Annotated in this window: 53 protein-coding genes, 3 tRNA genes, 1 rRNA gene, 1 other RNA gene and 1 other annotated feature (1 of these 59 running past the window's edge); of the genes, 52 read left to right on the top strand and 6 right to left on the bottom strand. The window is 41.9% G+C overall.

Features of this window, described 5'->3' with window-relative positions:
- The 8 genes from rrf to CLV38_RS06255 all read left to right on the top strand — a co-directional run.
- Positions 1-86, top strand: a 5S ribosomal RNA gene (gene rrf, locus CLV38_RS14200); the annotation flags it as partial.
- A 31-nt stretch (positions 87-117) separates the two neighbouring features.
- Positions 118-190: transfer RNA gene (locus CLV38_RS06225), tRNA-Val, on the top strand.
- Between the two features lie 7 nt (positions 191-197).
- Positions 198-270 (top strand) — tRNA-Lys (locus CLV38_RS06230).
- Positions 271-294: 24 nt separating this feature from the next.
- Positions 295-368, top strand: a tRNA-Arg gene (locus CLV38_RS06235).
- Positions 369-619: 251 nt separating this feature from the next.
- On the top strand, positions 620-1,111 hold the full coding sequence (locus CLV38_RS06240; protein WP_106192936.1) for a CtsR family transcriptional regulator: 492 nt from the start codon (positions 620-622) through the stop codon (positions 1,109-1,111).
- Complete coding sequence (locus tag CLV38_RS06245; protein ID WP_106192939.1) at positions 1,108-3,591, top strand: ATP-dependent Clp protease ATP-binding subunit; 2,484 nt, start codon at positions 1,108-1,110, stop codon at positions 3,589-3,591. The genes CLV38_RS06240 and CLV38_RS06245 overlap by 4 nt, the downstream gene beginning before the upstream one ends.
- A 128-nt stretch (positions 3,592-3,719) precedes the next feature.
- Positions 3,720-4,541 carry a manganese catalase gene (locus CLV38_RS06250; protein ID WP_106192941.1) on the top strand — a complete coding sequence of 274 codons (822 nt, stop codon included), beginning with the start codon at positions 3,720-3,722 and terminating at the stop codon, positions 4,539-4,541.
- A 92-nt stretch (positions 4,542-4,633) separates the two neighbouring features.
- Positions 4,634-5,002: a hypothetical protein gene (locus tag CLV38_RS06255; RefSeq protein WP_106192943.1), complete on the top strand. Its 369-nt coding sequence runs from the start codon at positions 4,634-4,636 to the stop codon at positions 5,000-5,002.
- Between the two features lie 48 nt (positions 5,003-5,050).
- Here CLV38_RS06255 and CLV38_RS06260 read toward each other — a convergent pair whose 3' ends face one another.
- Positions 5,051-5,914, bottom strand: coding sequence for a helix-turn-helix domain-containing protein (locus CLV38_RS06260; RefSeq protein WP_106192945.1), 864 nt, complete (start codon positions 5,912-5,914; stop codon positions 5,051-5,053).
- 102 nt (positions 5,915-6,016) lie between these two features.
- On the opposite strand from CLV38_RS06260, the gene tadA reads away from it, so the two are divergent.
- On the top strand, positions 6,017-6,544 hold the full coding sequence (tadA, locus tag CLV38_RS06265; protein WP_106192948.1) for a tRNA adenosine(34) deaminase TadA: 528 nt from the start codon (positions 6,017-6,019) through the stop codon (positions 6,542-6,544).
- Positions 6,545-6,605: 61 nt separating this feature from the next.
- Here the strand turns inward: tadA and proC are convergent, their stop codons facing one another.
- A complete protein-coding gene (gene proC, locus CLV38_RS06270; RefSeq protein ID WP_106192950.1) occupies positions 6,606-7,400 on the bottom strand; it encodes a pyrroline-5-carboxylate reductase in 795 nt (264 codons plus the stop codon).
- 511 nt (positions 7,401-7,911) lie between these two features.
- Here proC and CLV38_RS06275 point away from each other — a divergent pair.
- The 7 genes from CLV38_RS06275 to CLV38_RS06305 all read left to right on the top strand — a co-directional run bounded on the left by CLV38_RS06275 (position 7,912) and on the right by CLV38_RS06305 (position 14,737).
- Complete coding sequence (locus CLV38_RS06275) at positions 7,912-8,925, top strand: PTS sugar transporter subunit IIC (protein WP_106192952.1); 1,014 nt, start codon at positions 7,912-7,914, stop codon at positions 8,923-8,925.
- A gap of 63 nt (positions 8,926-8,988) precedes the next feature.
- A complete protein-coding gene (locus CLV38_RS06280) occupies positions 8,989-10,017 on the top strand; it encodes a branched-chain amino acid aminotransferase (protein ID WP_106193177.1) in 1,029 nt (342 codons plus the stop codon).
- Between the two features lie 60 nt (positions 10,018-10,077).
- On the top strand, positions 10,078-10,482 hold the full coding sequence (locus CLV38_RS06285; protein WP_106192955.1) for a secondary thiamine-phosphate synthase enzyme YjbQ: 405 nt from the start codon (positions 10,078-10,080) through the stop codon (positions 10,480-10,482).
- A gap of 172 nt (positions 10,483-10,654) precedes the next feature.
- Complete coding sequence (locus CLV38_RS06290; RefSeq protein ID WP_106192957.1) at positions 10,655-11,554, top strand: ABC transporter ATP-binding protein; 900 nt, start codon at positions 10,655-10,657, stop codon at positions 11,552-11,554.
- A complete protein-coding gene (locus tag CLV38_RS06295; RefSeq protein ID WP_106192960.1) occupies positions 11,547-12,827 on the top strand; it encodes an ABC transporter permease in 1,281 nt (426 codons plus the stop codon). Before CLV38_RS06290 ends, CLV38_RS06295 begins: the two co-directional genes overlap by 8 nt.
- Positions 12,828-12,909: 82 nt before the next feature.
- Positions 12,910-14,046: an acetyl-CoA hydrolase/transferase family protein gene (locus tag CLV38_RS06300; protein WP_106192962.1), complete on the top strand. Its 1,137-nt coding sequence runs from the start codon at positions 12,910-12,912 to the stop codon at positions 14,044-14,046.
- A 211-nt stretch (positions 14,047-14,257) separates the two neighbouring features.
- Entirely contained in the window at positions 14,258-14,737 is a 480-nt protein-coding gene (locus CLV38_RS06305; RefSeq protein WP_146128995.1) for a hypothetical protein, read from the top strand.
- Between the two features lie 107 nt (positions 14,738-14,844).
- Here the strand turns inward: CLV38_RS06305 and CLV38_RS06310 are convergent, their stop codons facing one another.
- On the bottom strand, positions 14,845-15,564 hold the full coding sequence (locus tag CLV38_RS06310; protein WP_106192967.1) for a hypothetical protein: 720 nt from the start codon (positions 15,562-15,564) through the stop codon (positions 14,845-14,847).
- A gap of 204 nt (positions 15,565-15,768) precedes the next feature.
- Here CLV38_RS06310 and CLV38_RS06315 point away from each other — a divergent pair, with 204 nt between their 5' ends.
- The 7 genes from CLV38_RS06315 to CLV38_RS06345 all read left to right on the top strand — a co-directional run bounded on the left by CLV38_RS06315 (position 15,769) and on the right by CLV38_RS06345 (position 21,234).
- Positions 15,769-16,341, top strand: coding sequence for a GNAT family N-acetyltransferase (locus CLV38_RS06315; protein ID WP_106192969.1), 573 nt, complete (start codon positions 15,769-15,771; stop codon positions 16,339-16,341).
- A gap of 73 nt (positions 16,342-16,414) precedes the next feature.
- The gene (locus CLV38_RS06320; RefSeq protein ID WP_106192971.1) at positions 16,415-17,689 is read left to right on the top strand and encodes a cytochrome P450; all 1,275 of its coding nucleotides are present in this window, start codon (positions 16,415-16,417) and stop codon (positions 17,687-17,689) included.
- Between the two features lie 348 nt (positions 17,690-18,037).
- Positions 18,038-18,125, top strand: an RNA gene (gene ffs / locus CLV38_RS06325) — signal recognition particle sRNA small type.
- 147 nt (positions 18,126-18,272) lie between these two features.
- Positions 18,273-19,988 carry a DNA polymerase III subunit gamma/tau gene (dnaX, locus tag CLV38_RS06330; RefSeq protein ID WP_106192973.1) on the top strand — a complete coding sequence of 572 codons (1,716 nt, stop codon included), beginning with the start codon at positions 18,273-18,275 and terminating at the stop codon, positions 19,986-19,988.
- A gap of 17 nt (positions 19,989-20,005) precedes the next feature.
- Positions 20,006-20,326, top strand: a complete 321-nt coding sequence (locus CLV38_RS06335; protein WP_106192975.1) for a YbaB/EbfC family nucleoid-associated protein — start codon at positions 20,006-20,008, stop codon at positions 20,324-20,326.
- Between the two features lie 71 nt (positions 20,327-20,397).
- Complete coding sequence (recR, locus tag CLV38_RS06340; protein ID WP_106192977.1) at positions 20,398-20,994, top strand: recombination mediator RecR; 597 nt, start codon at positions 20,398-20,400, stop codon at positions 20,992-20,994.
- A 12-nt stretch (positions 20,995-21,006) separates the two neighbouring features.
- Positions 21,007-21,234 (top strand): YaaL family protein, encoded by a 228-nt coding sequence (locus CLV38_RS06345; RefSeq protein ID WP_106192979.1) that lies wholly within the window; start codon positions 21,007-21,009, stop codon positions 21,232-21,234.
- 212 nt (positions 21,235-21,446) lie between these two features.
- On the opposite strand, the gene CLV38_RS06350 is transcribed toward CLV38_RS06345, so the two are convergent.
- Both CLV38_RS06350 and CLV38_RS06355 read right to left on the bottom strand, forming a co-directional pair.
- Entirely contained in the window at positions 21,447-22,130 is a 684-nt protein-coding gene (locus tag CLV38_RS06350; protein ID WP_106192982.1) for a hypothetical protein, read from the bottom strand.
- 1 nt (position 22,131) lies between these two features.
- Positions 22,132-22,332 carry a helix-turn-helix transcriptional regulator gene (locus CLV38_RS06355; protein ID WP_106192984.1) on the bottom strand — a complete coding sequence of 67 codons (201 nt, stop codon included), beginning with the start codon at positions 22,330-22,332 and terminating at the stop codon, positions 22,132-22,134.
- Between the two features lie 507 nt (positions 22,333-22,839).
- Here CLV38_RS06355 and tmk point away from each other — a divergent pair.
- From tmk to pepF, 27 genes are all read left to right on the top strand, one after another.
- Complete coding sequence (gene tmk / locus CLV38_RS06360; protein ID WP_106192986.1) at positions 22,840-23,481, top strand: dTMP kinase; 642 nt, start codon at positions 22,840-22,842, stop codon at positions 23,479-23,481.
- Between the two features lie 21 nt (positions 23,482-23,502).
- Positions 23,503-23,832 (top strand): cyclic-di-AMP receptor, encoded by a 330-nt coding sequence (locus CLV38_RS06365; protein ID WP_106192989.1) that lies wholly within the window; start codon positions 23,503-23,505, stop codon positions 23,830-23,832.
- Positions 23,833-23,849: 17 nt separating this feature from the next.
- Entirely contained in the window at positions 23,850-24,842 is a 993-nt protein-coding gene (gene holB, locus CLV38_RS06370; RefSeq protein ID WP_170068835.1) for a DNA polymerase III subunit delta', read from the top strand.
- A 132-nt stretch (positions 24,843-24,974) separates the two neighbouring features.
- Positions 24,975-25,319, top strand: a complete 345-nt coding sequence (locus CLV38_RS06375) for an initiation-control protein YabA (protein WP_106192994.1) — start codon at positions 24,975-24,977, stop codon at positions 25,317-25,319.
- 295 nt (positions 25,320-25,614) lie between these two features.
- Entirely contained in the window at positions 25,615-25,848 is a 234-nt protein-coding gene (gene nrdH, locus CLV38_RS06380) for a glutaredoxin-like protein NrdH (RefSeq protein ID WP_106192997.1), read from the top strand.
- A gap of 2 nt (positions 25,849-25,850) precedes the next feature.
- The gene (gene nrdI / locus CLV38_RS06385; RefSeq protein WP_106192999.1) at positions 25,851-26,243 is read left to right on the top strand and encodes a class Ib ribonucleoside-diphosphate reductase assembly flavoprotein NrdI; all 393 of its coding nucleotides are present in this window, start codon (positions 25,851-25,853) and stop codon (positions 26,241-26,243) included.
- Complete coding sequence (gene nrdE / locus CLV38_RS06390) at positions 26,209-28,395, top strand: class 1b ribonucleoside-diphosphate reductase subunit alpha (RefSeq protein ID WP_211295431.1); 2,187 nt, start codon at positions 26,209-26,211, stop codon at positions 28,393-28,395. Before nrdI ends, nrdE begins: the two co-directional genes overlap by 35 nt.
- Before the next feature lie 58 nt (positions 28,396-28,453).
- Positions 28,454-29,416 carry a class 1b ribonucleoside-diphosphate reductase subunit beta gene (nrdF, locus tag CLV38_RS06395; RefSeq protein ID WP_281260045.1) on the top strand — a complete coding sequence of 321 codons (963 nt, stop codon included), beginning with the start codon at positions 28,454-28,456 and terminating at the stop codon, positions 29,414-29,416.
- 134 nt (positions 29,417-29,550) lie between these two features.
- Positions 29,551-31,752 (top strand): anaerobic ribonucleoside-triphosphate reductase, encoded by a 2,202-nt coding sequence (gene nrdD, locus CLV38_RS06400; RefSeq protein WP_106193006.1) that lies wholly within the window; start codon positions 29,551-29,553, stop codon positions 31,750-31,752.
- A 1-nt stretch (position 31,753) separates the two neighbouring features.
- A complete protein-coding gene (gene nrdG / locus CLV38_RS06405; RefSeq protein WP_106193008.1) occupies positions 31,754-32,314 on the top strand; it encodes an anaerobic ribonucleoside-triphosphate reductase activating protein in 561 nt (186 codons plus the stop codon).
- Between the two features lie 635 nt (positions 32,315-32,949).
- Complete coding sequence (locus CLV38_RS06410; RefSeq protein ID WP_106193180.1) at positions 32,950-33,666, top strand: tRNA1(Val) (adenine(37)-N6)-methyltransferase; 717 nt, start codon at positions 32,950-32,952, stop codon at positions 33,664-33,666.
- The gene (locus CLV38_RS06415; RefSeq protein ID WP_106193011.1) at positions 33,653-34,000 is read left to right on the top strand and encodes a GIY-YIG nuclease family protein; all 348 of its coding nucleotides are present in this window, start codon (positions 33,653-33,655) and stop codon (positions 33,998-34,000) included. Before CLV38_RS06410 ends, CLV38_RS06415 begins: the two co-directional genes overlap by 14 nt.
- Positions 33,978-34,856, top strand: coding sequence for a 16S rRNA (cytidine(1402)-2'-O)-methyltransferase (gene rsmI, locus CLV38_RS06420; RefSeq protein ID WP_106193182.1), 879 nt, complete (start codon positions 33,978-33,980; stop codon positions 34,854-34,856). The genes CLV38_RS06415 and rsmI overlap by 23 nt, the downstream gene beginning before the upstream one ends.
- Positions 34,857-34,871: 15 nt before the next feature.
- A complete protein-coding gene (locus CLV38_RS06425) occupies positions 34,872-35,696 on the top strand; it encodes a hypothetical protein (protein ID WP_106193012.1) in 825 nt (274 codons plus the stop codon).
- A gap of 61 nt (positions 35,697-35,757) precedes the next feature.
- Positions 35,758-36,708, top strand: a complete 951-nt coding sequence (locus CLV38_RS06430) for an NAD(P)-dependent oxidoreductase (RefSeq protein WP_106193015.1) — start codon at positions 35,758-35,760, stop codon at positions 36,706-36,708.
- A 979-nt stretch (positions 36,709-37,687) separates the two neighbouring features.
- Positions 37,688-37,987: a binding site (T-box leader), on the top strand.
- 65 nt (positions 37,988-38,052) lie between these two features.
- Positions 38,053-39,324, top strand: coding sequence for an argininosuccinate synthase (locus CLV38_RS06435; RefSeq protein ID WP_106193017.1), 1,272 nt, complete (start codon positions 38,053-38,055; stop codon positions 39,322-39,324).
- Positions 39,321-40,361 (top strand): N-acetyl-gamma-glutamyl-phosphate reductase, encoded by a 1,041-nt coding sequence (gene argC, locus CLV38_RS06440; protein WP_106193019.1) that lies wholly within the window; start codon positions 39,321-39,323, stop codon positions 40,359-40,361. Before CLV38_RS06435 ends, argC begins: the two co-directional genes overlap by 4 nt.
- 10 nt (positions 40,362-40,371) lie before the next feature.
- Positions 40,372-41,622, top strand: a complete 1,251-nt coding sequence (argJ, locus tag CLV38_RS06445; RefSeq protein WP_106193022.1) for a bifunctional glutamate N-acetyltransferase/amino-acid acetyltransferase ArgJ — start codon at positions 40,372-40,374, stop codon at positions 41,620-41,622.
- Positions 41,623-41,684: 62 nt separating this feature from the next.
- Positions 41,685-42,566, top strand: a complete 882-nt coding sequence (gene argB / locus CLV38_RS06450) for an acetylglutamate kinase (RefSeq protein ID WP_106193024.1) — start codon at positions 41,685-41,687, stop codon at positions 42,564-42,566.
- Positions 42,563-43,744 carry an aspartate aminotransferase family protein gene (locus CLV38_RS06455; protein ID WP_106193026.1) on the top strand — a complete coding sequence of 394 codons (1,182 nt, stop codon included), beginning with the start codon at positions 42,563-42,565 and terminating at the stop codon, positions 43,742-43,744. Before argB ends, CLV38_RS06455 begins: the two co-directional genes overlap by 4 nt.
- Positions 43,741-44,664: an ornithine carbamoyltransferase gene (gene argF / locus CLV38_RS06460; RefSeq protein ID WP_106193029.1), complete on the top strand. Its 924-nt coding sequence runs from the start codon at positions 43,741-43,743 to the stop codon at positions 44,662-44,664. The genes CLV38_RS06455 and argF overlap by 4 nt, the downstream gene beginning before the upstream one ends.
- Positions 44,654-46,045: an argininosuccinate lyase gene (gene argH / locus CLV38_RS06465; RefSeq protein WP_106193031.1), complete on the top strand. Its 1,392-nt coding sequence runs from the start codon at positions 44,654-44,656 to the stop codon at positions 46,043-46,045. Before argF ends, argH begins: the two co-directional genes overlap by 11 nt.
- Positions 46,046-46,441: 396 nt before the next feature.
- Entirely contained in the window at positions 46,442-47,509 is a 1,068-nt protein-coding gene (locus tag CLV38_RS06470; RefSeq protein WP_106193034.1) for an amino acid ABC transporter substrate-binding protein, read from the top strand.
- A 185-nt stretch (positions 47,510-47,694) separates the two neighbouring features.
- Complete coding sequence (locus CLV38_RS06475) at positions 47,695-48,867, top strand: amino acid ABC transporter permease (protein ID WP_106193036.1); 1,173 nt, start codon at positions 47,695-47,697, stop codon at positions 48,865-48,867.
- 9 nt (positions 48,868-48,876) lie between these two features.
- Positions 48,877-50,106 carry an amino acid ABC transporter permease gene (locus CLV38_RS06480; protein WP_106193039.1) on the top strand — a complete coding sequence of 410 codons (1,230 nt, stop codon included), beginning with the start codon at positions 48,877-48,879 and terminating at the stop codon, positions 50,104-50,106.
- A 51-nt stretch (positions 50,107-50,157) separates the two neighbouring features.
- Positions 50,158-50,937, top strand: coding sequence for an amino acid ABC transporter ATP-binding protein (locus tag CLV38_RS06485; protein ID WP_106193041.1), 780 nt, complete (start codon positions 50,158-50,160; stop codon positions 50,935-50,937).
- Positions 50,938-51,213: 276 nt separating this feature from the next.
- Positions 51,214-53,019 carry an oligoendopeptidase F gene (gene pepF, locus CLV38_RS06490; protein ID WP_106193043.1) on the top strand — a complete coding sequence of 602 codons (1,806 nt, stop codon included), beginning with the start codon at positions 51,214-51,216 and terminating at the stop codon, positions 53,017-53,019.
- 1,046 nt (positions 53,020-54,065) lie between these two features.
- On the opposite strand, the gene CLV38_RS06500 is transcribed toward pepF, so the two are convergent.
- Positions 54,066-55,337 carry a BaiN/RdsA family NAD(P)/FAD-dependent oxidoreductase gene (locus tag CLV38_RS06500; RefSeq protein ID WP_106193048.1) on the bottom strand — a complete coding sequence of 424 codons (1,272 nt, stop codon included), beginning with the start codon at positions 55,335-55,337 and terminating at the stop codon, positions 54,066-54,068.
- 175 nt (positions 55,338-55,512) lie between these two features.
- On the opposite strand from CLV38_RS06500, the gene CLV38_RS06505 reads away from it, so the two are divergent.
- Both CLV38_RS06505 and CLV38_RS06510 read left to right on the top strand, forming a co-directional pair.
- A complete protein-coding gene (locus CLV38_RS06505; RefSeq protein WP_106193050.1) occupies positions 55,513-56,946 on the top strand; it encodes a 6-phospho-beta-glucosidase in 1,434 nt (477 codons plus the stop codon).
- A 136-nt stretch (positions 56,947-57,082) separates the two neighbouring features.
- Positions 57,083-57,671 carry the start of a GNAT family N-acetyltransferase gene (locus tag CLV38_RS06510; protein ID WP_106193052.1) on the top strand. The gene runs 599 nt beyond the window's last position, so 589 of the gene's 1,188 nt are visible here — the first part of the coding sequence; its start codon is at positions 57,083-57,085; the stop codon falls past the right edge of the window.

Here is a 57,671-nt window from a genome sequence, read left to right on the forward strand (position 1 = left end):
GTTCCCATTTCGAACACAGCCGTTAAGCTTCCCAGCGCCGAGGATAGTGAAGGGTTTCCCTTTGTGAAAGCAGGACGTTGCCGTGCAGCTCTTTTTTTGTTTATCCGTTTTATTTATGGAGGTTTAGCTCAGTTGGGAGAGCATCTGCCTTACAAGCAGAGGGTCAGCGGTTCGAGCCCGTTAACCTCCATTTTTTCGAGCCGTTAGCTCAGTTGGTAGAGCATCTGACTTTTAATCAGAGGGTCACAGGTTCGAATCCTGTACGGCTCATATTCCTGTTTATGTTCTGTCATTGCGTCCTTAGCTCAATTGGATAGAGCACCTGACTTCGGATCAGGCGGTTGAGGGTTCAAGTCCTTCAGGGCGCGTTAATGTTATCGTCAAGTTAAAAGGTTGCGTTTAGATTAAAATCTAAAGCGCCTTTTTTTGTTATTCTCAGATTTCGAATAGCTTCTCTCTTTTCATTTTAACTGTTTATTGGTATAATTATTAATAGTCAAAAATAGTCAAACAACTATGGATACCTTATATCCTGTAGTAAAGGAGGGTGCTGAAAGGACTTGAAAAAATGTGTGATATTAGATACACTTCAAGTCTAAACTTTCAGTTGTGATTGGATATGGATAATCAGAACATGACAGATATAATTGAAGCCTATTTAAAAAAGGTTTTACATCAACAGGAACAAGTTGAAATCAGACGTAGTGAAATTGCACAGTTATTTGATTGTGTTCCGTCACAGATCAATTACGTAATCAATACCCGCTTTACTATTCAAAAAGGATACCTCGTTGAAAGTAAGCGAGGAGGCGGCGGCTATATTCGTATTATAAAAGTCCAGGTACTGGACGAAATGGATATGCTGAATTCGATGATCGACATAATAGGGGATAGTATCAATGAAACAGATGCCAGATCTGTCGTTCATAAATTATATGAAGATGAGATTATTAGTAAAAGAGAAGCTAAGCTTATGCTAGTAGCAATGGATAAGTCACTTTATACCGGAGAACGCTTGATTGATAATAGATTACGATCGAACCTTCTCCGTACGATGTTAGCCAACTTAAAATATGAAGAGCCAAACAAACGAAAGGCGGACAACTCATGAATGAATTATTTACGGATAAAGCAAAAAAAGCCTTACTGATTGCTCAGGAAGAAGCAAAATCTTTCCGCCACAGATCTGTAGGAACAGAACATTTACTACTGGGACTAATTATAGAAGACGAAGGTATTGCAGGAAAAACACTTAGAGAACTGGAAATATCTGAAGAAGATATTAAAGAGGAAATTGAACATTTATCAAGTTATGGTCCAGATGAGACTGTACCAAAAACTTCAATATTGCCTTACTCTCCAAGAGCGAGACAAATCATCAAATATGCGACAGATGAAGCGCGTCGTATGAAACGTCCATTAGTAGGAACAGAACACCTGCTGCTGGGTCTTCTTAGAGATGAAGAAATATTATCCGCTAAAATTTTAAATAACTTGGATGTCAATCTAGCAAAAGCCAGACAACTGGTTTTAAAGAAATTGGGAGCACAGGATAAAAATGCGAAAACCAAAATGGGTGGCAGAAGGGCTGTCAAGCCGCAAGCTGCTGCTGGAGGAACTCCAACACTTGATTCTCTTGCGAGAGATTTAACGCAGTTAGCCCGTGATAATCGTTTGGATCCAATAGTAGGAAGAAATAAAGAAGTCAGACGGATCATACAGATTCTAAGCAGACGGACCAAAAATAACCCGGTTCTGGTAGGGGATCCCGGAGTAGGGAAAACGGCCATTGCTGAAGGACTGGCACAGAAAATTATTGCCAACGAAGTGCCTCCTGTCTTAGCAAACAAACGATTAATGACTCTTGACATGGGATCGTTAGTTGCAGGAACGAAATACCGTGGTGAGTTTGAAGAACGTATGAAAAAAATAATCGATGAAATTTATCAGGATGGAGAAGTGATTCTCTTTATTGATGAATTGCATACACTGATCGGTGCTGGTGGAGCTGAAGGGGCTATAGATGCTTCTAATATACTAAAGCCGGCACTTGCACGAGGCGAACTGCAGACTATTGGTGCAACCACTTTAGATGAATATCAGAAACACATCGAAAAAGATGCAGCACTTGAAAGAAGATTTGCATCAATTCATGTAGATCCGCCAACTGAAATGGAAGCAGAAGAAATTCTCTTTGGTTTACGCGAGCGATATGAAGCACATCATGGCGTGAAAATTACAGACGAAGCTTTAAGAGCGGCAGTCCATTTATCTACCCGATATATTACGACAAGACAATTGCCGGATAAGGCAATTGACTTGATGGATGAATCAGCTTCTAAAGTTAGAATGGATGAAAGTGATTCTCCTACGCCACTATCTAAAGCAACTGAAACACTAGAAGATCTAATCAGTAAAAAAGAGCGTGCGATTCAGTCGCAGGATTTTGAACGCGCAGCATTGATCAGAGAAAAAGAGATGCGTCAGAGAAAACGACTGGAGAAACTAATTAAACAGGACGGTCAGTCTGACGATGAACAGCTGAAGGTGACAGAGTACGATATCGCTGAAGTTGTCTCGCAATGGACTGGAATACCTGTCAATCAGATGGAGCAGAAAGAAAGTGAACGTCTCCTTAATCTGGAAAAAGTACTGCACGAAAGAGTTGTCGGACAGGAACAGGCAGTTGTGGCTGTTTCTAAAGCCATCAGACGTGCCCGTAGTGGACTGAAAGATCCAAACCGTCCAATTGGGTCCTTTATGTTCCTTGGACCAACCGGTGTTGGGAAAACGGAACTGGCCAAAGCACTGGCAGAAGCAATGTTCGGAAGCGAAGAAGCCCTTGTTCGAGTCGATATGTCTGAGTTTATGGAAAAATACAGCACGAGTCGACTGGTTGGTTCACCTCCTGGTTATGTTGGATATGACGAAGGGGGACAACTGACTGAAAAAATCAGACAGAAACCTTATTCCGTTATCTTACTGGATGAAGTGGAGAAAGCCCATCCAGATGTCTTCAATATCCTTCTTCAAGTATTGGACGATGGATTGCTGACAGATGGTAAAGGCAGAAAAGTCGACTTCAAGAATACAATTGTCATTATGACTTCAAACTTAGGTGCAACTGCATTACGTGATGAAAAATCAGTCGGATTCGGTGCAATAGACAAACGATTCGACCATGATTCAATGGAAAAACGCATCAGAGAAGAACTGAAAAATGCATTCAGACCCGAGTTTCTTAATCGTGTGGATGACAGTATCGTCTTCCATTCGCTCAAAAAGGATGAACTGCGTGAAATCGTTAAGCTTCTGACTAAAAATATCAGTGACCGTATGGAACAAATCGGTATTCAATTGAAAATCACATCTGCCGCAATGGATGTGATCGCTGATGAAGGATTTGACCCAGAATATGGAGCTCGTCCACTTAAGAGAGCTATCCAGAATAAAATGGAAGACCGATTAAGTGAAGCTTTACTGTCAGGTGAAATCAGCCTTGGGGATAAAGTGACACTGGGGGCTTCAAAAGGTGAAATCACCTTAAAGGTAAGGGAAGAAAACGGTAAAAAAGAAAAAATCACCAATTAATCTATTAGGAAAAGCCATGGAGGATACTTACTCTCCATGGCTTTTTTTTCGAGTCATATCACTAGAAAAAATCAAATTCGAATTGCTATAGTTTATTTGTTATTAAATAATTCGGAAGGGTGATAAAATTGTTCAGTCACAAAAAAGAGTTACAGTATCATGCTACACCGGAAAAACCAGATGCATTGATGGCAAGAAGACTTCAGGAAATTCTTGGTGGTCAGTGGGGCGAAATGTCAGTCATGAATATGTATCTATTCCAGGGATGGAATGCAAGAGGGAATGAAAAATATAAAGATCTGCTGCTGGATACTGCTACTGAAGAAATCGGTCACGTTGAAATGATCGCAACGATGATTTCTCAACTGCTGGATAAAGCCCCTCTTTCTGCACAGGAAGAAGCGGTAAAAGACCCGGCGATCGCAGCAGTTATGGGCGGAATGAATCCTCAGCATGCAATCGTTACTGGTCTTGGAGCTGCTCCTAGAGATTCGAACGGTAATCCCTGGACGTCTAATTATATCGTGTCCAGTGGAAATATCCTTGCTGACATGCGTATGAACGTGACAGCTGAGTCTCAGGGACGTCTGCAAGTGGCCCGTTTATATGAGATGACAGAAGATAAAGGAATCAGAGATATGCTGGGATTCCTTCTGGCGAGAGATAAACAGCACCAGCTGCAATGGATTCAGGCAATTAAAGAATTGGAAGAAAAAGAAGGTATCGTTGTACCAGGGTCTGTTCCGGAATCATATGAAGTTTCCGATGTCACTCACACGTTATACAACTTCTCTGAAGGCGAAGACAGTAAACCATTAGTCGATGGTAAAGAAGCAGCTGATGGTAACACGTTCAATTATATTAAAAATCCTCAGGCAATGGCCGAGAAGCCGGTCTTGAAAACACCACCTGCAGAAATGCACAGCACACCACCAGAAGAAGCGAAATAGGTAAAAAAATAGTGGGAGTCTGATTTTTAGTCGAGCGCTTATCTTTGATGTAACCTCTCTTTATTTGGTACTATGGGTATAGGAAATCAAATATGAGAGGATTGATGTACATGAAAAAAGTGGACGATACACAAAAAAGTATTTTAATAGGAGTAGGGGTTGCCTTTTTAGTAGGAATCGCGACGTTCCTTTTCTCGACTGAAACTGCTCAGACTAAAACAAAAGCTACTGTAAACCGCCATAAAGCGAAACACTATGTCAAAGATAAATTTAACAACAGCTCAAGTGCTAAAAGTCTAGTTGATAAATTATCTGATGATGAGGTGAATAAACTGTTAGGAACAGTCGATAAGGTCAGTGATCTGGAAGGTAAATTATCAGATATGACTTCTGATTTTAAAGACTATATGCAGGATAAATCTAAAGACGCTAAAAAAGCTGTAAAAAAAGCAAGAAAATAAAATAAGTATAAAATAAAGAGAGGTCCTAAAAAAGGACCTCTCTTTATTTTATATAATCAGCAAGTAACAAAGCAGCAATTCATTCATGTTTTTAAGTGATAGTCCAGTTGCTTCATTAAAGCGGTCCATTCTATACTGCAAAGTATTCCGGTGTATAAACAGATGCTTGGATGCAACACTCACATTGCCCTGGCTCTCCCATAAGGCCTGAATCAGTTCGCGCCAGTCTTCAGATGTTTCGATCTGATGTTTCAGTTCAGTCATGATCAGGCTTCTGGATAAAGCCTCTTTTGTAAAATAACGTAGGGCAACATCAGGAAGCGTGCATACCTGGTTGTGAAGATGGGTGACTTCCTGCTGAAAGATAGACTGCTCTTCTTTTAACAGACTGTTCAATTGTTTGTCCGGTGTCCAGAATTGTCCTATATAGGCATGGGACCGGATAGAAAAATCATCTTCCAAAGTCTGCAGCATACCGGTTATCTCTTGAGTAGAGAACGTCAGAGCACTGGTATCCTGGACAATGAAACAAGTATCACTGGTTATAAAGAAGACATCTAATACGGGATCAAATAGCTGTCTGATCGATTCGATCCAGATTGAGTAATCAAACTGTGTATCTATTTTTTTTAAATATAGTTGAGTGAGTCGGATATTCTTTGTTGTTTTTGGGGGGATATCGCGCTTTCCTTCCAGGTAGTCTGACCATTTAGAATCAGAAACGGGAAAGGATGAAGGCTCGATTTCCTGTTTAAGCAAAGTGAGAAGCTGCCATTCTTTGTCAGTAAGTGATTTTTTCGGAATATGGATCCATTTGTTTTTATAAGCAATACGAAAGGTCTCCTGGTCCAGAAACGGAAGAGCTGACAGTTCAGTTTCAGGGTATAGTTCTTTTAAAGTGGTATAATCCAAACGCTTTCCTCCTAACTCTATGTACCTTTAGTTTACCACTGTTTGATGTAAAGAGAAACTAAGGTATAATGAAGAAAAAGTGACTTTTGGAGCGGGTATATAATGCATTTTACAAAAACTGAAAAAGCCTACTGGATGACCGAGGCTATTAAAGAAGCCAGGAAAGCAGAACTTCTTGGTGAAGTCCCTATTGGTGCTGTAGTCGTTCATGAGAACAGAATAATTGGGAGAGGTCATAACCTTAGAGAGACGTCAAAGAACGCGACCACCCATGCCGAGATGATTGCTATTCAGGAAGCCAATCGTCGTTTAGACAATTGGAGACTGGAGGACTGTCAGTTATTTGTGACGTTAGAGCCCTGTGCGATGTGCAGTGGGGCAATCGTTCTGTCTCGTATAGATGCAGTTTACTACGGCCCGAAAGACTTCAAAGGCGGAACAGCTGGAACACTGATGAATTTACTTGAAGATGACCGGCTAAACCATCAAGCTTATGTAGAACAGGGAGTATTGGAAGAGGAGTGCAAGGACTTGCTGGTTACATTTTTTCGAGAGTTAAGACTGAAAAAAAAACAGGCCAAACTACAGCGGGACTGCAGTTGTCAGGGTACCGAGACTCAAGCCGAATAAAAGACGCCCGCAGCTTTATCCTCAAACAAAGCTGCGGGCGTCTTTTATTGCGGATAGTCTGTTAGCCTTTAGACATATCATCATTTTTATCAACCATGGCATCAACAGACTCAATGATAGATGCAGCGAAATCACCTTTCAGTAAAGAGAGAATGCCTTCGACCGTGACCCCACCTGGTGAAGATACCTGGTCGATCAGTGTCCAGGGATCCTGATCTGTCTCTAAAACCGTTCGGCCACTCCCCAAAACTGCCTGAGCGGCTATCTTAGTTGCTTTGTCTTTAGGTAGACCGTATTTGACACCGGCTCTGGCTAATGTATCGATAAACATAAAAATTAAAGCGGGTGAACTGCCTGCCAGGGCGATAAACGCACTGAGTTGTGATTCTGGGAGTTCTACGACTTCGCCAACAGCTACGAATATTTCTTTCGTTCTATCCAGATCTTTTTGTTCGACTTGATCGTTTTCTACAATAGCTGTCATTCCTTCGCCAACCTGTGAATTGAGGTTAGGCATGGTTCGCAGAAAAGAGGACTCTTTTAAATGAAGAGCAAGCTGTGCATTGGTCACACCTGCTGCGACAGAGATGACGAAGGGGTGTTTAGTTTTATCCAAGCCAGACAGGACCTCATCGATTTGATAAGGCTTCACAGCAAGAATAAGGATATCGGATTCATCCCAAACAGTCTGATTGGAAGACGTTCCGCTAACTGCGAATGACTTAATCAGCTGCTGACGCTTTTCTTCAGATCGATTGGAAAACATCAGCTCTTGTGGTTTCACCAACTGTTTTTCAAGCAATCCTTTTGCAATCGCCTGAGCCATATTACCAAACCCTATAAACCCAATTGTCAATTTAATGCACTCCTTTTTCTCGTTAAGTATATTAACTATTGTAACATAAGCAAAAGAACTGAAAACGATGAATTAAAGACGGGTTCAATTTAAAGTAAAACGGTAACAAACCTTATATTGTTTAAAATTAGAATGTTTTAATAAATCTAGTTGACTTTTAATGTCTCAATCGTTAAGATTACCCACATACTACATAGACGAGGAGGCAGACCGATGAATGAATCACAAACGAACGGCACTTATTATTCAACAACTGAAGTGAACATGCCGGTATTTGCCTCACTACGTGACTTATTACTCATTATTATCTAGCCAGGATTCTTATCTTCCAAGATAGAGTCCTATTTCTGTAACATTAGAAAGTGGGCTCAGGTAATGCACATAGCAGCCAGCCTACTTCTCGTACAGTAGGCTGGCTTTTTTGTATAAGGAGTCACACGTCGATCAGCCTCTCTTGAAACAGGGGAACAGAGTAAATTATGTAGAAAAAACAAAAAGGGGAGTCATCACTATGAGAGAATATGTCAGAAGAAATGTATTAAAAGTATCATCTGGAGTAGCTAATGCCATTTTTGTGACAATCGGGATCGGGTTCTTGTTTGGAACGATTGGAGACATGCTGGGTTTACCTGTACTGGTAACGATAGGTGGGGTGACGCGTGTTCTTTTAGCACCAGCACTAGGTGCAGGGATTGCCTATAATATGAAAGCCAATACGCTGACACTATTCGCAGCCATGGCCGCTTCCACGATTGGAGGAGCAGCTGTTCAAATGACAGAAGCCGGCTTTACCCTAGTGGGTGGAGACCCTATTGGAGCACTGATCGCCGGTACGATTGCCACCTGGATCGGGAAAAAAGTAACGGGGACATCCCCACTTGATATGATGGCGATTCCTACTTTGTCTCTTTTAGGCGGAGGACTTGCAGGGGTAGGATTAGCTCAAATCATCACGCCTATTCTTCTGGTCGTCAGTGAAACCATATCTGGAGCAGTAGCCGGAAGTCCAGTAATCGGGTCCTCTGTCATGGCTGCATTATTCGGGCTGTTTTTAATGTCTCCGCTGTCTTCTGCTGCTTTGTCGATTGCCCTGTCAATGAGTCCAATGGTCAATGGGGCGATGCTGATCGGAACAACTGCCCAGTATTTTGCATTTTCTATATTGTCCTTCAAAGAGAATGATCTAGGGGGATATGTGGCCCAAGGATTGTGTACGCCTAAGGTACAATTACCTAATATTATTAATAATCCCATGATTCTAGTTGGACCAACGATTGCCTCTGCAATATGTGGCCCGATAGCTACTCTTGTGTTTGGTTTCGAGACCATTCCTGAAATGGGTGGGGTTGGCTTTGCCGCAGGTGTTGCACCGCTGTGGGTAATTAACAATTCAGGTTTTGGCGTATTTGGGGTATACTTATTGTGTGGAGCTGTTCTTCCAATCTTAATTACGTATGGTGTTAACAAGATACTCTATACGACGAAAGTGATCAAGACTGGAGATATGGCTGTGACTGTGAGCTGATTTTTTAATAATACTTACAGTTGAAAAATACAATTTAAAGGATAGGGGAAACAATAGACTATGATGAATGAGATTACACCTGAAACTATTGACTGGGAAAATTTAGACTTTTCGTATATTAAAACAGACTATCGTTTCATTTCAAAATATAAAGACGGCAAATGGGATGAAGGGGAACTGACAACTGATAACCAGCTGCATATTTCTGAAGGATCTACTGCACTGCATTACGGTCAGCAGTGCTTCGAAGGTATGAAGGCTTATCGGACGGAAGATGGGTCAATTAATTTATTCAGACCTTTTGAAAATGCCAAGCGGATGAATAACAGCTGCGAACGTCTGTTGATGGCGCCGTATCCAGAAGATAAATTTGTCGAAGCAGTTAAAGAAGTTGTTCGAGCGAACGAAGAATGGGTTCCGCCTTATGGGACAGGTGCTTCGTTGTACCTCCGTCCATTCATGATCGGGATCGGAGACAATGTCGGCATCAAAGCGGCAGATGAGTATATCTTTTCAATTTTTGCCACACCAGTCGGTTCATACTTCAAAGGTGGAATGAAACCATCTAATTTTCTCGTCAGTACGTATGACCGTGCAGCACCAAGAGGAACAGGAGCAGCAAAAGTAGGCGGTAACTACGCAGCAAGCTTACTGCCTGGTAAAGAAGCAAAAGGACGCAGTTTCAGCGATGCAGTTTATCTGGATCCGGAAACCCATACTAAAATCGAAGAAGTAGGGGCAGCCAATTTCTTTGGCATCACCAAAGATGATGTATTTGTTACACCAAAATCACCATCGATCCTGCCGAGTATCACCAAATACTCACTCCTTTGGCTGGCTGAGAACAGGCTGAATCTGAAAACGCTCGAAGACGATGTCTATATCAAAGACATCGATCAGTTCAAGGAAGCGGGCGCTTGCGGGACAGCTGCTGTTATTGCACCGATAGGCGGTCTGCAAATTGAAGAGGATTTCCATGTGTTCTACTCAGAAACAGAGGTAGGACCTGTAACAAAACGTCTCTATAACGAACTGACCGGTATTCAATTCGGAGAAATTGAAGCACCAGACGGCTGGATAGAAAAAGTATAAATAACGCAGCGTTATACTGCTGCCTAAACCACCACTGCGTTTTTAACTGGAGGTGATCAGATGAGCTATATTAAACAGTTTGAGATAAAAACACATGAGAAACAAGCCTTTCTTATGCTGGATGCTTACCTTGAAGAAGCATTGAAAGAAAGTAAAGTAGAGGAAGGAATCATGGTGGTCTTTTGCCCGCATACAACTGCAGGCATCACAATCAATGAGAATGCAGATCCGGATGTCAAAACAGACTTAAAAAAAGCATTGAACGATACCTTTCCGAATCATGATTATTTTATTCATATGGAAGGCAATTCAGATGGGCATATGAAGTCAAGCCTTGTAGGCGCAAGTGAAACTGTCCTGATCCATAAGGGAGAACTTCTATTCGGCACATGGCAAAGTGTTTATTTCACAGAATTTGACGGGCCGAGGTCCAGACAGTTTTTTGTCAAAATAATTGAAGGATGACATGTTGGGAGAGTGCTCGTGTGCTCTCCTTTTTTTGATTTTTCCAAGACGGAAGTATGACTATTTATAGAAAAATAGTCCTATAGTCGGATGCTTATATAATCATAATGCGCTATACTGGTTTTATTCAGTATTTACTATCAGTACATACACTAAGAAAGAAGGCGTTCAGATGTTAGAAGTTAAAGGACTGCAGAAGTCCTTTGGAGATGTTAAAGCTGTTCAAGATGTCAGTTTTACCATTAAGTCTGGTGAAATTATGGGGTTGATCGGTCAGAACGGAGCAGGAAAAACAACGACGTTTCGAATTATCTTGGATCTGTTGACAGCTGATACGGGAGAAGTGCTCTGGGAAGGGAAACGCATATCCAGGAAAGTATTTAATAAAATAGGCTATCTTCCTGAAGAAAGAGGATTGTATCCTAAAGTCTCAATTGAGAATCAGCTTTTATACTTCTCACAGTTGAGAGGCAAAAAGAAAAGCGAGATTCGTCCATTAATAGATGACTGGTTAGAAAAGTTTGACGTAAAAGGAAAGAAAACAGATAAAGTCAAAACTCTTTCTAAAGGGAACCAGCAGAAAGTTCAACTGATCTGTACGCTTATCCATCAACCTGAACTGATTATATTGGATGAACCGTTTAGTGGGCTGGATCCTGTCAATGCCGAACTCCTTGAAGAAGGGATTAGAGAAGCACAAAGAAATGGTGCACGCATCATATTCTCCAGCCACAACATGAACAACGTGGAAGAGCTCTGTGACAGCCTTATTATGTTGAAAGATGGCAGACAAGTTCTGAAAGGGCCCGTACATGATATTAGAGAACAGTTTGGAAGGACGAAGCTGTTTTTAGAGTCAGATTTAAGCCCAGAAGCACTGAGAGATTTTCCAGGTGTGAAAACTGTCGAGAAAACCAGAGAGGGGATCGATGTCGTTTACCTCTCTAAAGCAGAAGATGGGAAAGCGATTTTCGAAGCGGCAACGCGAAACGGGTATATCCCGACGTTCAGCCAGCAACCTCCTACTTTAGAAGAAATATTCAAAAGAACGGCAGGTGAAAAACATGAGTAAATTTTGGGTCATTACAAAAGAAGTATATAAGAAAAATGTGAAGTCTTTCGGCTTCATTATAATGGTTCTGATCCCTCTGATCATCATTGGTTTTATAGCAGGAATGGGTTATTTCTTCTCCAGAGAAGCTCAAGATGCCGAGGCGGTTCCTGTAGCGATTCTGACAGAGGATCAGGCTGTCGAACAGATGTTTATGAGTGAAGAATGGAATTTTGATATTGCTGAAGATATTACGACTGAAGAAGAAGCAGAAACAGCATTAGGTGAGGAATCGATCGACGGCTATATGATTGTTGATACGGATGGGGACTCAGTGCAGGTGGAAATCGTTCACGCTAATGAGCTGTCTAATCTCGTACCGATCATTACAGAAACACTGACAAATTATCAGACGATGTTAAGGGCAAATGAACTTGAATTGTCGCAGGCAGAAGTGATGTCATTAACTGAACCTGTCGAGGTTGAGGAAAGAGTGGTCACTATTACGGATGGTGACTTAGCAGATGACGATACAGGAGACAGAATGATACAGGAGTGGAGTGCGTACGCTGTCAGCATTGCCATCATGGCGTTCATTATGACATACTCCGGTATCATTGCTGAAGAAGTGGCAAATGAAAAAGGCACTCGCATCATGGAAGTCATCTTATCCAGTGCCAGTGCGACTAATCACTTCTTCGGAAAATTAGTAGGCGTAACGTTAGTCATGCTGACTCAAATTGGGATTTATGCGGCAGTCGGGACAGGTGCCTACCTCTATTTCAGGAATACTGAATTTGTACAGACGATCCTTGGTGAAGTGGATATATTCGGGATGCTGCAAGACCTGATGGGTTACACATTGATATTCTTCATCGCAGGGGTATTGATGTATGTCATTCTGGCTGCGTTCTTCGGATCCCTGGCTACCAAGATGGAGGACGTCAATAAAGCTGTCACACCAATTGTTTTCGTTGCACTGGCTGGCTTTTACGTCGGACTATTCGCTTTTGCTTCGCCGGAAAATACACTTGCAGTCGTCTTTTCCTATATTCCGCTGTTTACACCATTTGTTATGCCATTTAGAATCGCATCCGGTACGGTGGCAACCAGTGGTATCTGGCTCTCTATTATCGGAACAGTCGGATTTGCTGTGTTGATCGCATTTGTATCTCTGGCATTCTACCGGTCTAATGTACTGGTCTACTCAGATACAAATATGATTGGAACTATGAAGCGGTCATGGAGCATCATGCAAAGTAACCGAAAAGCCAAAAAAAATAATACTGCCTGATAGTCTGGGTAAGTGAATAAATCAGTTAAGACTGGAAGCTATTCCAAAAAACAAGCGATCGAAAGGGAATTACCTGCATCGTATGCTGCCAAGTTCCGGACCGTTAGATATCCCTCGCCATAAACTGAGACAAGTCTCTATTTTCTTATCCGGAGCAGATCGAAAGCATTACAGGGAGGGATTTATCGACTTTTTACCTAATCACTTTTCAGATATCCCATCACTTTTATTAAAACGATCTGCCCATCCCGTTATTATGGCGACCGTTTCACCAATGGATGAGGACGGAAACTTTTCACTGGGAACAAGCCCGTCTTATGTGGCCTCACTGATCGAACATGCTGAAACGATCATTTTGGAAGTTAATGAAAACATGCCGAGAACTTTTGGAGAAAAAAATGCGATTCACATCAGCCAGGAATCTGCACTTGTCGAAAACACTGTTGACCTTCCAGAATTACCGACTCCAATATTGTCAGATAAAGATCTGGAAATTGGAAAAATCATCGGGGATATTGTTAAAGATGGAGATACTCTGCAAATCGGCTTCGGTTCTATGCCAAATGCGGTTATGGAATGTATCATGGATAAAAAAGAATTAGGCGTTTACAGCGAAATGCTGTCGGATAAAATTGTTGATTTATATGAGAAGGCTGTGGTCACAAACAAACATAATCCGGTATCCCCTGGACAAACGGTCTCAACATTCGCTATCGGTTCAAAACGGTTATATGACTTCATGCACAATAATAAAGATGTTTTAATGTTACCATGTGATGTGACGAACAGTCTCGTCAACATTTCAAAAGTGGATAATCTGGTATCGATCAAATCCTCTGTTGAAGTGGACTTTTACGGTCAGTGTAACTCTGAATCAGTAGGTGGGAAACTGTATTCCTCTACAGGTGGTCAGGCAGACTTTACAAAAGGTGTACGCATGACGAAAGATGGACGAGGGGTGATCTGCCTTTATTCTACAACTAAGAAAGACACCATCTCGACAATCGTGTCTGAGCTGGCTCAAGGATCGATCGTATCTACATCAAAAAACGATGTGGATACAGTGGTCACAGAATATGGTAGAGCAGAATTAATTGGTAAAACATTCAGTGAACGTGCAGAAGCCTTGAGAGCTATCGCCCATCCTGACTTCAGAAAGGAATTACGTGAACGAGCGCTCGAAAAGAAACTGATAATGGAAGACTCAGTATTAGTGTAATTAAATGGTATAAAATAACCCTTGAAGTCCTGATCTGTTCAGTCTTCAAGGGTTATTTAGTGTGACGAGTTAGTGACTAATCATGTCCAGCGATATAGAACAGCCTCTCTTACCGACACATTAACACGTAATTAGTTTAGGCAGATAAAAAGAGCCAAAGAGTATAGAAAAAGGAGAAGGGGTATTGTATAATGAGAAAGAGGTGAGAGAAATGTTAAAATTTAGTGAGTTGACAGAACGGGAAAGGTGCAGGCTCTACAAAATGGTTATGGAACTTCCCACATTCATAATCGGATTTTCATTAAGTCTGTTCGATTTTAATTACATACTGATTATGACAATGGTCACAGGTATAGTCGTGATCGAATTGATTATTTTTGGTTTGATGGATGTTAAATACAATTATTCACTAGGGGAGTTTGCGAAAGACATGCTGTATTTATTCAGTATGAATTTCTTTGTTACAATGCTCGCTACACCGGGGTTTCTGTATATACTGAACCAGCTTACGCCAGCATTATACACGTTCACTAATGTCATTCGACTCACTGTCTCATTTAAATTGCTTTATCTTGCCTGGTATACTTACGTCATGCTGATGGTTAAAATGAGAAAAAAGCCTGAACTGAAATGGAAGTGGGATGTGACTGGCCTGATGGCTTTTCATACTAAAAGGGTTGCTGTAAAATAAAAAGTACTGGATCTCTGTTTCAGTAAGTCGCTCAGGTGAGTGGTGTTGACCATTCAATTGAGAAAACGCTGATCAGGATCGCAGTACTTTTTTCTGTAAATAAGCTGTTAGATAAATAGGAGAATGCTTGAGTAGATGACCAGACCGGCAAAGAAAGAAGTCATCCCATTTCCTCTACAGGCAGGGAGTTCGTCTTTCAAAGCATTAAGCACTAATCCACCTGCGACAAATGCTTCCATTAACCCTACATAGGTATGAGAAATATGGATATTTAATCCAATGACCAGACCGAGTAAAACAGCTGCCATCAATAGTTTTAAACCGTAGCGGTCATACAGTCTTTCAAAGTGATGGCGCAGGACCCAGTCATTAGTCAGGAAATGGACACCAATAGCAAATAAATAAAATAGGGCAGTATACGATGTTTCAAATAACTGACTGGACAGTAAAATCCCGATGATAAAATTGTATAAAAAGTAAGAGCCGATGTGTGCCCAGAATACTCCGGAAGTGGAAAAGTCTCTTTTAGCTACTTTCAGACGGGAAGATTTCAATCCTATTTCCAGGAAGTAGAAAACGACTATCCCGGCCAGCATAGAGCCGAAAATCAGATGTGAGGCGTTTTGCTGATTGACATGAAAAGTTTCCATAATTTCGTGTTCGTATGATTGTACTGTTGGAATAAGGTGGAAGAAGACATAAGCTAATGAAATCCCTCCAACAAAGGATGTAAACTGGTTAACCGAAAAGAAATGTAATTTAAAATGTCTGGAGCTCAAATGAATAAATGAAAAGCCTAAAGCTACTAATAAATTGGTTATTGGCACAATGATTCCTTCTTTCAAATAAATAACATAATCTCTAGCGAATTTATTATAGTCCTCACCTGATTTTTAGTCAATCTATTTTCATGAAAGTTTCTGAAAGTTTTCATTAAATCGTCATCAGTAACAATTAAGACACAATTAACGTTGTGCTACCAGCTTTTACATATTAAAATAAATTAAACGATAATAGAAAGAGGCTTGATTATGGATAGTTTAGAAGTGAATATGGCGAAAAATTCCCGAATAGAATCACAACGACTGATACTACGACATGTCACACTTAAAGATGCAGAGGATATGTTTGAGTACGCCAGCGATGAAGAGACGACTTACTATGTCTTTGACCGCCATACATCTTTAACGGATACAGAAGAAGCGATTGTCTCCTATTTTATAGAAGATCCTTTAGGAAAATACGGTATTGAATTGAAAGCCACAGGCAAACTGATCGGCACGATCGATCTGAGGGTCAAAGACAGTGAGAAAAGAGCACTTATCGGGTATACCTTAAATAAAGATTATCAGGGGAGCGGTTATATGACCGAGGCGGCCAATCGCATATTGGCATTAGGATTTGACACACTAGGACTCGGATGTATAGCTGCTCTTCACGATGAACGCAATGCCGTTTCCGGTAAAGTTATGGAACGTCTGGGCATGCAGAAAGAAGGCACCTTGCGTCACGTTGCCCAGTGGAAAAAAGGGGAATGGTTTAACGATGTCTATTACTCCATATTGAAATCTGAATATGATGAAATGAAGAAATCAGGAAAGTAAGGGCTATTATTTGCGATGTAGCCGGCTCCTTTTTTATACTTAATAGTAACAGAACACTATGAGGAGGAGACGTATGCAATCGACAAGAAGTTTTCCAAAAGAAGACGGATTAGAGAGTGGACTGAAGGTACTCCGAGAAGGCTATATGTATGCACCCAATCGACTTCAGGCGTATAAGTCAGATGCATTTGAGACGAGGCTGTTAGGTGAAAAAGCCATCGTTATGGGAGGCGAAGAGGCAGCTAAGCTTTTCTACGAAGAGGATAAATTCAAGCGTGAGGGAGCTGCACCGGAACCCGCAAAAGCGACATTGCTCGGAAAAGGCGGTGTACAGGGCCTAGATGATGAGGCGCATCGTCACCGTAAGAAACTGTTTATGGATTTAATGTCCAAAGAACGAATCGAAGTGTGGGCAAAACTGGTCGAAAAGTATTTGCTCAAAGCGACTAAAGAGTGGATTACACAAGATTCGATTGTCTTTTATGAAGAAAGTCAGAAAATCCTGACACAGGCTGTCTGTGAATGGGCTGGCGTACCGCTGCCGGATAAAGATGTGAAAAAACGGACGAAACAGCTGGTCAGCATGTTTGAGTCACCAATGGCTGTCAGTACCCGTCACATTGAAGGGCGAATCGGCCGTAAGCAGGCGGAATCATGGAATAAAGAGCTGATTCAACAAGTAAGAGACGGGGAGCTGAATCCTAAAGAAGATACAGCGCTGTATAGAGTAGCCTGGCATAGAGAACTGGATGGCGAACTGTTGGATCTGAAAACAGCAGCAGTCGAATTACTGAACGTTCTGCGTCCTTCTGTTGCAGTAGCAATCTACTTCGCCTTTACGGCATTAAGCCTGCACCAGTTTCCTGAAATTAAGGAAAAGCTGAATGGCGATAATCCTTATTACCTTCATATGTTTATACAGGAAATCAGACGCTATTACCCATTTTTCCCGTTCAATGGGGCAATCACTCGTAAAGACTTTGAATGGAATGGCTACTCATTTGATAAAGATACACTAGTCCTTCTCGATTTCTACGGCACGAATCATGACTCGAGAATATGGGACGAGCCTGACAATTTCGATCCCGAGCGCTTCAGCGATTGGCACACCAGCCCGACGGATCAGGTTCAGATGAAACTGGTCGCACAGGGTGGAGGCGATTATAATACTGGTCACCGTTGCCCGGGGGAATGGAATACAGTCAGAGCGATGGAGATCGTAACGGATTACCTGATCAACAAAGTCAGCTATACGGTTCCTGATCAGGATATCGGCTACAGTATGGTCAATGTTCCGACAACGCCTAAGAGTGGGATGATATTTGAAAATATTGAATTTACTGGATGACATGTGATTAAAAAACGGGTATTAGAGGAGAGTTAGATGAAAAAAATCGGCAAAATAGTCGTCCTTATTCTCATCGGCATCATCGGAGGCATGGGCGGCTCTATAAAGCAAGCAGACACACCAGCTGAAAAGTGAATCATCAAGGCGGCTTTCTACCATTCAATAGAAAGTCGTCTTTTTTTTGCTGTTAGTAAAGCTGGAGATGACAGACAGAGTGAGTATTAGTTGGGCACTGTAAAGGCCTTCTGATCATTGAAAGAGAAGAGCGACTGTCACAATTGAATCAACAGATTTTTAAAAGCTCTGGAAATAATTCATGACGTGTGCTATTATAGTAATTGCCGCAAGGCCGCATGGCAATGGTGGGCGTATGAACCGTGTCAGGTCCGGAAGGAAGCAGCACTAAGTACTGTTCCATCATGTGTCATGTGTACATAGCCATGAATAAAGCTCTTTGTTCATAGAAAGATGTTCCTTATTATAAGGGCATCTTTTTTTTGCTCAAAGCTGAAAATTTCTTTTTTAATCGAGTGGCATTTAGCCTATAATAAAGAAGAGACTGAATGAAGAAAAGAGGGAGAAAATGAGTTATCAAGCTTTATATCGTGTCTGGCGTCCTCAGCGGTTTGAAGATGTGGCGGGGCAGGAAGCCGTTACGAAGACTTTAAGAAATGCTTTGAGTCAGGGGAACACGAGTCATGCTTATTTATTCTCCGGTCCAAGGGGAACAGGAAAAACAAGTGCAGCCAAAATATTCGCTAAAGCGATGAACTGTCCTCACGCTCAAGATGGGGAACCGTGTAACGCCTGTGATATTTGTAAAGCCATTACGTTAGGGAACCTGAATGATGTTATTGAAATCGATGCGGCTAGTAATAATGGAGTCGAAGAAATAAGAGACATTCGTGAGAAGGCAAACTATGCTCCTACTCAGGCTGAATATAAAGTCTATATAATAGATGAGGTCCACATGCTCTCTATGGGTGCATTTAATGCGCTGCTAAAAACATTGGAGGAACCACCGGCCAATGTCGTGTTCATTCTAGCCACAACCGAACCGCATAAGATCCCGCTGACCATTATTTCGAGAACACAACGGTTTGATTTCAGACGGATCTCACCTCAGGATATTATTCGACGGATGACTTATATCTTAAAGGAAAAAGAAGTTGAGTATGAAGAGGATGCCCTTTTAGCTATCGCAAAAGCGGCTGAAGGGGGGATGAGGGATGCCTTGAGTATACTGGACCAGGCCCTTTCTTTTTCAGATGGACTGATCACTCTTGACGAAACACTGCGGATCACAGGAAGTATCACACAGGAACTGTTGAGTGAATATGTATCAGCGGCATTAGTCAATGATACCGAAAAAGGATTGTCACTCCTTCACGCCATTCTGCAGGAAGGAAAAGACGCCAACCGTCTGGTAGATGATACCATCCTTTTTTGTAGAGATATATTGATATACAGTAAAACACAGGAAGAAACCGTGCTGAAAATGAGCAAAGTGGATGACCAGTTCAAGCAGCTTTCAGCGCAGGCAGATCCTGAGAAAATTTATGACATCATCCGGGTCATGAATCAGACCCATCAGGAAATGAGACAATCAAGTCACGCTGAAGTGTATTTGGAAGTCGCGACTGTTCGTCTGACACAGCCTGTCATGACAAAAGTGGCACCGGCTGCTTCCGAAGCAAAGGGAGACAGTCAGGAACTCAGTAATATGAAAGATAAAATGCAGCAGATGCAGAAAATGATTGAACAAATGCAGCAGGGTGTTCAAAACACAGCGGCACCAAAACCCGCCGCTCAGTCACGTAAGCCGAAAAAACAGCAGACATTCAAAGTGAATCAGACACAGGTCTTCAGAATATTGGAAAAAGCGACAAAAGATGATCTTGCCAAATTAAAAGATGTCTGGCCTGATTTGATCGATTACCTGCCGGCTGGTCAAAAAGCGATCATGAAGACGTCTAAACCGGTCGCAGCGAGTCCTAATGGGTTGGTTGTCACGTTTGATTATGATATTCTATGTGAGAGAGCTCAAAATGATTCGTTTCTGCTGGATTCGATCGGCGATTATCTAGAAAAAGTGATTGGCCATCGGGCTGAACTGTGTACGGTGCCATCTGAACAATGGCCGACTGTCAGACAGTCCTTTATCCAGCGTCTGAAAAAGGGCGGCGAGACAGTAGAAGAAGATGTCTCAGCTGAACAAGAGTCAGCTCCTGAGGAAGATGCCATCGTGACTGAAGCGATCGGGATGTTCGGAAAAGAAATTGTAACGATTAAAGAATAAGAGAGGATGAATGCCCAATGCGTGGCGGAATGGGAAATATGCAAGGTATGATGAAAAAAATGCAGAAAATACAGAAAGAAATGGAATCTGCACAGGAAGCATTAAACGAAACAGAGTTTACAGGAACAGCCAATGATGATCTGGTGACAGTACTGTTTACAGGCGACAAGAAATGTAAGAAAGTAACGATCAAAGAAGACATTGTGGACCCTGAAGATGTTGAAATAATGGAAGATCTAGTTTTACTTGCAGTAAATGATGCATTGACTAAAATAGACGAAGAAACTGAAAAGACGATGGGAAAATACTCTAAAGGATTAGGGATTCCCGGAATGTAACACAGTTCAAGTTTGAAGACTGTAAATTCAGGAGTGATTTTAGCTGAGTTTACAGAAGAAAGGACACGGTTATGCATTATCCAGAACCGATAGCACAATTAATGGAAAGTTATATGAAATTGCCAGGAATCGGGGAGAAAACAGCTGCCCGCCTGGCTTTTTATACGGTAGGTATGAATGAAGATGATGTGACACGATTTGCCAAAGCTCTCATCAGTGTCAAGCGGGATTTGACCTATTGTTCGGTCTGCGGGAACATGACACAGAATGATCCGTGTGATATTTGTGAGGACAAGAACCGTGATCAGTCTGTTATTCTGGTTGTTGAACACCCTAAAGATGTGATTTCGATGGAGAAAATGCACGAATTTAAAGGACTTTATCATGTCCTGCATGGAGTATTGTCACCCATCGAAGGAACCGGACCGGAAGATATCAACATTCCGGTCCTCATCAAACGGCTTCAGAAAGATGAGATTGTGGAGGTCATTATAGCCACCAATGCAACAGCTGAGGGAGAAGCAACTGCTATGTATCTTTCACGTCTGATTAAACCGGCAGGCATAAAAGTCACACGTCTCGCTCACGGCTTGTCAGTTGGCAGCGATATAGAATACGCAGATGAAGTCACGCTGCTTAAAGCAGTTGAAGGCAGAAGAGAAATGTAGGGAACGTGACGTATGGGATTTTTTAGAAAAAAACATCAGTTGAAAAACGAGTATGACCAGAAGCTGATCACACTCATAAAAAAACAGAGGCAATTGTACGAAGCCGGGAAACATCTCGATAACATCATGATTAAAGAAAATTCGACATGGGAAGCTGAATCAAAGCTTCAGAAAGCCAAGTACTTTTATCTGTTTAAAGAGGCACGTATCAGGCATTTGAAAGGTGACCATTTGAAGTAATGCAGTAAACTGACTTCTATTACCATTACAGCAGATGAGTGCAAACGAGTTAATGGATCAAAAAAACACCACTTGGGTACCAATTCCTTAAAGCTAGAGTAAACAATCTAACTTTAAGGGGTCAGTACCTTGTGTGGTGTTTTTTTATACAATCAAAGTTAAGTCTAGCTTATTTAAAATAGGCTCTTGCGAATCAGTGCGTATACTATCTCTTAATCTTCATCACTGATCGACTGATGAAATCGATGCCCGGCAAACAACACAAGCAATATAATCACAGCACTGAATAGAATGGGGAAAAGATCAACGCCAGTCTCAGATGGCTCTCCAAATAGAAAGACCAGTAAATCATAAAACAAATTTCCTGAATCTCTGAAAACAGGTCCGGTGATGAATAAGGTAGTAAGAAACACGGCTATAGAGAGTATTCTTATTCTTGTTTTCTTTTTTATACGATTAACTCTATAAACAACTTCTTCAGCTGCTTTCCCTATGACATTCAATCTGACCGCATAAGTCTGTGCGATGATGAAAGACAATAGCGAGGGAACAATCAGTGCAATTCCAAGTATAATCAGCAAAGTGATATTGGTCGTATCTGTCAGTGTCTTGTCCACGATCAGTCCAATCCACAAAAGACCAACGAGGGGGTAGTAGCTAAACGCCATACTCTTTTGTTCGATGGTCTTTCCAAGTTCTTCATTTGGTAAGATTCCGTCTTTATTCTTGCGGGATCCCCATGTCCAGAAGTAAAAGAAGCCGACTGTGACAGCACCTGTGAGAATGACTTCTTGGTATCCAATGGGCGAGCCACTAAACAGACGGTAAATCAAATTACCAATCATTGCCAAAGTTATTAAGCCTAAAACTAGTCCATACGTTTTTTTAAGTGTCATTTTAATTTCCTCCTTTAGGTAAGAAAAGCCAATCGATAGTGGTATCAAGGTTCTTTGCTATGTCAAAAGCCAGCTGCAGACTGGGGTCGTATTTATTATTCTCGATTGCATTGATCGTCTGCCTGCTGACACGACATAATTCGGCCAGTTTTCCTTGAGATATTTTTTTATCTTCACGTAGCACTCTTATATGGTTGTGCATATGTAACCCCCTGATTAATCGAATGTGTCAAACATGTTTTACATATTTAGTGTATAGAATAATCTTTATAGTGTCAAACATGTTTTACACCAAATGGGAAATGCTCACTTTTTAAGCGGTGAAGAGGTTGTTTTTTGGTGTCGTCCACTTTAACAAAGCCGTCATGTTTCAGATTGACTGAATCATAATAAGTCGAGTACTATTTAGTCGAAACTCCTCAAGATACAATGTGATCTAAATAAGTACACGCTACTCCGTTCTAAACTTCTGAAGAAAAGCTCTAATCTTCAGCCCTTTCCCGATTCCTGCCTAAAACTTCTGAAGATTTGCACGTATAACAGCAATTATTTCTCAATATACAATTAATCAGCTGACTGGAAGGCTTCTTATCGGGTGAATAGTAGTGTGCCGGTTTTCAGAACCTGCTTTTCGAGAAACGAATGGACAAGACGGATTAATCTACCGTATAATGAATATAAGAATACTGTTAAAGATGGGGGAAATGTCGTGAAGGGATTATTTATCACGATCGAAGGGCCGGACGGGGCAGGAAAGTCCAGTCTGGTAAAAAGATTAAATGAGGCAATTCAAAACGAGACCGATCGTCCTTTAGTCATGACGAGAGAACCGGGTGGAAGTGAGATTGCTGAAGAAATCAGAGAAATTATTTTAAACCCGCTCCATACCAAAATGGATGCCAGGACAGAGGCGCTCCTGCTGGCAGCCGGACGACGTCAGCATGTAGTCGAAAAAATACGCCCAGCCTTGGACAGAGGAGATATTGTCTTGTGTGACCGCTTTGTAGACAGTTCTATTGCCTATCAGGGTCAGGCGAGAGGAATCGGAATAGAAGAAGTTAAAGCGATCAACGAATTCGCGATTGAAGGCTTACGACCTGATTTGACTATCTATTTAGATGTGGAAGCACATGTTGGACTTGAGCGTATTAAAGATAAAAAGTTGAACCGGAAACAGGATCGATTAGAGCTTGAGGCAATAACATTTCATGAAGACGTTCGAAAAGGCTACTTTAAGTTGATCGATCTGGAACCAGATCGTTTTACAATCATTGATGCATCAAAGGATGAAGATCATGTTTTTCAGGAAACGTGGGCTGTTATAAAAGCAAAAATCAGCGACAAAAATTAAGACAAGGAAAGGATGATCACGATGAAATTAATCGTTGCAATTGTTCAGAATCAAGACAGTAAACGTTTGGCAGATGAGTTTGTGGAGAATGGAATCAGAGCCACTAAATTGTCTTCAACAGGAGGATTTTTAAGATCAGGAAACACGACGTTTCTATTAGGAGTAGAAGACAGAAAAGTGGATGACGTTCTGGAACTGATTAAAGAAAACTGTTCAACTCGCAGCCAGACTATGATGAGTCCACCCTCTTATGACTTTACGCTTGAATCCGATCTGACTTACCCGGTCGATGTTGAAGTTGGCGGCGCAACCCTATTTGTTCTTCCAATCGATCAGTTTTTACAATTCTAATTAACAGGGGACCTATGATGTCTACTCAAACAAACAGACAGCCGAGCATTCAGCGGCTGTTTCTTCAGTTACTAAAGAAAAATAGATTACAGCATGCTTATATATTTGAAGGAAAAGCCGGGACAGGAAAAAAAGAGATGGCTATGTGGATCACTCAGTCTCTTTACTGTCCTCAAAACGAGCACGGCGCCTGTCAGTCCTGTGAGACGTGCCGACGAATTGCTGAACACCATCACCCGGATGTGCTTGAAATAGAGCCGGATGGTCAATCAATCAAAATTGGTCAGGTCAGGGCGCTGAAAGAAGAGTTCACTAAAAGCGGGATGGAAAGTCGGCGTAAACTAGTAATTGTTAAAGATGCTGAAAAGATGACCAATCAGGCAGCGAACAGTTTGCTGAAGTTTCTGGAAGAGCCGGACGGTGACATTACGGTGTTTCTTCTGACAACGGCTAAACATAGACTGCTTTCAACCATCCTGTCACGTAGTCAGCTGATTCATTTTCCGCAGCTGCCCAAATTAGACCGGATTCAGACGCTGGTTGATAATGGCCTCTCAAAAGAAAAGGCTGCGATTTTAGTTCACCTGACAAGTGATGCGAACGAGGCAGAAGAGCTTGCGGGAAAAGAAGAGCTGACCCAACTCATTCAAACCGTCTGGAAATGGTATACGTTCATATCAAAAAAAGACGATCAGGCCTTTGTTTACGTCCATACAGATCTTATGTCACTAGCTAAAGAAAAAGCTGACCAGTATCTCGTACTGGATTTGATGCTTATCCTGCTCCAGGATGTCTTGAACAGCCAGGTCAGCGAAGACTATTCCTTTGCATTTACGTCTCAGCAGGATGACCTAAAAAAAGATGCTGCCATTTTAAGACCTCTGACTATTGCTAAGATGATGGAAGTCATCCTTACAGGTAAGAAGCAATTGGACAGTAATGTGGCGGCGCAGGGCATATTTGAAGACTGTTCCCTGCAGCTGATAGCCATCGTAAAAGAAGGACGCTAGTTTAGAAAGACTGCTCAGTTCGTTTGGCAATTTTATACTAATCATGGTATGCTATAAAGAGATGTGGGAAAGAAATCGAACCCGCTCTGTAGAAAATCAGCTAACGATGAAAGTAAAAAGAAGTGGTGACCAATGAATAAAAAAGAACTGCACGATACTTTTTCTGACTTAGAATCTCAAGCAGCAGCCACCTTGGATATAATCAAAAACATGAAAAAAGAGTTATCTCACTTAACCGAAGATAACAATGTTTTACGGATGGAAAATCAGCACTTAAGAGATCGTTTAGCAGAAATTATTAAGCAGCAATCACTGGAAAAACAATTGACAGATACGGGTATGACAAAATCTCGTCTGAATCTCGAGAAGATATATGAAGACGGCTTTCATGTCTGTAATCTTTTTTACGGTTCACGAAGAGATGGAGACGAACCGTGTGCTTTTTGTCTCGAAGTCATCTATGGCGAAAGAAAATAAGCACCACTATATATAGTGTCTAGAAAAAAACATTAAAGTTTTTTACAACAAAACACTCCCGACAGACGTGCATTCTGACGTTCTTGACGGGAGTGTGTTTTTTGTTTAGGCACTATATGTTGTGTTCGGTTTAAAAATAATCAATATATCTAGTGTGTTCCTCTTGATTTTTATTTATTCTGCTGTAAAATAAAACTATCGTTAAAATAATAAATTTAAACGGACAGAATAACTCACATACAATATGTTGTATGTGTTATATAACCGATAATTACCCTTAATGGAGGAGATCAACATGCAAAACACACCCGTAGTCGTCTATTCTAAACCTAATTGTATGCAATGTAATTTCACTAAAAAATTTCTGGAAGATAAAGGCATTCCTTATCAAGTTAAAGATATCGAGCAAAATGAACAGGCAGTCAACGAAGTGAAAAGTCTTGGATTTAGTTCTTTACCTGTTGTTATTGCCGAAGGTATCGAAGCTTTCCACGGATTCAGACCTGACTTGCTTAATAGACTGGCATAATAATGAAAGTTGTTTACTTCTCATTAACTGGACAGACCAGAAAATTTGTAAACAAATTAAATATGGATTTGCTGGAGTTGAATCCGGCAAATCCATTTATCGTCGTAACTGAACCTTTCATTATTGTGACACCTACTTATGATGAAGAAGTTAGTGACCTTCTAAACGATTTTCTGGAAACTGCAGAAAATGTGTCTTATTTCAAAGGCATTGCCGGTGGCGGAAATATCAATTTTGGTCAGCTGTTCGTATTTACAGCAAAAGACATTTCGAAAGCATACAACGTCCCTTTACTTCATCAGTTCGAATTTCAAGGATCAGATGAAGATGTAAGAATACTGAAGAAAGCGGTGAAAGATCTTGGCTTCAAACTCCACAGTGAAAGCAACGACTAAAGACACAACTTATTTTCAATTAAATAACGAAATCAACCGACCGGTAAACAATCAGATCCCTCTTCACAAAGATCAGGAAGCGGTACGTGCTTACTTTAAAGAGCATGTGAATCCGAACACAGTCCCTTTTGACTCCGTTCTCGATAAAATCGACTATTTGACTAATAACGACTTTATTGAAGAGCCTTTCCTGAAAAAATATTCCCGTGACTTTATTACAGAATTGTTTGAGGATTTATATCAGAAAGGCTTCCGTTTCCGTTCATTCATGGGCGCATACAAATTTTACACGCAATATGCCCTGAGAACGAATGACGGTAAACGTTACCTGGAGCGCTTCGAAGACCGCATTGCATTCAATGCTTTATTCCTTGCAGACGGTGACGAAGAACTGGCGAGACACATCGCTGATGAGATTTTAAATCAGCGTTATCAGCCAGCAACACCGACATTTTTAAACGCCGGGAGAAAACGTAGAGGCGAGTTGGTCTCCTGTTTCCTGGTTCAGGCAACAGATGATATGAACAGCATCGGACGCGTCATCAACTCTGCTCTGCAGCTGTCACGTATTGGCGGAGGCGTAGGGGTCAACTTATCAAACCTGAGAGCGGCCGGAGACCCGATCAAGAAGATTGAAAATGCATCAAGTGGTGTGCTTCCAGTTATGAAATTACTCGAAGACAGCTTCAGTTATTCAAACCAGCTGGGCCAGAGAAATGGTGCCGGAGCAGTTTACCTGAACATCTTCCATCCGGATATCCTGCGTTTCTTATCCACTAAAAAAGAAAATGCTGACGAAAAAGTAAGAGTGAAGACACTGTCACTTGGTGTCGTTGTTCCAGATAAATTCTATGAATTGGCTGCTCGCAACGAAGAAATGTATTTATTCAGCCCGTACGATGTTGAACGCATCTATGGGGAACCCTTCGCGTATGTCGATATTACTGAAGAGTACGACAACATGGTGGCAAACCCGGAAATCAAGAAGACAAAACTCAATGCCAGAGAACTGGAAAATGAATTGTCCAAACTGCAACAGGAATCGGGCTATCCGTATATCATCAATATTGATACGGCTAATAGAGAAAATCCTGTACACGGAACGATTACGATGAGTAATTTATGTAGTGAAATCCTGCAGATTCAGGAACCGTCTGTGATTAAAGATAATCAGGAGTACGAAGTCCTTGGAACAGATATCAGTTGTAACTTGGGGTCTACTAATATAGTGAACCTAATGAACACACCTGATTTTGAGCAGTCGATCGATACAATGGTCAGAGCTCTGACTTACGTTACGGATAAATCAAGTATTGAGGCAGTTCCGACAATTAAAAACGGAAACGACCGATACCACACGATTGGGTTGGGTGCTATGGGACTCCACACGTTCTTTGCATTGAATCAGATGCACTACGGATCACCGGAGTCGATCGAATTTACAGATGCTTACTTTATGCTCTTGAACTACCATACGCTGAAAGCCAGCAATAAAATGGCCAGAGAGCGCAATGACGTTTTTCATAACTTTGAAAAATCTGCCTATGCTGACGGACGATATTTCGATCGTTACACGTCTGAATCATTCTCATTCGACCATGATAAAGTAGCGGGTATTTTCAGAGATAAAAACATTACGGTACCGTCTAAAGAAGACTGGATGCAACTGAAAGAAGACATTCAGACGCATGGACTGTATCATCAGAACCGACTGGCTGTAGCGCCAACTGGATCGATCAGCTATGTCAACGAAACATCTGCCAGTATCCATCCGATTACACGTTTGGTCGAAGAACGTCAGGAAAAACTGACCGGTAAAACCTATTACCCTGCTCGTTATCTTTCTAATGAAACAATGCCTTATTACGTGAGTGCCTATGATATGGATATGCGTAAAGTAATCGATATCTATGCAGCTGCACAAAAACACGTCGATCAGGGAATGAGTCTGACACTGTTCATGCGCTCAGTTATTCCTGAAGGCTTGTACGAGTGGAAAGAAGGCAGAACCAATAAACAGACCACACGTGATTTAACCATACTCAGACAGTATGCACATAAAAAAGGAATCAAATCGATTTATTATATCCGCACATTTACGGATGACGAGGAAGAAATCGGCGCAAATGCGTGCGAAAGCTGTACGATATAATTCGCAGGCAGATAAGGTGACGACAGAGAGTCGTTGTGCCAATGAAGGAGAGTTCAAAGTGACTGAAACATATAAAGCCATAAACTGGAACCGTATTGAAGACATGATCGACAAGCTGACATGGGAAAAACTGGTCGAACAGTTCTGGACAGATACCCGTATCCCCTTATCGAATGACTTGAGTGACTGGAATACGTTAGCGCTGGATGAAAGAGATATGATTGCAAAAGTGTTTGGAGGATTGACTCTTCTGGACACGCTTCAGTCTCAGGACGGTATCGAAGCACTGAAAAAGCATAGCCGTACACAACATGAAGAGGCCGTGTATAACAATATCGAATTTATGGAATCGATGCATGCGAAAAGTTACAGCGCGATTTTCAGTACGCTGAATTCAAAATCAGAGATCGATGATATATTCGACTGGACTCACAGCAATCCGATGCTTCAAAAGAAAGCACAAATCATCAATGCTATTTATCAAGAAGGCACTGAGCTTCAGAAAAAAGTAGCCAGTGTATTTCTGGAATCTTTCCTGTTTTATTCCGGATTCTATGCGCCGCTGCGCTATTTGGGTAATGGAAAGTTGACGAATGTGGCTGAGATCATCAAGTTGATCCTCCGTGACGAATCCGTTCATGGAACGTACATCGGCTACAAATTTCAGATCGCATTCAATCAACTGAGTGAGTCTGAACAGGAAGAAATGAAAAACTGGACGTATGAATTGCTCTTTAAACTTTATGAGAACGAAACAGAATACACGAGCTATCTATACGATGCCATTGGGTGGACCGAGAGTGTCGGGATTTTCCTTAGGTATAATGCCAACAAAGCTCTGCAGAATCTAGGGTTCGATCCACTCTTCCCGGATACTGCTCAAGATGTGGATCCTATTATTATGAATGGGATATCGACGGGAACCAGCAACCACGACTTTTTCTCTCAAGTAGGGAACGGCTACTTAGTGGGGATGGTCGAATCAATGGATGACAGCGATTATGAAAAATGGTTCAGTTAATTAAATAGAGGAGAAGGCGTCTCGTGGGGAGGCGCCTCATCCTGTTAATTCACATACATATTTTTTTAGTAACGCTTGTGAATGTTTGAATAAGTGGATGAATAATAAAAAAAGGATAAGGACGGTGTTTGATCATGCAGAATGTGAAATGGAACGATAAGAAAATCGCAGAACTTAATGAAAAAATCATCAACGACGGGTTGAAGGATGTTCAAAAACGAGACGGCCGTATGCAGAGATACAGCCGGAAAAAAATCACGGAGGCTCTTTTCCAGGCAGTGGAACAGTTGGATTTGACCTACACCTTTGATGATTTAAAAGCAATTGCGTACGATGTGGAAGAAATGATACTGGCCAAAAAATGTAAACAGCTGGATACTAAGGAGATAGATTTTTTAGTCCTGGATGTTTTGAATGCCTATACCTTTGATGATCTGGCGGAAGGGTATATCCAGCGCCGTGAAGAAAAAGAGAAAGAGCGCGAAACAAGACGTGATGTGAATGCGATGATCAAGAGTCTTCTGATGAAGGAGAAATCCATCGTCAACGAAAATGCGAATAAGGACAGTAAGGTATTCAACACGCAGCGGGATTTGACAGCCGGGATCGTTGGGAAGGCACTGGGTCTTAAAATGCTTCCGCCTCATGTGGCTAATGCCCATGAAAAAGGGGAGATCCATTATCACGACCTGGACTATACACCGTATGCTCCAATGAGTAATTGCTGTCTGATCGATTTCAAGCATATGTTTGAAGAGGGATTCCAGATCGGGAATGCAGAAGTGGGCTCACCGAGATCGATTCAGACAGCTGCTGCGCAAACAGCTCAGATTATAGCGAATGTCGCATCCAGTCAGTACGGTGGGTGCAGTTTTGACCGAATCGATGAAGTTCTGGCCCCTTATGCTGAACTGAACTTTCAGAAACACATACAGACGGCGGAAAAATGGATTGAGGGTCAGACTAAACGGGAAGCCTTTGCTGAAGAAAAAACGAAAAAAGATATTTACGATGCGATGCAGAGCCTGGAGTATGAAATCAATACTCTTTATACCTCCCAGGGGCAGACGCCGTTCACAAGTCTTGGTTTCGGACTGGGTGAGAACTGGATTGAACGCGAAATCCAAAAAGCCATTTTGAATGTTCGTATTAAAGGGCTGGGTAAAGAAAAACGTACAGCGATTTTTCCGAAACTGATTTTCACACTGAAACGCGGACTGAATTTGAATGAGACAGATCCAAATTACGACATCAAGGAACTGGCTCTTGAATGTTCAACTAAACGGATGTATCCGGACGTGTTAAGTTATGACAAACTGATTGATATCACGGGCAGCTTTAAAACACCAATGGGTTGCCGTTCGTTCCTTCAAGGGTGGACAGACGAGGACGGTACTGACGTATCAGCAGGGCGTATGAATCTGGGGGTAGTAACTCTTAATGTTCCGCGTATTGCGATCGAGGCAAAAGGAGATGTCCATCGGTTCAGTATACTACTTGAAGAACGACTCCGTCTGATAAAGGATGCATTACTGTTTAAAGCCAACCGGGTGATGGACGCAGAACCAGCCAATGCACCCATTTTATATATGCATGGGGCATTCGGGAAGCGGTTAGCAAAAGAAGATAAGGTATCTGATCTATTTTTGAACAAACGGGCAACCATTTCACTCGGCTATATCGGTCTCTATGAAGCGGCAACGACTTTTTTCGGTCCAGAATGGGAAACAAATGAAGAAGCAAAAGCCTTTACACTCGATATCATGAGAACGTTGAAAGCACATGCCGATGAGTGGGGTAATGAGAGCGGGATTCATGTGAGTGTGTATTCGACTCCAAGTGAAAGCCTGACAGATCGTTTTTGTAAACTGGATATCGAGAAATTCGGCCTGCTTGAAGACATCACGGATAAAGGCTACTATACTAATAGCTTCCACTATGATGTCCGAAAAAATCCAACCCCGTTTGAAAAAATAGACTTTGAAAAAGATTATGCCGAGTATACAGGTGGCGGATTCATTCATTACTGTGAGTATCCTAAATTGCAGACTAACCCGAAAGCGCTGGAAGCTGTATGGGATTATGCTTATGACCGTATTGGTTATCTCGGAACGAATACACCGATTGACCGCTGTTACGAGTGTGATTTCGAAGGAGACTTTAAACCGACTGAGGATGGATTCAGATGTCCGAGCTGTGGCAACACAAATCCTGAAACATGTGATGTCGTCAAGCGAACGTGTGGGTATCTAGGCAATCCGCAGAAAAGACCAATGGTAGCCGGTCGACACAAGGAAATTTCCTCACGAGTAAAGCATATTAAAGGGACTGAATAAGATGGCTGTAAATCCAGTTAACTGGACCTCAGAGCGATTCAGCAAAAATTTTGTCGCAGATTACAAGCCCTATAACTTTGTAGACGGTGAAGGGGTCAGATGCAGTATTTATGTCAGTGGCTGCCCTTTTGCCTGCAAAGGCTGTTATAATAAAGCAGCTCAGGACTTCAGTTATGGATCTCCTTATTCACCAGAATTGGAAAATCAGATCATAACAGATTTGAGCGCCGATTACTGTCAGGGCTTGACACTTCTAGGAGGCGAACCGTTTCTAAATACAGGTGTGACAGTCCCTTTATGCGAACGCGTAAGAGAAGCTTTTGGACGAACGAAAGACATCTGGTCATGGACTGGTTACACGTGGGAAGAATTGATGGAAGGCACTGACGATAAATTAAAGCTGCTGGAACTGATCGATGTGGTTGTCGACGGCCGATTCGAGCAGGATAAGATGAATCTCAATCTTGCTTTTAGAGGAAGTTCAAATCAGCGGATCATAGATGTCCAGGCATCTTTAGAATCTGGCGACGTTAAATTGTGGAATGAAGGAGACTATTACTAAATCCTAGTGGAACTTGGCGAAAATACAAGCCTGCGCTGACTGGTATAAGACGACTTTTATCTCCCTTCAGGCACTCGATTAGCCTTTTGTGCAGATTGGTGTTATACTATAAGGACGTTAAAGATAAATATGAAGTATTATATAAACACGTTTTAAAGAAGTTTATTCACACTGGATCAGCTATGGGGCTGTAAGGACATGATAGAGGTAGGGATCATGTCGTCTAAATGAGAAACCTAGTAATATAGATATGAATAGAAATACCCAGCAATTTACTTTACAAATATTTATCGTTTAATCAGAAAGCCACTCCTCGTTGAGTGGCTTTTGTCAATTCTCCAGATTTACCGGCTGAAGACTTTGTGTCAGTCTTTTTTTATTGAGTGGAGAATGATAGTGAATGGTCATTGTCTGAACTCGAGCGGACTCATAAGATCAGTAATAAGAAAGAACCGCCCATTCTACCAATTCAACAAATTAACAGCTAAAGCCAGTACCTTCCATCCAATTCGGTTTAAACTGAAAATAAAAATTAAAACTGGCTATTTTATTTGGTATACTGAAGCTACTTCATTAAACAAAGGAAGAATGTAGTGACTATACGATTAAAAGAAGACGAGCGCATCGATCAGATCATGCAGTATGGCCTGGATATCATTCAGAGTCCTTCTGTATTCTCTTTTTCACTGGATGCCATATTATTAGGTGAATTCGCTAAAGTACCGAGACATGACCGGGCCAGAATTGTGGACCTGTGTTCAGGAAATGGTGCCGTGGCCCTTATGATCAGTCAGCAGACAAAGAGTAAAGTAACAGCTGTCGAAATTCAGGACCGCCTGGTCGATATGGCTGAGCGAAGTATTGAGTTGAACGGGCTAAGAGATCAGATTGAGATCGTTCACGAAGATGTCAACACGCTGACAGGATATATTCCAAAGGATTCAGTTGATGTCATCACGTGTAACCCGCCTTATTTTACAGTATCAGAAGCAAGCAAGAAGAATCCCAATGAACATCTGGCTATTGCCAGACATGAACTGCACTTGACTCTGAAGGAACTGATGTCGGTAACGTCGGGTTTGCTTAAAACAAAAGGAAAGGCCTTCTTTGTTCATCGTCCAGAGCGATTTCTCGAAATCATGGATGCTATGCGCGAAGTGGATCTGGCTCCGAAACGGATCCAGTTTATTCACCCTAAAGCAGGCAGAGAAGCAAATATTATGCTGATTGAAGGCATTAAAAGAGGAAAAGCGGATGGACTGAAGATCCTGCCGCCTCTTGTTGTGTATGATGACAACGGAGATTATTTTCCAGAAGTGAGAAGGATGATTTACGGAAATGAGTCAGACTAAAACAAGTTACTTTTACGTCCTCCATTGCAAGGACGGAACGTTGTATGGTGGCTATACAACTGATCTTGACAGACGGTTGAAGGAACACAATGACGGAGTCGGGGCGAAATATACACGACCAGGCAGACGAAGACCGTTGAGGATGTTGTATGCAGAGGCTCATCCTTCAAGAAGTGACGCAACAAAAGCAGAAGCAGCGTTTAAAAAGCTGATGCGCAGACAGAAAGACCAGTTTTTAATTAAGCAGGGTGTCAAGCGTCCGTATGACAAACAGCAGACCTGTATAGTGAAAGAGGTGAGGACGGAAAATGATCAGCACGCAGAAGAGCTTTGAGAAGAAGGAGCAGGGAAGCTTGTACTTAGTTCCGACCCCTATAGGCAATCTGGACGACATGACATTTCGTGCCATTCAAATCCTGAAAGAAGTGGATTACATTGCATCAGAAGATACGCGTAACACCCAGAAATTACTTAACCATTTTGACATCAGCACATCACAGCTCAGCTATCATGAACACAATACGAATGAGCGGACACCCCAGCTGATTGAAAAAATGCTGAATGGACAATCGGTCGCACAAGTCAGTGATGCTGGGATGCCTTCAATCAGTGACCCAGGAGTCGAACTGGTCAAGGCCGCAATCGAGTCAGGCATTACAGTTGTCCCATTACCGGGTCCCAACGCTGCTTTGACAGCCCTTATCGCATCCGGACTTACACCGCAGCCTTTCTACTTCTATGGATTTCTGCCACGGAAGAAAAAAGATTTAGTAGCCAGTCTGGTTGATTTGAATAAACGGGAAGAAACACTGGTCTTTTACGAATCACCACACCGGATCAAACAAGTGGTGGAACAGATGGTCATTGTGTTCGGGGCAGAAAGGCAAATCGTTCTGGCAAGAGAAGTCACGAAACGGTTTGAAGAGTTTGTACGCGGGACCGCTCCGGACGTTTTAGAGTGGCTGGAAAACGAACAGATACGTGGAGAGTTCGTTTTAATAGTAGAAGGAAACAGCGATATAGAAGAAGAGGCACCTCAATCTTGGGAATCACTCAGCTTGAAAGACCATGTGGAGGAACTGATGGAGAATCAGGATCTGCCGAGCAAAAAAGCGATAAAAGAAGTGGCTCAGTTAAGAGGACTGCAGAAAAGAGAAGTATACGCAGCCTATCATGAGATCAACGAGTAAGAGGAGGAAAACAAAATGTCTAAAAAAATCATGATTTTACCTATTGCTTTATTGGGACTTGGACTGGCAGCCTGCGGGCCGGAAGAACCGGAAGCTGTTCTGGAAACAGAGGAGTCGGCAAACGAAGCACTGACTGAAGTGGAGGAAACAGAAGAAGACTCTCAGACTGAAGCACAGGAGGCAGAAGAAGAGGCAGCAGAGGAAGCGGCTGTTGAAGCCGATGAAACAGAAGTGAAGTATCAGGATTTGCTGGATCAGGCGAAGAGAGAATACGAAGCGGAAGAACTGGAAGCTGCTTCCGGTACATTGAGTCTGCTGCTGCAAAATGATTTATCCGATTATTCTGAAATTAATGCTGAAGCAGAGCAGTTGAAAGAAGAAATACATGCGATCCAAGCTGAAAATGCTCGAGAAGCTGCGAGTGCCCAGACAGAAGAATCTGCCTATACAGATGAAAGACAGTCCGCTATCATTTCTGAAGAGTATTCAGCGGCTACAGGTCAGTCTATTCAGGACGCAACTGATGAGGAACTGTCTGAATGGTTCACTCGAAAAGAAAGCGAAACAGAATTAGAAGAAGAGTCTGAAAGCTGGACAAAAGAGGAAGCGGAAAATTATGCATTTGATTACCTGATCATGAATGAGGATTTAAATTATGAAGACTATTTCTTTTTCGTTAATATGATGGAAGAGGACTGGGTTCAGCTCGAAGTGAGAGAATCTGTTGATCAGGATGGTGTTACTTGGTCTAACTTGATCGGTATTTATCGTTTTAATGTGTCATCAGATGAACTGCAGAAACTGGACATGGTGACTGGAGACTATCAGACTGTCCAGTAATTCACTCTGGTTGAGTTTATGTATCAAAATCATGTAAACTATCAAAAAGGAGTGAGGATTTTTGGCAAATGTTATACTTAGTTTTAATGAATTGAAAGAGTCACACTTGGATAAAATCAAAGAAATAGCGTCAGACTATACGGTTGTCTCATCCTTGAATGAGGTATCGGATGTATCCGATATTGAAATTGTCTACGGGTGGAACAAAGAAGCTGGACAGAAACTGCTGGATCAGTCGGATCTGAACATCAAGTGGATTCAACTAGCCTCTGCCGGTGTGGACTATATGGACCTCGAGCGTCTGAATGCGGAGGATATTACCTTAACGAGCGCGAGTGGCATACACAGGTTCGCTATAGCTGAATCAATCATGGGTATGCTGTTAAGCCATACAAGAGGGATTGCACATTCCATTAAAATGCAGACAAAGGCTAAATGGGGTCAGTTCGACAATGCTCGTGAATTGAATCAGAAAACAATGATGATTGTTGGCGCAGGAGCCATTGGAAAACAGACAGCTAAACTGGCTAAGGCTTTTGGAATGAAAACTATTGGTGTGAATAGAAGTGGAAAAAATGTGGAGTATATGGATGAGCAGATTACTCAAGAAAACCTTAAACAGTCGCTGAATCAGGCGGATGTCATTGTCAATATTTTACCGTTGACAGATGAGACAAAAGACCTGTTTGACTTGTCACTCTTTAAAGAAATGAAAGAAACAGCTGTCTTTATCAATGTGGGAAGAGGACCGACTGTGGTGACCGATGATCTCCTTGAGGCTCTGGATAAAGGGTATCTTGAATTTGCCGCTCTAGATGTAGTCCATCAGGAACCCTTGCCGGAAAATCACCCTATATACGGCAGAGAAGACGTGCTACTGACACCTCACATATCGGGCTCTCTGGATGATTATGATGAAAGTCTATTTCCGGTGTTTGAGAAAAATTTAGCTGCTTTTGTAAAAGGGGAAGACCTCCCTTTAAACGTAGTGGATTATTCATCCGGATACTGATTGCTCAGGAAGAGCTGGAGAGACGAAATGAAAATGCCCTATCCAGAGGCTAGGACAGATGCTCCAGACAAAAGTAAAACAATAAAGCAGTGCCCATTTTGTAGATCAATACAGAATTGGCGCTGCTTTTTACTATTGACTATTTTCTTGGAGTAGTCATTACCTGACCAGCTGCTGGATCCACACGGTTTTATGATTTCAAAATGAATTCAGTTCTGCGGGTTCGACAATAGAGGGGGTGATATGCATTACTCAATTGTTATTTCTAAAGTGAGTATTACACATAAGGGGCTATATGTATGAGTCAACTGATAGTAGTTCTGCGGGTACGACATATAAGGGCCCGATATGTAGCTCTCAGTTGTCATTTATGAAGTGAGCCATGCAAATGGGCTCTATTATGTATGACTCAACTGATAGTAGTTCTGCAAGTTCGACATATAGGGGCCTGATATGTAGCTCTCAGATATCATTTATGAAGTGAGCCATGCAAATGGGCTCTATTATGTATGACTCAACTGATAGTAGTTCTGCAAGTTCGACATATAGGGGCCTGATATGTAGCTCTCAGATGTCATTTATGAAGTGAGCCATACAAATAAGGTCTAATATGTAGTTCTCAATTGTTGTCAATGCAGTCACTTCTACAAATAAACGGGTATAGGTATGACTGATCTCATAAGTATCCAAAAAGTCAGACAAATAGTAATGAATAAGGAGTATTCATTACTATTTGATAAACTATTAAAAGCTGACTAATGCGTCAAAACAGGCGAGTAGTATAATCCTAACAAGAAGAGATTGGATCACCCCCCTATCTGTTTTTAAAAAGCATATTCTACTGTTCGTTATACAACTAAAAGAATTTTAAATGTATAATAAGTTCATTTTAGTAACGTTTACATAACATTTTAGAAAAAAGATGCAATTAAATCGATATTTAGGGTTGACTATTCATGGAACGCGTTGTAGACTACTCATAACATCACAGAACAAGAGAGTAAATGATTATCATCATCACAGCGAGTCAGCACAGAGTGGAAGGCTGACATGACGAATCATTGAAACGAGCTTGTAAGATGCTTTTCTGAAATGCAGCAGCAGTGACATCCGGAGCTCATCCAGATGGTTAGTGTACTCAGCAAATTAAGATCAGCCGTTTGCAGCGTTAATGCATTAAGGTGGCAGACCACCAATATTCTCGTGCATATTTTCTGATGGGAGAGATATAAATAAAGGTCTGCAAGTAGAGTGGTACCGCGATGTAATCGTCTCTGTGTAAAAACAGGAGGCGTTTTTTTTATACCCAAAAATTCAAACACAACTAATAGAGGAGAATGAAAAATGACTAAACAAACTTATAAGAAAATAGTATTGGCCTATTCTGGAGGACTTGACACATCGGTGATCATCCACTGGCTGAAAGAAAATTATGGAAGTGAAATTATTGCAGTGACCGCAAATGTCGGTCAGGAAGATGAACTAATCGGCTTAGAAGAAAAAGCATTGAAAACAGGGGCTTCAAAATTTTATCTTGCTGAGATCGAAGAAGCATTCGTCTATGATTCGATTTTTCCAGCACTCAAAGCAGGTGCCGTTTACGAGAATAAATACCTTCTGGGAACAGCAACAGCCAGACCGATCATTGCTAAAGCCTTAGTTGATATTGCCAAGCAGGAAGGCGCCGATGCGATTTGTCATGGCTGTACAGGTAAAGGAAATGATCAGGTGCGTTTTGAAATGGGAATTAAAGCACTAGCTCCAGAAATGGATATCATTGCTCCTTGGAGAACCTGGGATATTACTTCTCGTGAAGAAGCGATCGACTATGCTTATGAGCATAATATTCCGTTGAAAATCTCTCGTGAAACCAATTATTCAAAAGATAAAAACTTGTGGCACTTATCTCACGAGGGACTGGACCTGGAGAACCCATTAAACGAACCTAAATACGATCAGATACTGGAAATGAGTGTGACACCAGAACAAGCACCAGATGAACCGACATACGTCAGTATCACATTTGATGAAGGCATTCCGGTAGCAGTCGACGGCAAAGAACTGGATGGTGTCAGCCTGATCAAGAAACTGAATACGATCGGCGGAGCAAATGCCATTGGGATTTTAGACATGATCGAGAATCGTCTGGTAGGCATGAAGAGCCGTGGAGTATATGAAACACCGGGCGGCACACTCCTCTATTTTGCTCACGAACAGCTTGAGATGATCACATTAGATAAAGAAACCACTCAATACAAACAGGACCTGGCACAAAAATACGCCAATCTTCTCTACAATGGGCAATACTTTACGCCATTAAAACAAGCTCTGGATGCATTTGTTGATGAAACGCAAAAAACTGTGTCGGGAACAGTGAAGTTGAAACTCTACAAAGGAAATATGATAGCCGCAAGTGTGGATTCACCATTCAGCTTATATTCAGAGGCTTTTGCGACATTCGATGAAGATAATGTTTATGACCAGAATGATGCAGCTGGCTTTATCAATTTATATGGCTTATCCAGTGTGATACAAGCTGAAATGAAACAGAAAGTACAGTTTGCAAAAGAGGCGGATAACAGTTTTGGTCTGACACAGGAAGGGATCAAAGCATGAGTAAGAGTCAAGTAGGCGTTATCGGTGCCAGTGGATACGTTGGAGCTGAACTGATTGGTATTTTACTGAATCACTCCAGTGTGGAGATAACAGAGATCTCTTCAGGGCAGAACAAAGGACGTCCTTTCTCAGAGTTGTATCCGTCATTTACGGGTCAGTTTGATCAGGCTTTTGTTGATAACGATACGGTGATTGATGCATCAGATGTCTTGTTCATATGCCTGCCCCATGGAAAGAGTGAAGAACTGGTCAAACAGTGTGTCGATAAAGGGAAAAAAGTCATTGATGTCGGTGCAGATTTCAGACTAAATGATTTAAACGTATACGAAGAATGGTATGGAGTGAGAAGTCTGTTTCCTAATCTTCATAACCTGTCCGTTTATGGTCTGCCTGAAATGAACCGGGAGAAAATAAAACAGACGACCTTAGTAGCGAATCCCGGGTGTTACCCTACCAGCATTTTACTCGGCTTATATCCGGCGGTTTCCAGTCAGTTAGTCGATCTTAAAACATTAGTGATCGATGCCAAGTCAGGAGTAACTGGAGCAGGCAAAGGATTGTCAGAAGCCGTACACTTCGCGAATAAAAACGAAGGGTTTAATGCATACAAAGTGGGCACTCATCGTCATACACCTGAAATTGAAGAGAAACTCGTAGAAATGGGTGCAGAAGATGTGAACATCACATTCGTTCCTCACCTGCTGCCAGTCAATCGTGGCATATTGTCAACACTATACATCGATCTTAAAGAGGAAACAGAAGCCGAAACGATACAGGACCTATATGAAAAATGGTATGCAGATGAGCCATTCGTTACTGTTTTAAAAAGTGGACAGTGGCCGAATATCAGTCATGTCACACATTCAAATCAGTGCCATATTGGACTGACTGTGGATGAACGAACTAATCGACTCGTTATAGTAAGTGTCATCGACAATATGCAAAAGGGAGCAGCTGGACAAGCTGTACAGAATTTCAATATTATGTCTGATATAACTGAGACAGAAGGACTTTCGATGGTAGCCCCATCGTTTTGAGGTGATAAAAATGGAAACGATAATTAAAAGTGAAAAAGCAACTCAATGGAAAAAGACAGAAGGCAACATCTGCTCTCCAAGTGGGTTTGCAGCAGCTGGTATTCAGGCTGGATTCAAAAAAAGTGGGAAAGATCTCGCTTTGATTCTGAGTAGAACGTTAAGCTCAACGGCTAGTGTCTACACTCAAAATGCAGTAAAAGGCGCGCCACTTGTCATCACTAAAGAACATAGTTCAAATGGGTTGGCTCAGGCTATCGTCTGCAACAGTGGAAATGCCAATACCTGTAATGCAAATGGACTTGAAATTGCAAGAGAAGCGTGTGCAATCGTCGGAGAGTCACTGGGGATTTTGGAAGAGAATATTCTGGTCGCATCCACTGGAGTAATTGGTAAGCCACTTAGTATCGATCCTTTTAAAAATGGCATCAAAGAACTGGTCGAAAGCCTGAATGAGACTTCGGGAGACTTTGCAGCTGAGGCAATCCTCACAACTGATACGGATATAAAACAGACTGCGATTCAATTTGAGTTAAGTGAGACGACCGCCACTATAGGTGGGATTTCAAAAGGCAGCGGCATGATTCATCCAAATATGGCAACGATGCTTGGATTCATCACGACTGATGTCGCCATCGCGCCGGATGTACTGCAGCAGGCATTAAAAGAAGTGGTTATGGATACCTTCAATATGATCAGTGTGGATGGTGATACATCAACTAATGACATGGTCACAGTACTAGCCAACGGTGAAGCGGGGAACAATGAAATTCAGTCGGATCAGGATCCGGATTATAAGCCGTTCAAAGAGGTACTGCATGAGGTATGTAAAGAACTGGCAATCGCTATTGCAGAAGATGGAGAAGGTGCGAGCACCCTTATCACTTGTAATGTGCTGAATGCGACGAATGAATACAAAGCAAAAGCCATAGCTAAACAGGTGATCAGCAGTAATTTAGTTAAAGCCGCTGTGTATGGCAGAGATGCCAACGTCGGACGTCTACTCTGTGCCATTGGATACAGTGGAGTGGATGTCGATTATAGAAACATCGATATTTATATGCGTTCTGAAGACTACCGAAGCGTCTGTGTATGTGAAGCAGGGTCAATCGTGTCATTCGACGAAGATAAAGCGTATGACATCTTGGGCACAGATAAATTGTTTATCGATATATATTTGTATGAAGGTCAGGAACAGGCAACAGCCTGGGGATGTGATTTGACGACCGAATACGTGACTATCAACAGCGCATATAGAACATAAAATAATAATGATAACTTAAAATTGAACCGATCGAAAACTATTTAAAGTGAGAAGGAACAGGGATGAATTCATTTGAAACAGCAGAGTTATTAACAGGCGCACTGCCGCATATACAGCGCTATGACAAGAAAATGGTCGTTATCAAATATGGCGGATCCGCAATGATGGATGAGTCATTGAAGAAGTCCGTCTTGAGTGATGCTATGCTTCTGGCAAAGGTTGGCATGAATGTAGTAATCGTACACGGTGGAGGACCGGATATTAATTATTGGCTTGATAAAGCAAATGTTGAAAGCACCTTTGTAGATGGGTTAAGAAAAACAGATCTGGAAACGATGGAAATCGTCCAGATGGTGCTGGCGGGTAAAATCAATAAAGACCTTACGCGTACGATTCAGACACTTGGAGGCAAAGCTATGGGGATCAGTGGAATAGACGGCGGACTGGTCAAAGTCACCCTGAAAGATCCTGATAACCTAGGAGCCGTAGGAGAAATCAGTGAAATCAATACGGAGGTCATTACGGATTTAGTTGAAAAAGGGTATATTCCCGTTATTGCCTGTCTCGGGATAGACGAAAACGGAGACGCCTGTAATATTAATGCAGATGAAATGGCCAGCGGTGTCGCTAAAGCTTTAAATGCGCATAACTTTGTCTTGATGTCCGATGTCCCTGGGGTACTTGAAGACGCAGCTGATCCATCGACTCTCATTTCACAAATCGAAATAGGGGACGTTTCCCAACTGTACGCGAAAGACATTATCAGTGGAGGAATGATTCCTAAGGTGGAGTGCTGCGTCGAAGCTGTGAGAGACACCGTGAGACAAGCGGTTATTCTGGATGGGCGGATTCCGCATTCTCTGATAGTCGAATTTCTGACAGATACAGGCATCGGCACTTTATTTTATAAAAAAGAGGGACAACTGGAAGGGAGTCTGAAATGAATAGTATCCAGTTAACAAATGATTATGTGACACCCACTTACAATAGAATGCCAATAGTAGTCGACAAGGCTGAAGGGTATTACATTTACGATAAGAATGGTCAGAAGTACTTAGATTTTACAGCTGGAATAGGGGTGAATGCTTTAGGATACAACCATCCGGAGTGGGTAAAAGCCACGCAGAATCAGCTGAGCAAACTTCAGCATATATCGAACTTGTATTACACAGAACCGAGTGCAGAAGTGGCTCGGAAATTATGCCTGCACACTCAGATGGAGCATGCACTATTTGTGAATTCCGGAGCTGAATCCAATGAAGTAGCTATCAAGGTGGCTAGAAAGTACGGCCATCAGCAGGATGAACAGAAGCACGACATTCTGACACTGACTAATTCATTTCACGGTCGAACTGTAGCCACCTTATCCGCGACCGGACAAGAATCTTTCCATCAATTTTTTGGACCGTTCACTGAAGGATTTGATTATGTTGAAGCGAATAACATAGAGGCATTGCATCAGAAAGTAACGGATCAAGTCTGCGCCATCATGATCGAAATCGTCCAGGGTGAAGGGGGAGTCGTTCCTCTTGATGCGGACTTTATTAAAGAAATAGCTGATACATGCAAGCAGAAAGATATTTTGCTTATCATTGATGAAGTTCAGACGGGCATCGGTCGAACAGGAAAGCTGTTTGCTTATGAACATTATGATATCCAACCAGATATAGTGACTGCAGCCAAAGGACTCGGTAATGGATTGCCGATCGGGGTAGCGATACTTGGGCACAAAGTGAAAGATGTTCTGCAGGCCGGCGATCATGGCTCGACTTTCGGGGGGAATCCAGTGGCATCCGCTGGGGCTAATGTAGTGTTAGATACAGTGACGGATGACTTCCTGGAGACCATTGAAGAAAAAAGTGCTTATCTGAAACAGGAACTGGAGGGTCTTGACGGAGTAGAAAGTGTCTCGGGTCTTGGATTGATGATCGGTGTAACGTTTAAACACGAGAAAGCGAAAGATATCGTGCTGAGAGCTAAAGAAGAAGGCGTTCTGTTTTTAACGGCTAAAGACAAATTACGCCTGCTTCCGCCACTGATCATTGACAAAGCAGCAATCGATGAAGCACTCGCCTGCTTGAAGAAAATACTGAAAACCGAACAAATGGAGGTCTTAAAATGAATCATTTACTGAAACTGTCTGATTTAACCAAAGAGGAACTGTTAGGTCTGTTGGAGACCGGTCATGATTTAAAGAAAAAGCTGAAAGAAGGCATTGAAACACCCTATTTGAAAGGCAAAACACTTGGGATGATTTTCCAGAAAGCATCGACTAGAACGCGTGTATCATTTGAGGTCGGAATGAATCAGTTAGGTGGAAAACCACTTTATTTGAGCGTAAATGATCTGCAAATGGGCAGAGGAGAACCAATAGAAGATACAGCACGTGTCTTGTCGCGTTATTTGGATGCGATCATGATTCGTACCTATGAACAGTCAGATGTCGAAGCACTGGCTGAATACGGTACTATACCCATTATCAATGGACTGACCGATCTGTATCACCCGTGTCAGATACTGGCTGATTTGATGACCATTCAGGAAGTCAAAGGTGAGCTGGAAGGATTGAAATTTGCCTTTGTGGGAGATGGAAATAACATGGCTAATTCTTTGATTGTAGGGGCCCTATTAGCCGGTGCATCAATTTCAGTTGCCTCTCCGGAAGGCTACCAGCCTGATGCGTCTATCTTAGAAGAATTCGCCAGTCATCCAAAGTTTACACTGACTGAAAACCCATATGAAGCGGTGAAAGATGCAGATGTGGTCTTTACAGATGTGTGGGCGAGTATGGGAGACGAGGCAGAAGCCGATAAACGAAAACAAATCTTTCAGGATCTGTACCAGGTAAACAGCCAGTTACTGTCTGTAGCTCATCCAGAAGTGATGGTTCAGCACTGTCTGCCGGCACATAAAGAAGAAGAAATCACCACTGAAATATTCGAACAGCATGCGCATTATATTTTTGAGGAGGCTGAGAATCGCCTGCATGTTCAAAAAGCTGTTCTCGTCCATCTATTGGGGGTGCCTGCCTATGCCAGCTGATTCTAATAAACTATGGCAAGGGCGTTTTGCCGGTACAAGTGCGAAAGAAGTTGATGTCTTCAACTCTTCAATCAGTTTTGACCATGTCCTGTTTGAAGAAGACATTACAGGAAGTATTGCGCATGCTAATATGCTGGGACAACAGAAAATCATTTCCGAAGAAGATGTTCACAGTATTGTAAATGGACTGCAGGGTATACTGAAAGACCTGAAAAGTGGAGAGCTGGCATTTGATCCGGATGCAGAAGATATTCATATGTTTACTGAATCAGTATTGACTGAACGTATAGGGGATGCAGGTAAAAAACTCCACACTGGACGCAGCCGAAATGATCAGGTGGCATTAGATCTCAGACTATATGTCAAGAAAAAAATCATAGGCATAAAAGAGCAGCTGCTGCAGTTTGAAGAGGTCGTGATCAGTCAGGCTGAGAAGCATCTGCACACCATAATGCCGGGGTATACCCATTTGCAGATTGCTCAACCGGTCAGTTTTGCTCATCATATTTTAGCGTATGGACAAATGATTTTAAGAGACATCAACCGACTGGAAGAAGTGATGGACCATACTGATGTCATGCCACTCGGAAATGGGGCCTTAGCCGGAACAACTTATCCTTTTGACCGACAGTACGTAGCTGACCAGCTGGGATTCAGTGAAGTCAGTGCCAATAGTCTTGATGGAGTATCTGACCGGGATTTTGTGATCGATACGACCTATGCCTTAAGCATGATCATGATGCATCTGTCACGTTTGTCAGAAGAAATCATATTATGGAGTTCTCAGGAATTCCGCTTTGTTGAACTGAATGATGCATTTGCTACAGGCTCATCCATCATGCCGCAGAAGAAAAATCCGGATGTAGCTGAACTGGTACGCGGTAAGACAGGACGGGTGTACGGTAATCTCCAGACACTATTGACCATGATGAAAGGCCTTCCGCTTGCTTACAATAAAGATATGCAGGAAGACAAAGAAGCCTTGTTTGACAGTATCAGTACGGTAACGCTTGCTCTTTCTGCCATGATCCCTATGATTGATACGATGAATGTAAAGAAGGAGAGAATGCGCGAAGCTGCTTCAAAAGGGTTTATCAATGCAACTGACTGCGCTGATTATTTAACCAAAAAAGGCCTCCCATTCAGAGAAGCCTACGGAGTTATTGGCGGGCTAGTTAAGTACTGTATTGAGAAGGATTTGACACTGGAAGACGTATCATTGGAGAAATATCAGTCGCTAAATGCTCTTTTTGAAGAAGACATATTCGAGGCAATCAAATTGGAGACCTGTGTCGGCAAGAGAAACATTGAAGGTGGACCAGCTCCAGAAGCAGTGGCGAAACAATTACGACAATTGAAACGGAAGTTAAGTAGATTTTGATGCAAAACTTATTATAATTAAGCAATAGTCTGTGTGACAGCCCCAAAAAGCCATTTTATATTATTAAAGTTAAGCGAAAGGGGCTTTCTTCCCTATTTGTAACAAAGCCGTCACAATTACATGTAAACGGAAACAACGCCTATTTAATAAGATTTATATTAACTAAACATGAGTTTGAAATTAGCATTAAATTAGTTTGTTTTAATGTTAATCTTTTTTTATAGAATAAAACAGGTTATAATTCTAAAAGTAAACGAGGTTGTAAAAAGTTAGGGGTTGTAATAAGCCTTTATCTAGCATGACTATGCTGAAGATGCTTGTACTTCAGAAATAGTTAGGTGTTGTTAAGCAGTTAGTCTGTTGAGTTAACTAGATGGAAACAGGGAGGAAAATACTATGTTTAAATATACTAAATACTTAGTAAGTGCTGCGGCGTTGTTAACATTAACAGCATGTGCAACAAGAGATGATGATGCGGCAGGAGCTGATGGCGATAATGGCACAGCTGATTCAGGAGAAACATTGGCTTCTGTTATAGACCGTGGCGAACTGAATGCTGGAGTAAACGATCAGCTACCTGGTTTCGGTTACGTAGACAGTGACGGGAACTATGCAGGATTCGACATCGATTTCGCACGAGCAATTGCTGCAGGTGTTTTAGGAGATGCAGAGGCAGTCAATTTCAGACCACTATCTGCTCAAGAGCGCTTTACTGCCGTTCAGACAGGTGAAGTCGATGTCTTACTTAGAAATACCACTTGGACAGCAAGTAGAGATACAGAGGTCGGGTTAGATTTTGCACCGGTAACGTTCTATGATGGACAAGGAATGATGGTATTGGAAGATTTAGGGATTACCACTTTGGAAGAAATGGGCGGCTTAACTATCGGAGTTGAAACAGGAACAACGACAGAATTAAACCTTGCCGATCAAATGGAAGCCTTGGGAGTAGAGTACGAAACGCAAACATATGATGACCGTGATGCATTGATCGCAGCCTATGAAGCAGGATCCGTTGATGCATGGACAACTGACCGTTCTGGATTAGTATCAGCATTTGCAGTTTTGGACAACCCTGACGATCACATTATACTGGAAGAAACGTTATCGAAAGAACCATTGGCACCAGCAGTATTACATGGGGACGATCAATGGAATGACGTAGTGACATGGATCGTTTTTGCACTGATTCAGGCTGAAGAATTTGGTATCACTCAAGATAATGTTGATGACTTTATGGATAGTGAAGATCCGGATATCAGACGTCTGCTCGGAGTAGATGAAGACTTGGGTGGCTTTTTAGGATTGGAAAGCGACTTTGCTTATCAGGCTATTTCACAAGTAGGAAACTATGGCGAAATATACGACCGTCATTTAGGTCCTGATACACAATTCGACCTTCCAAGAGGAATGAATTCTCTATATGAAGATGGTGGGCTACAGTACTCTATGCCGTTTAGATAAGTTAACACAGTAAAAAAAACAGTTAATCGTAAACTATGCGCTTTTGATTAGTTTAAAAAATAAGCAATGTGGATGATGAACTGTACAACGAAGAGGCCTGCTAAGCTGCAAGATAGTAGGCCTCTTTTAAAGTCTTAGAGGGCAATAACAGACACGATTAAATAACAAAAGAGGTGAAATAGGATATGACGTCACAAAAAAAGAAGTCGACTCCTTTATGGAGGAACAAGAAAGTAGTTCCCATTATTTTACAGGTAGCATTTGTTGCTGTTATGGGTACCTTGATCTGGATACTCATTCAAAATACAATCATTGGCCTTGAAAGAATAGGGATCAACTTTGGGTTTGGTTTTTTAGACTCAAGGGCTGGTTTCAATATAAACGAAGCAATGATCGACTACAGTACGAGTGATCCTTATGGACGAGCAATTTTAGTCGGAATAGTCAGTACACTTCGAGTGTCCTTTTTTGGGATCATTCTCGCCACCATAATTGGTGTCCTCGTAGGAATCGCAAAAATGTCAGACAACTGGTTACTGAGTAAAGTAGCTTCGATCTACATTGATGTGTTCAGAAATACACCGCTGCTGCTGCAAATCTTTATATTGAACTTTGCCGTATTTTTACCTTTACCGAGAATTCAGGAAGCCGTTGGAGTTGGTCCTTTCTTCCTGTCAAATCGGGGAGCGGTCATACCCTGGTTATCTGTTCACGAGAACACCTGGATTTGGTTGCTGTTGATTGCAGGTTACTTGATAGCGACATTTTTCGTGTTCAAATGGCTATTAAATAAAGAAGTTGAAGACGGAGTCAATACGCATCCCTTCATTTCTTCTCTGGTTGTATTTTTACTGCTGAATGGGATTACTTTCCTTATTTTCAGACAGGGACCGGCATATCTGTCGATACCTCAACATACAGGTGCGGCTGTGAGCGGAGGACTTTCGCTGACAACACCTTTCCTATCAGTACTATTCGCTTTAACTATTTTCACATCCACCTACATTGCGGAAATCGTTCGTGGTGGGGTCCAGGCAGTACCTAAAGGACAAACTGAAGCAACCAAAGCATTGGGATTCAGATCAGCTACAGCAATGAGACTGGTTATTTTTCCACAGGCGATCAGAATCATTATTCCTCAAATGACCAGCCAATACTTGAACCTGATCAAAAACTCATCACTGGCAATGGCCGTTGGGTTTCAGGAAATTGTTGGGGTCGGAAACACAGTCATGAACCAGTCAGGGCGTACACTTGAAGTCATATTCATTATGATCAGTGTGTATTTATTATTCAGTTTAACAACATCACTCTTTATGAATTACTTCAATAAAAAATTCCAATTGGTTGAAAGGTAGGTGGGGGTTATGTCAAACGATAATTTACAGCACACAGTAGCAACTAATGATCGCTTGGAAGTAACGGATTCTCCTCGTCTAAAGGTAGAAAAGAACAAAACAATTGGAGAAACATTGAAAAAGAATCTGTTTGATGGATGGAAAAATACCTTCTTAACCATAGTGACTGCGTTGTTCTCTATCTTTGTTATTTATCAGGTCATCAACTTTGTATTGTCTAACAGCTGGGATGTTGTTTATGTTCATCTGAGACTATTGATGATTGGGCAATACCCTCTTGAAGAAATCTGGAGAATCTGGTTTGCCCTTTATTATGCTTCATTTATGATCGGAGCGACGTGGGGTTTGTGGGAGGGAGCCGGTAAAGCAGTCGGACTCACTTTTGGATCAGTTTTTCTGGCGTTCGCGGTCATTCCCTGGACAACGCTTAACACATCCTTGAACTTAGCGGCTTGTATCGTATTGATTACAGCAGGTTATCTTATCGGTCACAAAGTCAAAAAAATCAAACTAGCTGTCCTTATCCTTTGGGCACTATACATTCCCTTAACACTTGGCCTGATTATGGGGTTCGGTGGATTGATTGATCCTGTTTTGAGTCGGAACTGGGGCGGATGGCTGCTGACCGTGATCCTAGCTTCTGTTTCAATAGTCGGCTGTTTCCCTCTGGGAATTCTGCTGGCACTTGGTCGTAGAAGCTCTCTTCCTGTTGTGAAGTACTTCTGCATCGGCTATATCGAACTTGTGCGAGGAATGCCGTTAATAATGGTTCTTTTCATCGGTCAGTTACTGATTCCACTCTTTTTAGGTGGAAGTACAGGAATCGACAATGTTACTCGGGCCATGATAGCTTATACATTTTTCGCGGCTGCTTATCTCGCAGAAGATGTACGTGGAGGATTACAGTCGATACCGACGGGACAATTTGAAGCAGCACAAGCTCTGGGTTTGAACAAAATTAAAACAACATTCTTTATTATACTGCCTCAAGCTTTAAAAGCTGTTATACCTGCAATGGTAGGCTTGTTCATTACAATATTAAAAGATACATCACTAGTAGCCATCATTGGACTGGCTGATTTTTTAGGCACAGCCAGACGGATTTCCAATAATCCTGATTATTTAGGTAGATATCTGGAACTGTATATATTTGTAGCAGCCTTTTACTTTATTTTCTGTTACTTGATGGCCTATGTAAGCCGCTACCTTGAACGCAGTTTAGCTAGAGGAAATAGTTAATACAACAAAAAGCAGTTAGCCAGTAACTTGAAACGGAAAAGAGGGATTAACATGGAAAAAACAATTCAGACTGAAAAGAAAGAGAAACACTTGGAAGACCAGATTGATATTATTAAAGTTGAGAAATTGAATAAGTGGTTCGGTGATCTACATGTCATAAAAGATGTTGATTTGACGGTTAAACAAGGCGAAGTGATTGTTGTACTTGGGCCTTCTGGATCGGGCAAATCAACCTTTATTAGAACGCTGAATGCTCTTGAAGAGCTTCAAAGTGGAACGATTGAAATCGACGGAATCGAATTGACAGATGATTTGAAAAACGTTGAAGAGATTCGTAAAGAAACGGGAATGGTGTTCCAGCAGTTTAATCTATTCCCCCATATGACTATCCTGAAAAATGTCTATCTGGCTCCTATATGGGTCAGAAAGTGGAAGAAAGCAAAAGCAGAAGAAATCGCCCTTGGCTTACTGGAACGTGTCGGTATTCCTGAGCAGGCGAATAAATTTCCGGGGCAATTGTCAGGCGGGCAGCAGCAAAGGGTAGCTATAGCAAGAGCATTGGCTATGCAGCCTAAGATCATGCTGTTTGATGAACCGACATCCGCTTTAGATCCGGAAATGGTTAATGAAGTTCTGGATGTTATGCGTAATCTGGCCGAATCGGGGATGACGATGATTGTCGTTACCCATGAAATGGGATTTGCCCGTCAAGTCGCAGATCGTCTGGTCTTATTTGATAAAGGCGAAGTCATTGAGATGGCTGGACCGGAAGAATTTTTCGATAATCCCAAACACGAACGGACTAAACTGTTCTTAAGTCAAATTCTGTAAGTTGATTCAGCAGACGATTTTTTTTAAAATGAATCGTTCATATAAAGGGGGCCTCTTCCATAGGTTATAGTGGAAGGTAAGGCCTTTTTTTGGTGAAAAAATGCTTGAAATGGGTATTTAATCTTTTATATTTATTAAAAAGTGCTATAATACAAATAAGAAAGTGAATAGAAAGACGGAGGATACTTTAACCAAGTATTCATTTTTTGAACAAAACATGACAAAGTGTCATGTTTCAATTGATTCACTTGAACTACAACTAAAGGGGAGAATAGAATGTCAGAACAATTGAAAAAAAGATCAGAAGTATCGGAAGACCTGAAATGGGATTTATCAGCCATTTTCAGCACACACAATGAATTTGAACAAACGGCAAAACAGCTGCCGGAAGATGTGTCAGATTTTGCATCTAAATACAACGGAAAGCTAGAAGATGCAGATACAGTAGTTGAAGCAGTCAAAGAATATGAAGGATTGCTTGCGACAGCCTCTCACCTGGGCCAATACGGTCATTTACCCGTTTCGGTCGATATTTCAGACAGTGAAGCACAGCAGGTAACTCGTCACGTATCAAATGTACTGGCTAATGTCAGTGCAAAATTGAGTTTCTTTCAGTCTCAACTTGAAGAGTTATATGAAACGACTTTAGACGAAGTGGTTGAAAAAGAACCGACATTTAACACCTTTATCCGTAAAATAAAAAAATCCAAGCGTGCGAAGCTAGATCCTAAAGTAGAAGAAGCATTAGCTCAACTGTCACCCGTGTTTAATGCACCATCTGAAATATTCGAGCAGGCCCGCTCAAATGATGCAGATTACGGTACGTTTGAAGTGGATGGAGTAGAGTATCCTTTAAGCTTTGTTTTATATGAAGAAGTCTATATGTATCACGAGGATCCAAAAGTGCGTCGCGCAGCTTATGACAAGTTCAATGAGGTACTGGGACGCTATAAAAACGTTGTCGCAACAGCATACTACACTCACCTGCAGAAAGAAAAAACACTTTCAGTGATGCGCGGATATGATTCGATTTTCGATTACCTGCTGGAAAGCCAGGAAGTCGATCAGGATCTGTATCACCGTCAAATCGATACGATCATGACTGACTTTGCTCCTGTCATGCGCAAGTTCATCACTCACCTGAAAGACGTTCACGGGTTGGAAAAAATGACCTATGCCGACTTGAAAGTGGACCTGGATCCTGAATACACATTACCTGTATCGATCGAAGAGTCTAAAGATCTGGTTAAGGAAGCTCTGGCTCCTCTTGGTCAAAAATATGTCGACATGATTTTACAGTCTTATCCAGAACGCTGGGTCGACTTTGCACAGAATATTGGAAAACGTTCAGGAGCGTTCTGTTCAACGACTTATGGCAAGCATCCTTTTGTCATGGTGACGTGGACTAATCAGTTAACGGATGCCTATACATTATTCCATGAACTGGGACATGCCGGACAAGGCGTATTGTCTAACGAGAATAATCCGCTAAGTAGCGCGCGTCCATCCCTTTACTTGATCGAAGGTCCGTCTACATTCAACGAGTTGTTGCTGACGGACTATCTGAAAAATAAAACCGATGATCCTCGTATGGAGCGCTCGATCTTATCTAAAATGATTTCGCGCACGTACTTCCATAACTTCGTAACGCATCTACTTGAAGCAGCTTATCAGCGGGAAGTCTACCGACTGATTGATGCAGGAAAGAGTTTCGATGCGAACAAGTTAAGTGAGTTGAAACGTGACATTCTAGAACAATTCTGGGGTGATTCAGTTGAACTGGAACCAGGGGCTGAACTCACTTGGATGCGTCAGATTCACTACTACATGGGCCTTTACCCTTACACATACTCAGCTGGTTTAACGATTGCGACTCAAGCGTTCCTCAAAATCAAGAGTGGCGAAGAAAAAGTGGACGGCTGGTTAGAATTTCTGGCATTAGGCGGACAAAAAGTGCCTGCCGAAGCACCGAAAGTAGCAGGAGTCGATATTACAACAGACAAACCGCTTAAAGACACCATCAACTATCTGGACGAATCCGTCGACCGCATCATTGAACTGACTGGACAATTGTCTAAGTAACAGTATGTAGATAATAGTATGAAAATCCTGGTATCAGAAATCTGATACCAGGATTTTTCTCTGTTTAATAACTGTTTTGCTGATATAAAAACCTTTGAATTGAGCCGGTCGCGTGCACATAAACTATAGAAGTAGTATTAGCCCAGCTCACTAACTAGTGGATGGTCGAGAGCTACAAATAGAGCGGGGATATGTAGGACTCGCCAGCACATGACTGGTCGAGAACTACAAATGAAGCGAGATAGGTCTATCTCGCCTGTCAAAATGAAGGCGAGAGCTACAAATAGAGTGAGTATATGTAGGAGTCGCTGGCACATGGCTGGTCGAGTGCTACAAATGAAGCGAGATAGGGCTATCTCGTCTGTCAAAATGAAGGCGAGAGCTACAAATAGAGTGAGTATATGTAGGACTCGCCGGCACATGGATGGTCGAGAGCTACAAATGAAGCGAGATAGGGGTATCTCGCCAATCGAAATGAAGGCGAGAGCTACAAATAGAGTGAGTATATGTAGGACTCGCCGGCACATGGCTGGTCGAGAACTACAAATGAAGCGAGATAGGTCTATCTCGCCTGTCAAAATGAAGGCGAGAGCTACAAATAGAGTGAGTATATGTAGGAGTCGCTGGCACATGGCTGGTCGAGTGCTACAAATGAAGCGAGATAGGGCTATCTCGTCTGTCGAAATGAAGGCGAGAGCTACAAATAGAGTGAGTATATGTAGGACTCGCCGGCACATGGCTGGTCGAGTGCTACAAATGAAGCGAGATAGGTCTATCTCGCCTGTCAAAATGAGGACGAGTGCTACAAATAGAGTGAGTATATGTAGGAGTCACCGGCACATGAGTGGTCGAGAGCTACAAATGAGCCAGAATTAGGTCAACTCGTCTGAAAAAAGTCAGAAGAGCACTACAAATAGGGACTGTGTGAACAGTCCCCACTATACTAGCTATGCTTTAGTCCTCAGGATACAAAAAAAGGGAGGACTCATCAGCGATAAATGCGTGAGTACTCCCTATAAGGAGAGAATCGTCTAATCGATTCTCTTTCATACGCCTAAAGACGTTTGTGCTGCATGCATGCCGGCTACACGTCCGGTGATAAAGGCGCCTGTAATGTTATAGCCACCTGTATACCCATTATAGTCCAGAATCTCTCCGGTAAAGTACAAGTTCTGCATGAGTTTGCTTTCGAGCGTTTTAGGATTCACCTCTTTGGTATGAACCCCTCCACCCGTCACAAACGCTTTTTCAATCGGCAGTGACCCGTGCACTTTAAAGCGGAAATCTTTAAGGAAAGTAATGACTGCTTCCAGTTCTTTAGGTGTCACAGTTTTGAACGCGCGCTCACTGTCAATTTCTGATTGTTCCAGGCCAAAAAGGATATAACGCTCAGGTCCGAACTGCTTGAGCGTATTTTTAATGCTCTTCTCGCCATCTTTTTTCATTAAACGTTCAAGGGACTGTTTCAGTGAACCGACTGTTTCATCGGGAGCACTGTCCAGACTCATTTGAGCATAGTCTGTTTTATCTCGTTTCATTGTCTGAAGCACGAACATCGAACAGCGCAGCACAGCTGGCCCGGAAATACCTAAATGGGTAAAAATCATATCCATCCGGTGATTGATGACTGTTTTGCCTTTTTTATTTAAGACCTTCAAATCGACATCTCTTAAAGAAATGCCTTGAAGGGTACGGTCTTGAATAAACGGCTCTTCAGAGGTGATAGGGACTTCAGTGGGATACAGATCTTTTATTGTATGACCAGCTTTTTTGGCCCATTTATACCCATCACCAGTTGACCCCGTTTTCGGCATGGCACGTCCACCTGTAGATAAAATAACTGAAGTGGCATTTAAAATACGGCCATCCTGCAGTTCAACACCTTCTACTCGCCCGTCTTTATACAAAACAGTTTCGACTGGAGCGTTTACGTGAACATCTACTTTTGTATCTTCCATGATTTGAGTCAACGCATTGACGATCGTACGCGATTTATCCGTGATCGGAAACATCCGTCCATGATCTTCTTCTTTTAATTGAATGCCTTTAGATTGGAAAAATTTCATAATATCATAATTGTCATATTGGTAAAATGCACTGTATAAAAAACGTCCGTTACCTGGAATGTGAGTGATGATTTCTTCTTTGTCCCGGTTATTAGTCACGTTACAGCGTCCGTTACCTGTTACTAGCAATTTTCGCCCGACAAATTTATTTTTTTCAACTAAGCCGACTGTGGCTCCGTGCTCTGCAGCTGAAATAGCAGCCATCATGCCGCTGGTTCCGCCACCTACGACTAATACATCGTAATGTGTCATGTGTGTTCCTCTTTTCTTTCTGACCTATATCCTTGATACTGTACCATATTGACAGCATTCTATCCATATTAATGAGAAATGCTCACATAATTGTAAAGATTCGCTTGTATGTAATGGATTACACTCTATACACTTAACAGGTAACTGATTAAAAAGAGTGCCAGGAGGAAAAAATATGGGATTTAGAAAAGACTTTTTATGGGGCGGCGCAACTGCGGCCAACCAGCTCGAGGGTGGATATGCTTCAGGTGGACGGGGATTAGCTAACGTAGACGTCGTGCCGATTGGTGAAGACCGCGGAGCAATCATTACTGGACAGCAGAAACACTTTGACTTTGATGATGAGCATTTTTATCCTGCAAAAGTAGCAATCGATCACTATAACCGCTATAAAGAAGACATTGCACTGTTCGGAGAAATGGGATTCAAAACCTACCGTCTGTCCATTGCATGGACACGTATTTTCCCTAAAGGGGATGAAAAAGAGCCGAATGAAGAAGGCTTGAAATTTTATGAAGATTTATTTAAAGAATGTCACAAACATGGCATCGAACCATTAGTCACCATCACTCACTTTGACTGCCCGATGCATTTGATAGAAGAGTACGGTGGATGGCGTAACCGTAAGATGGTCGAATTTTATGAAAATCTGTGTGTAGCAATCTTCAATCGTTATAAAGGACTTGTGAAATACTGGTTGACGTTCAACGAAATCAACATGATTCTGCATGCCCCATTCATGGGAGCAGGACTTGCTTTTGAAGAAGGTGAAAATCAGAAACAAGTTAAATTTCAGGCTGCTCATCACGAATTACTGGCGAGTGCATTAGCCACTAAAATCGCACATGAAGTCGATCCAAAAAACCAAGTCGGATGTATGCTGGCTGCCGGTAAATATTACCCGAATACGCCTCATCCAAGAGATGTGTTTGCAGCACAAGAAGCCGATCACGAAAATTATTTCTTCATTGACGTTCAGTCACGCGGAGAGTATCCTGCTTATGCATTAAAAGAACTAGAACGTGAAGGTATTGAACTTGAAATGGAAGAAGGAGACAAAGAACTGCTTAAAGCACATACTGTCGACTTTATTTCATTCTCTTACTATTCTTCTCGTGTAGCATCTGGAGATCCTAAAGTGAATGAGAAAACAGCTGGAAATATCTTTGCATCTGTTAAAAATCCATACCTGGAAGCAAGTGAATGGGGATGGCAGATTGATCCACTAGGATTGCGCATCACTATGAATGAAATTTATGACCGTTACCAGAAACCACTATTTATAGTAGAAAATGGATTAGGTGCGATCGATGAGCCTGATGAAAATGGCTATGTAGTAGACGATTATCGTATCGACTATCTGGCTCAGCACATTAAAGCAATGAAGGACGCTGTTGAACTGGACGGCATCGATTTAATGGGATACACATCTTGGGGCTGTATTGATCTAGTCAGTGCTGGAACAGGCGAAATGAAAAAACGTTACGGCTTCATCTACGTCGACCGTGACAATGAAGGAAACGGGACACTAAAACGTACACCGAAGAAATCATTCGACTGGTACAAACAAGTCATCGCTACAAATGGAGAAGACTTGAGTAACAGTTAATAATAGATCAGCATAAATAGAAGGGTTCCGTCCGGCATTTACAGGATGGAACCCTTTATTTGTTATCCTGCTCTAAAATACTGCAGTCAAAAGAGTTATAATGAAGGCATAAAATAAAACGGAGGAGAGACATAATATGACCATCATCAAAAAATTGACACAAGAGCAATTTGAAGACCTGTATCAGCTTAATGTGTATGCTTTCCATTTTAAGGATACAGATGATGTAAAGGAACGGATGCGGAATGAGTTCGAATACGGACTCTCTTTTGGTGCTTTTTCTGGAGATCAGCTGACTAGTTCTCTGATCGTCTTACCGCTTGAGGTGTACTATCAGGGCACTATCCTGAAAATGGGTGGAATAGGAAACGTAACCAGTTACCCTGAAGCTAGGGGGAAAGGGTCAATCCGTCGATTGATGGAAACGGCACTGACAGAAATGAAGGAACAGGGAATTGTGGTTTCTTACCTGGCTCCATTCTCCTACCACTTCTACCGCAAATTCGGGTATGAAGTTTCATTTGAAAAACGCCAATTCGATATCAAACCAGGTGATTTCGGCTCGTTCGAAGCCCCCGAAACTCGTGTCGACAGAGTGCTGTGGGAGGACCAGAAAGAAGCGATAAAAGCAATTTATCATAAAAAAATGGAAGAAGCCATTGGTCCGGTCAAAAGGAAGGAGTGGGAATGGGAGAAACGGAACATGTCATCGGGTAAAAAGAAAC

Source organism: Alkalibacterium olivapovliticus (assembly GCF_003003275.1).
Lineage (GTDB): Bacteria > Bacillota > Bacilli > Lactobacillales > Carnobacteriaceae_A > Alkalibacterium > Alkalibacterium olivapovliticum.

Bases quoted from the DNA above. Each gene is read 5' to 3' on its own strand.
- CLV38_RS06240 (WP_106192936.1), top strand. From the start codon at position 620: ATGGATAATCAGAACATGACAGATATAATTGAAGCCTATTTAAAAAAG.
- CLV38_RS06245 (WP_106192939.1), top strand. From the start codon at position 1,108: ATGAATGAATTATTTACGGATAAAGCAAAAAAAGCCTTACTGATTGCT.
- CLV38_RS06255 (WP_106192943.1), top strand. From the start codon at position 4,634: ATGAGAGGATTGATGTACATGAAAAAAGTGGACGATACACAAAAAAGT.
- tadA (WP_106192948.1), top strand. From the start codon at position 6,017: ATGCATTTTACAAAAACTGAAAAAGCCTACTGGATGACCGAGGCTATT.
- CLV38_RS06275 (WP_106192952.1), top strand. From the start codon at position 7,912: ATGAGAGAATATGTCAGAAGAAATGTATTAAAAGTATCATCTGGAGTA.
- CLV38_RS06280 (WP_106193177.1), top strand. From the start codon at position 8,989: ATGAATGAGATTACACCTGAAACTATTGACTGGGAAAATTTAGACTTT.
- CLV38_RS06285 (WP_106192955.1), top strand. From the start codon at position 10,078: ATGAGCTATATTAAACAGTTTGAGATAAAAACACATGAGAAACAAGCC.
- CLV38_RS06290 (WP_106192957.1), top strand. From the start codon at position 10,655: ATGTTAGAAGTTAAAGGACTGCAGAAGTCCTTTGGAGATGTTAAAGCT.
- CLV38_RS06295 (WP_106192960.1), top strand. From the start codon at position 11,547: ATGAGTAAATTTTGGGTCATTACAAAAGAAGTATATAAGAAAAATGTG.
- CLV38_RS06300 (WP_106192962.1), top strand. From the start codon at position 12,910: ATGCTGCCAAGTTCCGGACCGTTAGATATCCCTCGCCATAAACTGAGA.
- CLV38_RS06305 (WP_146128995.1), top strand. From the start codon at position 14,258: ATGTTAAAATTTAGTGAGTTGACAGAACGGGAAAGGTGCAGGCTCTAC.
- CLV38_RS06315 (WP_106192969.1), top strand. From the start codon at position 15,769: ATGGATAGTTTAGAAGTGAATATGGCGAAAAATTCCCGAATAGAATCA.
- CLV38_RS06320 (WP_106192971.1), top strand. From the start codon at position 16,415: ATGCAATCGACAAGAAGTTTTCCAAAAGAAGACGGATTAGAGAGTGGA.
- dnaX (WP_106192973.1), top strand. From the start codon at position 18,273: ATGAGTTATCAAGCTTTATATCGTGTCTGGCGTCCTCAGCGGTTTGAA.
- CLV38_RS06335 (WP_106192975.1), top strand. From the start codon at position 20,006: ATGCGTGGCGGAATGGGAAATATGCAAGGTATGATGAAAAAAATGCAG.
- recR (WP_106192977.1), top strand. From the start codon at position 20,398: ATGCATTATCCAGAACCGATAGCACAATTAATGGAAAGTTATATGAAA.
- CLV38_RS06345 (WP_106192979.1), top strand. From the start codon at position 21,007: ATGGGATTTTTTAGAAAAAAACATCAGTTGAAAAACGAGTATGACCAG.
- CLV38_RS06350 (WP_106192982.1), bottom strand. From the start codon at position 22,130: ATGACACTTAAAAAAACGTATGGACTAGTTTTAGGCTTAATAACTTTG.
- CLV38_RS06355 (WP_106192984.1), bottom strand. From the start codon at position 22,332: ATGCACAACCATATAAGAGTGCTACGTGAAGATAAAAAAATATCTCAA.
- CLV38_RS06365 (WP_106192989.1), top strand. From the start codon at position 23,503: ATGAAATTAATCGTTGCAATTGTTCAGAATCAAGACAGTAAACGTTTG.
- holB (WP_170068835.1), top strand. From the start codon at position 23,850: ATGTCTACTCAAACAAACAGACAGCCGAGCATTCAGCGGCTGTTTCTT.
- CLV38_RS06375 (WP_106192994.1), top strand. From the start codon at position 24,975: ATGAATAAAAAAGAACTGCACGATACTTTTTCTGACTTAGAATCTCAA.
- nrdH (WP_106192997.1), top strand. From the start codon at position 25,615: ATGCAAAACACACCCGTAGTCGTCTATTCTAAACCTAATTGTATGCAA.
- nrdI (WP_106192999.1), top strand. From the start codon at position 25,851: ATGAAAGTTGTTTACTTCTCATTAACTGGACAGACCAGAAAATTTGTA.
- nrdD (WP_106193006.1), top strand. From the start codon at position 29,551: ATGCAGAATGTGAAATGGAACGATAAGAAAATCGCAGAACTTAATGAA.
- nrdG (WP_106193008.1), top strand. From the start codon at position 31,754: ATGGCTGTAAATCCAGTTAACTGGACCTCAGAGCGATTCAGCAAAAAT.
- CLV38_RS06410 (WP_106193180.1), top strand. From the start codon at position 32,950: ATGCAGTATGGCCTGGATATCATTCAGAGTCCTTCTGTATTCTCTTTT.
- CLV38_RS06415 (WP_106193011.1), top strand. From the start codon at position 33,653: ATGAGTCAGACTAAAACAAGTTACTTTTACGTCCTCCATTGCAAGGAC.
- CLV38_RS06425 (WP_106193012.1), top strand. From the start codon at position 34,872: ATGTCTAAAAAAATCATGATTTTACCTATTGCTTTATTGGGACTTGGA.
- CLV38_RS06435 (WP_106193017.1), top strand. From the start codon at position 38,053: ATGACTAAACAAACTTATAAGAAAATAGTATTGGCCTATTCTGGAGGA.
- argC (WP_106193019.1), top strand. From the start codon at position 39,321: ATGAGTAAGAGTCAAGTAGGCGTTATCGGTGCCAGTGGATACGTTGGA.
- argJ (WP_106193022.1), top strand. From the start codon at position 40,372: ATGGAAACGATAATTAAAAGTGAAAAAGCAACTCAATGGAAAAAGACA.
- argB (WP_106193024.1), top strand. From the start codon at position 41,685: ATGAATTCATTTGAAACAGCAGAGTTATTAACAGGCGCACTGCCGCAT.
- CLV38_RS06455 (WP_106193026.1), top strand. From the start codon at position 42,563: ATGAATAGTATCCAGTTAACAAATGATTATGTGACACCCACTTACAAT.
- argF (WP_106193029.1), top strand. From the start codon at position 43,741: ATGAATCATTTACTGAAACTGTCTGATTTAACCAAAGAGGAACTGTTA.
- argH (WP_106193031.1), top strand. From the start codon at position 44,654: ATGCCAGCTGATTCTAATAAACTATGGCAAGGGCGTTTTGCCGGTACA.
- CLV38_RS06470 (WP_106193034.1), top strand. From the start codon at position 46,442: ATGTTTAAATATACTAAATACTTAGTAAGTGCTGCGGCGTTGTTAACA.
- CLV38_RS06475 (WP_106193036.1), top strand. From the start codon at position 47,695: ATGACGTCACAAAAAAAGAAGTCGACTCCTTTATGGAGGAACAAGAAA.
- CLV38_RS06480 (WP_106193039.1), top strand. From the start codon at position 48,877: ATGTCAAACGATAATTTACAGCACACAGTAGCAACTAATGATCGCTTG.
- CLV38_RS06485 (WP_106193041.1), top strand. From the start codon at position 50,158: ATGGAAAAAACAATTCAGACTGAAAAGAAAGAGAAACACTTGGAAGAC.
- pepF (WP_106193043.1), top strand. From the start codon at position 51,214: ATGTCAGAACAATTGAAAAAAAGATCAGAAGTATCGGAAGACCTGAAA.
- CLV38_RS06500 (WP_106193048.1), bottom strand. From the start codon at position 55,337: ATGACACATTACGATGTATTAGTCGTAGGTGGCGGAACCAGCGGCATG.
- CLV38_RS06505 (WP_106193050.1), top strand. From the start codon at position 55,513: ATGGGATTTAGAAAAGACTTTTTATGGGGCGGCGCAACTGCGGCCAAC.